The 57,671-nt window shown below is 63.7% G+C and carries 50 protein-coding genes and 1 pseudogene (1 of these 51 running past the window's edge); 31 read left to right on the plus strand and 20 right to left on the minus strand.

Annotation, left to right across the window (positions count from 1 at the left end; translation table 11 throughout):
* The first annotated feature begins 32 nt into the window (after positions 1-32).
* From I3J27_RS09900 to cyoD, 4 genes are read left to right on the plus strand one after another with little or no spacing between them, the layout of a single operon-like run.
* Positions 33-794, plus strand: coding sequence for a cytochrome ubiquinol oxidase subunit II family protein (locus tag I3J27_RS09900; protein ID WP_270168172.1), 762 nt, complete (start codon positions 33-35; stop codon positions 792-794).
* The gene (gene cyoB / locus I3J27_RS09905) at positions 784-2,784 is read left to right on the plus strand and encodes a cytochrome o ubiquinol oxidase subunit I (RefSeq protein ID WP_270172649.1); all 2,001 of its coding nucleotides are present in this window, start codon (positions 784-786) and stop codon (positions 2,782-2,784) included. Before I3J27_RS09900 ends, cyoB begins: the two co-directional genes overlap by 11 nt.
* Complete coding sequence (locus tag I3J27_RS09910; RefSeq protein ID WP_270168174.1) at positions 2,784-3,425, plus strand: cytochrome (ubi)quinol oxidase subunit III; 642 nt, start codon at positions 2,784-2,786, stop codon at positions 3,423-3,425. Before cyoB ends, I3J27_RS09910 begins: the two co-directional genes overlap by 1 nt.
* Positions 3,422-3,811 carry a cytochrome o ubiquinol oxidase subunit IV gene (gene cyoD, locus I3J27_RS09915; RefSeq protein ID WP_270168176.1) on the plus strand — a complete coding sequence of 130 codons (390 nt, stop codon included), beginning with the start codon at positions 3,422-3,424 and terminating at the stop codon, positions 3,809-3,811. Before I3J27_RS09910 ends, cyoD begins: the two co-directional genes overlap by 4 nt.
* Positions 3,812-4,025: 214 nt before the next feature.
* On the opposite strand, the gene I3J27_RS09920 is transcribed toward cyoD, so the two are convergent.
* Entirely contained in the window at positions 4,026-4,814 is a 789-nt protein-coding gene (locus I3J27_RS09920; RefSeq protein ID WP_270168178.1) for a thermonuclease family protein, read from the minus strand.
* 202 nt (positions 4,815-5,016) lie between these two features.
* Here I3J27_RS09920 and I3J27_RS09925 point away from each other — a divergent pair, with 202 nt between their 5' ends.
* The 4 genes from I3J27_RS09925 to I3J27_RS09940 all read left to right on the plus strand — a co-directional run bounded on the left by I3J27_RS09925 (position 5,017) and on the right by I3J27_RS09940 (position 9,976).
* Positions 5,017-6,615, plus strand: a complete 1,599-nt coding sequence (locus I3J27_RS09925; protein ID WP_270168180.1) for a GMC family oxidoreductase — start codon at positions 5,017-5,019, stop codon at positions 6,613-6,615.
* A gap of 7 nt (positions 6,616-6,622) precedes the next feature.
* Positions 6,623-7,072 (plus strand): hypothetical protein, encoded by a 450-nt coding sequence (locus I3J27_RS09930; protein WP_270168182.1) that lies wholly within the window; start codon positions 6,623-6,625, stop codon positions 7,070-7,072.
* A gap of 92 nt (positions 7,073-7,164) precedes the next feature.
* The gene (locus tag I3J27_RS09935; protein ID WP_270168188.1) at positions 7,165-8,184 is read left to right on the plus strand and encodes a S1C family serine protease; all 1,020 of its coding nucleotides are present in this window, start codon (positions 7,165-7,167) and stop codon (positions 8,182-8,184) included.
* Between the two features lie 58 nt (positions 8,185-8,242).
* Positions 8,243-9,976, plus strand: a complete 1,734-nt coding sequence (locus I3J27_RS09940) for an FAD-dependent oxidoreductase (protein WP_270168190.1) — start codon at positions 8,243-8,245, stop codon at positions 9,974-9,976.
* 141 nt (positions 9,977-10,117) lie between these two features.
* Here I3J27_RS09940 and I3J27_RS09945 read toward each other — a convergent pair whose 3' ends face one another.
* The gene (locus I3J27_RS09945) at positions 10,118-13,594 is read right to left on the minus strand and encodes an indolepyruvate ferredoxin oxidoreductase family protein (RefSeq protein ID WP_270168193.1); all 3,477 of its coding nucleotides are present in this window, start codon (positions 13,592-13,594) and stop codon (positions 10,118-10,120) included.
* Positions 13,595-13,756: 162 nt separating this feature from the next.
* Between I3J27_RS09945 and I3J27_RS09950 the strand changes: the two genes are divergently transcribed.
* The 3 genes from I3J27_RS09950 to I3J27_RS09960 all read left to right on the plus strand — a co-directional run bounded on the left by I3J27_RS09950 (position 13,757) and on the right by I3J27_RS09960 (position 17,284).
* Positions 13,757-14,710: a hypothetical protein gene (locus I3J27_RS09950; protein ID WP_270168195.1), complete on the plus strand. Its 954-nt coding sequence runs from the start codon at positions 13,757-13,759 to the stop codon at positions 14,708-14,710.
* 197 nt (positions 14,711-14,907) lie between these two features.
* Entirely contained in the window at positions 14,908-15,606 is a 699-nt protein-coding gene (locus tag I3J27_RS09955; protein ID WP_270168196.1) for a cysteine hydrolase family protein, read from the plus strand.
* Between the two features lie 10 nt (positions 15,607-15,616).
* Complete coding sequence (locus I3J27_RS09960) at positions 15,617-17,284, plus strand: regulator (RefSeq protein WP_270168198.1); 1,668 nt, start codon at positions 15,617-15,619, stop codon at positions 17,282-17,284.
* A 132-nt stretch (positions 17,285-17,416) separates the two neighbouring features.
* On the opposite strand, the gene I3J27_RS09965 is transcribed toward I3J27_RS09960, so the two are convergent.
* On the minus strand, positions 17,417-17,968 hold the full coding sequence (locus I3J27_RS09965; RefSeq protein WP_270168200.1) for a TetR/AcrR family transcriptional regulator: 552 nt from the start codon (positions 17,966-17,968) through the stop codon (positions 17,417-17,419).
* 114 nt (positions 17,969-18,082) lie between these two features.
* Here I3J27_RS09965 and I3J27_RS09970 point away from each other — a divergent pair, with 114 nt between their 5' ends.
* Entirely contained in the window at positions 18,083-18,937 is an 855-nt protein-coding gene (locus I3J27_RS09970; RefSeq protein ID WP_270172652.1) for an oxidoreductase, read from the plus strand.
* Positions 18,938-18,960: 23 nt separating this feature from the next.
* Positions 18,961-19,965 (plus strand): NADP-dependent oxidoreductase, encoded by a 1,005-nt coding sequence (locus I3J27_RS09975; RefSeq protein ID WP_270168206.1) that lies wholly within the window; start codon positions 18,961-18,963, stop codon positions 19,963-19,965.
* Positions 19,966-20,012: 47 nt separating this feature from the next.
* On the opposite strand, the gene I3J27_RS09980 is transcribed toward I3J27_RS09975, so the two are convergent.
* The 10 genes from I3J27_RS09980 to I3J27_RS10025 all read right to left on the minus strand — a co-directional run bounded on the left by I3J27_RS09980 (position 20,013) and on the right by I3J27_RS10025 (position 29,150).
* A complete protein-coding gene (locus tag I3J27_RS09980; RefSeq protein WP_270168208.1) occupies positions 20,013-20,837 on the minus strand; it encodes a carbohydrate ABC transporter permease in 825 nt (274 codons plus the stop codon).
* Positions 20,834-21,772 (minus strand): carbohydrate ABC transporter permease, encoded by a 939-nt coding sequence (locus I3J27_RS09985; RefSeq protein WP_270168210.1) that lies wholly within the window; start codon positions 21,770-21,772, stop codon positions 20,834-20,836. The genes I3J27_RS09980 and I3J27_RS09985 overlap by 4 nt, the downstream gene beginning before the upstream one ends.
* Positions 21,769-23,094: an ABC transporter substrate-binding protein gene (locus tag I3J27_RS09990; protein WP_270168211.1), complete on the minus strand. Its 1,326-nt coding sequence runs from the start codon at positions 23,092-23,094 to the stop codon at positions 21,769-21,771. The genes I3J27_RS09985 and I3J27_RS09990 overlap by 4 nt, the downstream gene beginning before the upstream one ends.
* A 79-nt stretch (positions 23,095-23,173) precedes the next feature.
* Positions 23,174-23,953: a sulfur oxidation c-type cytochrome SoxA gene (soxA, locus tag I3J27_RS09995; protein ID WP_270168213.1), complete on the minus strand. Its 780-nt coding sequence runs from the start codon at positions 23,951-23,953 to the stop codon at positions 23,174-23,176.
* Complete coding sequence (gene soxZ / locus I3J27_RS10000) at positions 23,950-24,267, minus strand: thiosulfate oxidation carrier complex protein SoxZ (protein WP_270168216.1); 318 nt, start codon at positions 24,265-24,267, stop codon at positions 23,950-23,952. The genes soxA and soxZ overlap by 4 nt, the downstream gene beginning before the upstream one ends.
* Positions 24,267-24,734 carry a SoxY-related AACIE arm protein gene (locus I3J27_RS10005; RefSeq protein ID WP_270168218.1) on the minus strand — a complete coding sequence of 156 codons (468 nt, stop codon included), beginning with the start codon at positions 24,732-24,734 and terminating at the stop codon, positions 24,267-24,269. Before I3J27_RS10005 ends, soxZ begins: the two co-directional genes overlap by 1 nt.
* A gap of 4 nt (positions 24,735-24,738) precedes the next feature.
* Positions 24,739-25,185 (minus strand): sulfur oxidation c-type cytochrome SoxX, encoded by a 447-nt coding sequence (gene soxX / locus I3J27_RS10010; RefSeq protein WP_270168219.1) that lies wholly within the window; start codon positions 25,183-25,185, stop codon positions 24,739-24,741.
* Entirely contained in the window at positions 25,178-26,449 is a 1,272-nt protein-coding gene (locus I3J27_RS10015) for an NAD(P)/FAD-dependent oxidoreductase (RefSeq protein ID WP_270168222.1), read from the minus strand. Before I3J27_RS10015 ends, soxX begins: the two co-directional genes overlap by 8 nt.
* 53 nt (positions 26,450-26,502) lie before the next feature.
* Positions 26,503-28,689 carry a xanthine dehydrogenase family protein molybdopterin-binding subunit gene (locus I3J27_RS10020; RefSeq protein ID WP_270168224.1) on the minus strand — a complete coding sequence of 729 codons (2,187 nt, stop codon included), beginning with the start codon at positions 28,687-28,689 and terminating at the stop codon, positions 26,503-26,505.
* 11 nt (positions 28,690-28,700) lie between these two features.
* Complete coding sequence (locus I3J27_RS10025; protein ID WP_270168226.1) at positions 28,701-29,150, minus strand: (2Fe-2S)-binding protein; 450 nt, start codon at positions 29,148-29,150, stop codon at positions 28,701-28,703.
* Positions 29,151-29,465: 315 nt separating this feature from the next.
* Here I3J27_RS10025 and I3J27_RS10030 point away from each other — a divergent pair, with 315 nt between their 5' ends.
* Positions 29,466-31,085: a B12-binding domain-containing radical SAM protein gene (locus I3J27_RS10030; RefSeq protein WP_270168228.1), complete on the plus strand. Its 1,620-nt coding sequence runs from the start codon at positions 29,466-29,468 to the stop codon at positions 31,083-31,085.
* Positions 31,086-31,090: 5 nt separating this feature from the next.
* Here the strand turns inward: I3J27_RS10030 and I3J27_RS10035 are convergent, their stop codons facing one another.
* Entirely contained in the window at positions 31,091-32,479 is a 1,389-nt protein-coding gene (locus I3J27_RS10035; protein ID WP_270168230.1) for an MFS transporter, read from the minus strand.
* A 135-nt stretch (positions 32,480-32,614) separates the two neighbouring features.
* On the opposite strand from I3J27_RS10035, the gene I3J27_RS10040 reads away from it, so the two are divergent.
* The 3 genes from I3J27_RS10040 to I3J27_RS10050 are packed head-to-tail and all read left to right on the plus strand — an operon-like array spanning position 32,615 to position 33,528.
* Positions 32,615-32,773, plus strand: coding sequence for a hypothetical protein (locus I3J27_RS10040; protein ID WP_270168232.1), 159 nt, complete (start codon positions 32,615-32,617; stop codon positions 32,771-32,773).
* A gap of 8 nt (positions 32,774-32,781) precedes the next feature.
* Complete coding sequence (locus I3J27_RS10045) at positions 32,782-33,066, plus strand: hypothetical protein (protein WP_270168234.1); 285 nt, start codon at positions 32,782-32,784, stop codon at positions 33,064-33,066.
* 18 nt (positions 33,067-33,084) lie between these two features.
* Complete coding sequence (locus I3J27_RS10050; RefSeq protein WP_270168236.1) at positions 33,085-33,528, plus strand: cache domain-containing protein; 444 nt, start codon at positions 33,085-33,087, stop codon at positions 33,526-33,528.
* A gap of 322 nt (positions 33,529-33,850) precedes the next feature.
* Here I3J27_RS10050 and mdoH read toward each other — a convergent pair whose 3' ends face one another.
* Positions 33,851-35,992, minus strand: a complete 2,142-nt coding sequence (gene mdoH, locus I3J27_RS10055) for a glucans biosynthesis glucosyltransferase MdoH (protein WP_270168238.1) — start codon at positions 35,990-35,992, stop codon at positions 33,851-33,853.
* Positions 35,980-37,440 carry a glucan biosynthesis protein G gene (locus I3J27_RS10060; RefSeq protein WP_370691971.1) on the minus strand — a complete coding sequence of 487 codons (1,461 nt, stop codon included), beginning with the start codon at positions 37,438-37,440 and terminating at the stop codon, positions 35,980-35,982. The genes mdoH and I3J27_RS10060 overlap by 13 nt, the downstream gene beginning before the upstream one ends.
* A gap of 399 nt (positions 37,441-37,839) precedes the next feature.
* Between I3J27_RS10060 and I3J27_RS10065 the strand changes: the two genes are divergently transcribed.
* A complete protein-coding gene (locus I3J27_RS10065) occupies positions 37,840-38,397 on the plus strand; it encodes a dihydrofolate reductase family protein (protein WP_270168242.1) in 558 nt (185 codons plus the stop codon).
* Positions 38,398-38,983: 586 nt separating this feature from the next.
* Here I3J27_RS10065 and I3J27_RS10070 read toward each other — a convergent pair.
* Entirely contained in the window at positions 38,984-39,325 is a 342-nt protein-coding gene (locus I3J27_RS10070; RefSeq protein ID WP_270168244.1) for a hypothetical protein, read from the minus strand.
* A complete protein-coding gene (locus I3J27_RS10075) occupies positions 39,310-39,921 on the minus strand; it encodes a hypothetical protein (RefSeq protein ID WP_270168246.1) in 612 nt (203 codons plus the stop codon). The genes I3J27_RS10070 and I3J27_RS10075 overlap by 16 nt, the downstream gene beginning before the upstream one ends.
* A gap of 471 nt (positions 39,922-40,392) precedes the next feature.
* Here I3J27_RS10075 and I3J27_RS10080 point away from each other — a divergent pair, with 471 nt between their 5' ends.
* On the plus strand, positions 40,393-41,895 hold the full coding sequence (locus tag I3J27_RS10080; protein WP_270168248.1) for a DUF1254 domain-containing protein: 1,503 nt from the start codon (positions 40,393-40,395) through the stop codon (positions 41,893-41,895).
* Between the two features lie 330 nt (positions 41,896-42,225).
* On the plus strand, positions 42,226-42,753 hold the full coding sequence (locus tag I3J27_RS10085) for a hypothetical protein (protein ID WP_270168250.1): 528 nt from the start codon (positions 42,226-42,228) through the stop codon (positions 42,751-42,753).
* Positions 42,754-42,986: 233 nt separating this feature from the next.
* Here the strand turns inward: I3J27_RS10085 and I3J27_RS10090 are convergent, their stop codons facing one another.
* Positions 42,987-43,730, minus strand: coding sequence for an SDR family NAD(P)-dependent oxidoreductase (locus tag I3J27_RS10090; RefSeq protein WP_270172654.1), 744 nt, complete (start codon positions 43,728-43,730; stop codon positions 42,987-42,989).
* 143 nt (positions 43,731-43,873) lie between these two features.
* Between I3J27_RS10090 and I3J27_RS10095 the strand changes: the two genes are divergently transcribed.
* From I3J27_RS10095 to I3J27_RS10115, 6 genes and pseudogenes are all read left to right on the plus strand, one after another.
* Complete coding sequence (locus tag I3J27_RS10095; protein ID WP_270168252.1) at positions 43,874-44,644, plus strand: methyltransferase domain-containing protein; 771 nt, start codon at positions 43,874-43,876, stop codon at positions 44,642-44,644.
* 203 nt (positions 44,645-44,847) lie between these two features.
* On the plus strand, positions 44,848-45,849 hold the full coding sequence (locus I3J27_RS10100; protein ID WP_270168254.1) for a DctP family TRAP transporter solute-binding subunit: 1,002 nt from the start codon (positions 44,848-44,850) through the stop codon (positions 45,847-45,849).
* A 346-nt stretch (positions 45,850-46,195) separates the two neighbouring features.
* Positions 46,196-46,429, plus strand: a pseudogene (locus I3J27_RS39070) (TRAP transporter small permease); the annotation flags it as partial.
* A gap of 303 nt (positions 46,430-46,732) precedes the next feature.
* Positions 46,733-47,974 (plus strand): TRAP transporter large permease, encoded by a 1,242-nt coding sequence (locus I3J27_RS39075; protein ID WP_370691972.1) that lies wholly within the window; start codon positions 46,733-46,735, stop codon positions 47,972-47,974.
* 136 nt (positions 47,975-48,110) lie between these two features.
* Positions 48,111-49,208: an ISAs1 family transposase gene (locus I3J27_RS10110; protein WP_270161936.1), complete on the plus strand. Its 1,098-nt coding sequence runs from the start codon at positions 48,111-48,113 to the stop codon at positions 49,206-49,208.
* 116 nt (positions 49,209-49,324) lie between these two features.
* Positions 49,325-51,253: an alkyl/aryl-sulfatase gene (locus I3J27_RS10115; protein WP_270168258.1), complete on the plus strand. Its 1,929-nt coding sequence runs from the start codon at positions 49,325-49,327 to the stop codon at positions 51,251-51,253.
* Between the two features lie 153 nt (positions 51,254-51,406).
* Here the strand turns inward: I3J27_RS10115 and I3J27_RS10120 are convergent, their stop codons facing one another.
* Positions 51,407-52,477, minus strand: coding sequence for a glycosyltransferase family 4 protein (locus I3J27_RS10120; protein WP_270168260.1), 1,071 nt, complete (start codon positions 52,475-52,477; stop codon positions 51,407-51,409).
* A gap of 23 nt (positions 52,478-52,500) precedes the next feature.
* Between I3J27_RS10120 and I3J27_RS10125 the strand changes: the two genes are divergently transcribed.
* The 5 genes from I3J27_RS10125 to I3J27_RS10145 all read left to right on the plus strand — a co-directional run.
* Positions 52,501-52,668, plus strand: coding sequence for a hypothetical protein (locus I3J27_RS10125; RefSeq protein WP_270168262.1), 168 nt, complete (start codon positions 52,501-52,503; stop codon positions 52,666-52,668).
* Between the two features lie 87 nt (positions 52,669-52,755).
* A complete protein-coding gene (locus I3J27_RS10130; protein ID WP_270168264.1) occupies positions 52,756-54,519 on the plus strand; it encodes an ABC transporter ATP-binding protein in 1,764 nt (587 codons plus the stop codon).
* 59 nt (positions 54,520-54,578) lie between these two features.
* On the plus strand, positions 54,579-56,783 hold the full coding sequence (locus I3J27_RS10135; protein WP_270168266.1) for an amylo-alpha-1,6-glucosidase: 2,205 nt from the start codon (positions 54,579-54,581) through the stop codon (positions 56,781-56,783).
* Between the two features lie 22 nt (positions 56,784-56,805).
* Positions 56,806-57,339 carry a PRC-barrel domain-containing protein gene (locus tag I3J27_RS10140; protein WP_270168268.1) on the plus strand — a complete coding sequence of 178 codons (534 nt, stop codon included), beginning with the start codon at positions 56,806-56,808 and terminating at the stop codon, positions 57,337-57,339.
* A 23-nt stretch (positions 57,340-57,362) separates the two neighbouring features.
* Positions 57,363-57,671, plus strand: partial view of an MFS transporter gene (locus I3J27_RS10145; RefSeq protein WP_270168271.1) — the start only. It continues 1,005 nt past the right edge of the window; the window shows 309 of its 1,314 coding nt (coding positions 1-309); it begins with the start codon at positions 57,363-57,365; the stop codon falls past the right edge of the window.

Here is a 57,671-nt window from a genome sequence, read left to right on the forward strand (position 1 = left end):
ACAGAACTATTTTAGTCGATTCTGTCTTCATCATGCTCGTGATCGTGGTGCCGACCATTTTCGCGATTCTGGCTTTTGCGTTCTGGTTTCGCGCGTCCAATCCGAAGGCGCGGTACCAGCCTGACTTCGTCTATTCCGGCCGCGTCGAGATGGTGGTGTGGGCGATCCCCGCGCTCACGGTCATCCTGCTCGGCGGCGTCGCCTGGATTGGCTCGCACCAGCTCGATCCCGCGGCACCGGTGCCGGGGACCGGCAGCCCGGTGCGGATTCAGGCCGTCTCGCTCGACTGGAAATGGCTCTTCATCTATCCGGACCAGCGCATCGCCACCGTCAACACGCTGACGGTGCCGGCCGGCGCCGAGCTGAATTTCCAGCTCACGTCGTCGAGCGTGATGAACACCTTCTTCATCCCGCAGCTCGGCAGCATGATCTACACCATGAACGGCATGGTGACGAAGCTGAACCTGCGCGCCGACAATGAGGGGAAATTGCAAGGCCTGTCGGCGCATTTCTCCGGCGACGGTTTTCCCGACATGATGTTCGACGTCAACGTGATCTCGCCGCTCGCCTTCCCGGACTGGGTCGCGACAACCGCGAAGACCGATGCCGTGCTTAACGAGGAGAGCTACAAGAAGCTGATGCAGCAGGGCATCGAGAAGGGCAGGCCGACGTACCGGCTCGATGATCCGCGTCTGTTCGACCTGATCGCAACCCAGCACATTCCGTCCGGGCCGGGCCCGGAGCTGATCTCCGATGCCGGCCGTCCCCACAGTGGAGGCCATGATGCTCGGTAAGCTCGACTGGTCGGCCATTCCGTTCGATCAGCCGATACCCCTCATCGCGGGTGCCGTGGTGCTGGTCGCGATCCTTGGCGTGCTGATCTGGGTCGTGGTGAAGGGGCATCTGCCCTATCTCTGGCACGAATGGATCACCAGCGTCGATCACAAGCGGATCGGCGTCATGTACATCCTGCTGGCCTCGGTGATGCTGCTGCGCGGCGGCAGCGACGCCATCATGATGCGGATCCAGCAGGCGGTGGCCTACCAGTCGCAAGGCTATCTGCCGCCGGAGCACTACAACCAGATCTTCTCGGCCCACGGCACCATCATGATCTTCTTCGTGGCGATGCCGTTCGTGATCGGGCTGATGAACCTCGTCGTGCCGCTGCAGCTCGGCGTACGCGATGTCGCTTTCCCGACGCTCAATTCCGTCGGGTTCTGGTTGACCGCGACCGGCGCGCTGCTGGTCAATCTCTCGCTCGTGATCGGTGAGTTCGCCCGCACCGGCTGGCTCGCCTTTCCACCACTGTCGGAGCTGTCCTATTCGCCGGGCGTCGGCGTCGACTATTACGCCTGGTCGTTGCAGATATCAGGCGTCGGCACGCTGGTGGCCGGCATCAACCTCGTCACCACGGTGCTGAAGCTGCGTACCAGGGGCATGAACTATTTGCGCATGCCGATGTTCTGCTGGACCACGCTGGCTTCCAATCTCCTGATCGTGGCGGCCTTCCCTATCCTCACCGCCACGCTCGCGATGCTGCTGCTCGATCGCTATCTCGGCTTCCACTTCTTCACCAACGAGGCCGGCGGCAACGTCATGATGTTCATGAATTTGATCTGGGCCTGGGGACACCCGGAGGTCTACATCCTCGTGCTGCCGGCGTTCGGCATCTTCTCCGAGGTGGTCTCGACCTTCTCCGGCAAGGCGCTGTTCGGCTACCGCTCCATGGTGCTCGCCACCATGGCGATCTGCGTCATCTCCTTCATGGTGTGGCTGCACCATTTCTTCACGATGGGGGCAGGCCCCGACGTCAACGCCATCTTCGGCATCGCCAGCATGATCATCGCGGTGCCAACGGGGGTGAAGATCTACAATTGGCTGTTCACGATGTATGGCGGCCGCATCCGCTTCGCGACGCCGATGCTGTGGGCGGTCGGCTTCATGGTGACCTTCATCGTCGGCGGATTGACGGGTGTCCTGCTCGCAGTGCCGCCGGCCGACTTCATGCTTCACAACAGCATGTTCCTGGTGGCGCACTTCCACAACGTCATCATCGGCGGCGTGCTGTTCGGCGCCTTCGCCGGCTTCGAATATTGGTTTCCGAAGGCGTTCGGCTTCCGCCTCGACGAACGCTGGGGCAAGGCTGCGTTCTGGTTCACCTTCCTCGGCTTCTTCATCACCTTCATCCCGCTTTATGTCGCTGGCATGCTCGGCATGACCCGGCGCATGCAGCATTATGACGTCGCGGCCTGGCGGCCCTGGATGATCGTCGCGGCGATTGGCATGGCCGTGCTGACCATCGGGGTGATCTGCCAGATCATGCAGCTCGTCGTCAGCATCCGCAACCGCGAGGCGTTGCGCGACCGCACCGGCGATCCCTGGGACGGCCGTTCGCTGGAATGGGCGACCGCGTCGCCGCCGCCGGTGTTCAATTTCGCTTTCAATCCCGACGTGCGCGGCGAGGACGCCTATTGGGACATGAAGATCCATGCCCGCCAGCAATCGCTCGGGCATGACGTTCCCGAGTATCAGGACATCGAGATGCCCAGGAACTCGCCGACCGGTTTCGTCTGCGCGTTCTTCGCCACCATCATGGGCTTCGCGCTGATCTGGCACATCTGGTGGATGGTGATTTTGGGCGGCATCGGCGCGTTCGCGACCTTCGTCGTGTTCGCCTGGCGCGACCATGACGAATACGTCATTCCAGCCGACGAGGTCGCAGCGATAGACCGTGTCAATCTCGAGGAGCGTCGCAGCCTCGTCAGCATGGCGGGGACGATCTGATGGCTATGACTGCGACCGCAGGCCATGCCCATGCCGATCCCCATCACATCGGTGTCGTCATCGAGCATCCCGGCCCCGCGTCCAAGCGCATCGTGACGGCCTACGGCTTCTGGGTCTTCCTGCTCTCCGACATCGTGATGTTCTCCTGCTTTTTTGCGGCCTATGCGGTGCTGTCCGGCCAGACCGCCGGCGGCCCGAGAGGCTCGGAGATTTTCGAGCAGAGGAACGTCGCGATCGAGACGGTATGCCTGCTGCTATCGAGCTTCACCTGCGGCATGGCCAGCATTGCCGCCGACGTACGCAACCGATTCTGGTTCTATCTCGGCATGACGGTGACGTGCCTGCTGGGCGTCATATTCCTCGTCATCGAGTTCCGGGAGTTCGCGGACCTTGTCGCGCGCGGCTATGGTCCCTCGCGCAGCGCCTTCCTGACCGCGTTCTTCTCGCTGGTCGGCTGCCACGGCCTGCATGTCTCTGCCGGCGTACTCTGGCTTCTGACCATGATGGCCCAGGTCTTCGCCAAGGGATTCCGCGCCGACATCCTGCGCCGGATGATGTGCTTTGCGCTGTTCTGGCATGCGCTCGACATCATCTGGGTCGCGGTGTTCTCCGTCGTCTATTTGCTGGGGAGTGGCGCATGAGCGATCAGACCCACATTCGGACCGAACATGACATCGCGCCGGGCGACGAAGAGCAACACAGCGTCGGCGAGCGCGTGCTCGGCTACGTCGTTGGTCTTGGCCTGGCACTGCTGTTGACGGCAACCTCATTCTTCATCGCCGGCACCGACCTGGTCTGGCAGCCCTCTATCCCCGTTGCGCTGATCGTGCTCGCGATCGCACAGATGGGCGTGCATCTCGTGTTCTTCCTGCACATCACCACGGGCCCGGACAATACCAACAATGTGCTGGCGCTCGCCTTCGGGCTGCTGGTCGTCTTCCTGGTGGTCGGCGGGACGGTCTGGATTATGGCGCATCTGAACGCAAACATGCCGCCGATGGACCAGATCATGAAGACGCGGATGTAGGGGCGCCTGAAAAAGAAGAGCCGCTTGTTGTGACAAGCGGCCCAAGTCTAGGGAGGAAACGCCCGAGCAAAGACAATCCGATGAGGATCGTCCGCCAAGGAAACGCTCGCGCAAAGCGCTTGCGTACACATATAAGTGCCGCAACTCCCGTTAGAGTTCAATTCCGGATCAATACGGTCTCGGACTACCACTCACGCGTGCGTGAACCAATTGTTCACTTCGGCCGGCGGCAGTTGTAGGCCTTGCGGAAGCCGGCGGCCTGCGCGTCGTCCTCGGAGCAGAACCAGCGGTCCGGCCTGGTGGTCGCGGGATAGCTCGGGCAGCCCCGCAGATGGTAGATGCCGATATTGCCGGTGACGCGTGCGCGCACCGCGAGCTTGCCTTTGATGCCGCAGCTTGGCGGCATCGTCAGGTCCTCCGGAAACAACACGGCGCGGATCTCCTTGTCGCGGTCGGGCCGGCACGCGGCGCCCAGCAATGCCCCGTCCTTCCTGCCGGTGCGAAATTCTTGCGGTGCAACAAAGCAGCCCTTCCAGATGCCGGCTGAGGCGGTCTTGGCCTCGGCCGCGCCCGGCTTGACGTTGGCCTTGATCGGCTCGCGCGCGATGGCATAGCCGAGCTTGACCAACTGCTCGTTCAGGCTGGTCTTGTCGCCCTCGGCCGTGCAGATCGCGCGGTGCCGTTTGCCAAAACTCTTTTCCGGCCCGACATCGTCGCAGCGCACTGAGCGCTTGTTGATCAGCTTCGCCAGTTGGTCGCGGGCCTCGATGCCGCAGGTCCAGGGATCGGCGTGATCGTCGATGCAGACCTGATCCAGCTCGGGCGCATCGACGCCGTCGAGGCGGTAGGTGACGTCGCCGAGCTGGATCGAATTGGCGTCCCGGACTGTCGCGGTGGCGGTCAGCGCGGAAGCCGGGCCGGAGGCCCCCAGGAATCCGGACAAAGCGAGACAAAAAACGAGCGCGAAAGCGCGGGCGGCGGCAAATGAATTCCTGAAGGACATACGGTCTCGCTATCGATTGCTCTTTCGCCTTGTTCCTAGCATCCGGATGGGGCGATACCAATGGTCTGCGCCCCGCGAAGTGCGACATTCCGGCCTCGCAGCTTTACTCGCGGGTCGCTCTACCCCTATCGTTTGCGCAAGCCTGCGAGCCGTGATGGCCGAATCGCCCGGGAAGCGGCGAGGGCGGGAGGGCGATGTTTCGATGAAAGACCCCGTGGACGTCCTGATCATCGGCGCCGGCGCTTCGGGCGCCGCCATCGCGTGGTCGCTGGCCGAGACCAAGATGCACATTCTCTGCCTGGAGCAGGGCGGCTGGATGAACCCGGCGGAATATCCCAGCACGGGCCGCGACTGGGAGGCCAAGTTCTACGGCGAGTGGTCGTCGAGCCCCAACGTGCGCGGTCGGCCCGAGGACTATCCGATCAACGACGACAATTCGCCGATCAAGGTCGTCAACTACAACGCGGTCGGCGGCTCGACGGTGATGTACACCGCGCATTGGCCGCGGCTGCATCCCTCCGATTTCAAGGTGAGGACGCTCGATGGCGTCGCCGACGACTGGCCGATCGATTACGACGCGCTGACGCCGTTCTTCGAAGAGAACGACCGCATGATGGGCACGTCAGGTCTGTCAGGCGATCCGCGCTCGCCGCTGACGCATCCGCCGATGCCGCAGCAGCCGATGGGATTGACGGGTGCGATCATCGGCAAGGCGATGAACAAGCTCGGCTGGCACTGGTGGCCGTCGGACACGACCGTCGCCACCATGGACTACGAGGGCCGGGCGCGCTGCATCAATCTCGGCCATTGCACGCCGGCCTGCGCGCAAGGCGCAAAATCCTCGACCGACATCACCTATTGGCCGCACGCGATCCGCGCCGGCGTCGAGCTGCGCACCCATTGCCGGGTGCGCGAGATCACCACCGACGAGAGCGGCATGGCCTCGGGCGTGGTGTATTACGACAAGGACGGCGTCGAGCAGTTCCAGCCGGCGCATGTCGTGATCATCGCCTGCAACGGCGTCGGCACGCCGCGGCTGCTGCTGAACTCGGCATCCAATCGCTTTCCGAACGGGCTTGCCAATTCGTCCGGCCTCGTCGGCAAGAATTTGATGTTCCACCCCTATGCGCAGATCTACGGCTATGTGAAGGAGCCGACCGACTCCAATCGCGCGCCGCCGACCTGCCTGTGGAGCAAGGAATGGTATGACACGGATTTGTCGCGCGGCTTCGTGCGTGGTTACGGCGTCCAGTTCGTGCGCGGCGCAGGGCCGGTGTTCGAGGCGGTCGTCAGCGAGCAAAAGGGCATTCTGCCGTGGGGCGAGGATCATCATCGAGTGTTCCGCAAGCTCAACGGCCATCGGCTCGGTTTCTCCGCGATCTGCGAGGATCTGCCGGAGGAGCACAATCAGGTCACGCTCGACCCCGTCCTGAAGGACAGTCACGGCATCCCCGCGCCGAAGATCGACTACACGATCAGCGAGAACAGCCGGAAGATGATGGAGCATGCGCTCGCCCGCGGCCGCGAGGTTCTGGAGACGGCGGGGGCGACCGACATCTGCGTCAACTCGCCGATCCCGTGGGGCGGCTGGCATTTGCTCGGTACCGCACGGATGGGCACCGACCCCTCTCGTTCCGTCGTCAACGAATGGGGCCGCACGCACGATGTGAAGAACCTCTTCATCGTCGATGGCAGCATCTTCGTCACCTCGGGCGGCGTGAACCCGACCTCCACCATCCAGGCCCTCGCGCTCTACATCGCCGACCAGATGAAGCAGCGCCTTGCCAATCTGTTCGACTGAGGCCGTCATGTCCGCAAGTCTTCAACTCACGCCCGCCCAGCGCGACGACCTCCGCACCGTCGCCGCGATGATCGTGCCCGCCAGCGACGCATACAAGGTGCCCGGCGCCGACGATCCCGCGATCCAGGCCGACATGCTTGCGACGCTCGGCCGCGACACCAAATTGGTGGCGGCGGCGCTGGATCATCTGGCGCGGCTGGCAGGGCAGCCGCTCGCCGAACTCGATGCCGCCAGGCGCAATGCGGTGGCGCAGGAGTTTCGCAAGCACGGCGGCGCGACAGCGGCAACGCTCGTTCGCGTCGTCCTGCAATGCTACTACCGCGACGACCGCGTGCTGCGCTCGCTCGGGCTCGAGCTGCGTGCGCCGTTCCCCAAGGGCTATGTGCTGCCGGATGGCGACTGGTCGCTGCTCGACCCGGTCAAGGCGAGGGCAGGCAAGCTGCGGCGGGCGCCCTAGCCACCTGGGTAGCCCAGCCCTGCGCCCCAAGGCGGGCCACTTGCGATGGAGGGACCAGGCCACCATCTGTGTGAGCCTCAAGGACTCCTACCATGCTGGATTTCACCTCAGATATCGTCGATGACGCCTCGTCATCGCGAACGACAGCGTCTGTCCCGGTCGATGACCGGGCCCTGCTGGACGCCTATTCCAATGCCGTGATCGACGTGACCGATCGCGTCGGCCCTGCCGTCGTGCGGGTCGAGACCGGGCCAAAGGTGCCGAACGGCCGCGAGCGCGGCGGGCTCGGCTCCGGCATCGTGATCTCGCCTGATGGTCTCGTGCTCACCAACAGCCATGTGGTCGGCTCGTCGAAGGAGATCCGGCTGCGGGATGTCGAAGGGAACGTCGGCGACGCAAGGGTACTCGGCGTCGACCCCGACACCGATCTTGCGCTGCTGCGTGCCAACGGCGTCCGCGACTTGCCTTATGCTGCGCTCGGCAATTCCAAGAGCCTCAAGCGCGGCCAGCTCGTAATCGCGATCGGCAATCCGCTCGGCTTCGAATCGACCGTGACCGCCGGCGTGGTCTCGGCGCTGGGGCGCTCGATCCGCTCGGTGAGCGGACGGACCATCGAGGACGTGATCCAGACCGACGCTGCGCTCAATCCCGGCAATTCCGGCGGACCGCTGGTGTCGTCGAACGCCGAGGTGATCGGCGTCAACACCGCGATCATCAATGGCGCGCAGGGCATCTGCTTCGCGGTCGCCAGCAACACCGCGCAGTTCGTGCTCTCCGAGATCATCCGCCACGGCTATGTTCGCCGCGCCTATATCGGCGTCGCCGGACAGACCGCGCCGGTTCCGCGGCGGCACGCGGTGCTGGCGGGCGTCGAGAATAAGATGGGCGCGCTCTTGATGCAGATCGAGCCGGATGGGCCGGCGGCGAAGGCGGGCCTGTTGCCCGGCGACGTCGCGATCAGGCTCGATGGCGTCGAGATCAACGGCGTCGACGATCTGATCCGCGTGCTCGACCGGGACCGGATCGGCCGGCGGCTCGCCATGGACGTGCTGCGGCTCGGTCGCCTGCGGGCGATCGATATCGACCCCATCGAGCGGAAGCCGGCCCGCTAGCTGCGAACCCGCAGGCGGGGTATGACGGTGTCATGCCTCGCCTTCGGACCCTTGCCGCATGATGCCGGCACACGAGACTTACGACGTCATTGTGATCGGCGCTGGCGCCGGCGGCATGACCGCTGCGGCCGTCGCGGCGGCCGAAGGCCTGCGCGTGCTGGTGATTGAGAAGACCGCTTTTGTCGGCGGCACCACGGCGTGGTCCGGCGGCATGGTCTGGATCCCCGCCAATGCCAAGATGAAAGAGGCGGGGCTTTCGGACAGCATCACGGATGCCGTCCGCTATCTGTCGAGCACGGTGCCGGAGCCTGCCAATGCCGGCTTGCGCGCCGCCTTCCTCGCCCGCGGGCCCGAGGCGATCGCCTGGCTCGAAGCCAACACGGAGGTGCGCCTTCAGCCCGTGAAGGCCTATCCCGACTATTATCCGGAGCGGCTGGGCGCGACATCGGGCGGGCGCGTGCTGGAGCCGGTCGCATTCGACGGCACGCGGCTGGGCAAGGGCTTTGCGCGCTTGCGGTCGCCGCTGCCGGAGTTCACGCTGTTCGGCGGGATGATGGTCAACCGTCTCGACATCCCGCACCTGAGGCGGGTTGGAAAATCGCTGCGCTCCACCTTGCGCGCGGCGCGACTCGTTTCCGAATACGCGTTGCAGCGGCTGCGCAGCCCGCGGGGCACGACCCTTCATCTCGGCAACGCGCTCGCGGCGCGGCTGTACGCGTCGCTGCTGGCGCGGCAGGTCGAGATCCTCTTCAGCGCCGACGTCGAAGATTTGTCGATGCAGGGCGATCGCGTCAGCGGTGTGGTCATCCGTCACGGCTCGCGCGATCGCTCGATCGTCGCACGCCGCGGTGTGGTGCTCGCGACGGGCGGCTTCTCGCACGATGCGACTTTGCGCAAACGCTTCTTCCCGCCTGCCGCGGGATTCGTCTCGGCGACCAACACGGCAGGTACGGGCGACGGGCTCCGGCTTGCAGCGACGGCCGGCGCCGCGCTCAACACGGAGGCGACCAGCCCGGCCTATTGGGTGCCGGCCTCGCTGTTCCAGCGGGCTGACGGCAGCCGCGGCGTGTTCCCTCATACGGTGACGGACCGCGCCAAGCCCGGCGTGATCGCCGTCAATGCTGCGGGCCAGCGTTTCGTGAATGAGGCGCTGTCCTACCACGAGTTCGTGCTCGCCATGCTGCGTGACGGCAATGGTGAGCCGGATCGGCCGTTCTATCTGATCTGCGATCGTCCGTTCCTGTGGGCCTACGGCCTTGGCCGCATCAAGCCGTTCACGCGTAGTGTCCGGCGCTATGTGACGAGTGGCGAGCTGCTCGAGGGCACGGGTATCGCAGAACTGGCGGCGAAGATCGGCATCAACCCGTCTGTGCTCACGTCGACGATCGCGAACTACAATTCCGATGCGAAGGAGGGGCGCGATCCCGAATTCGGACGCGGCAGCACCATCTACCAGCGCCACCTCGGCGACGCCGCCCACAAGCCCAATCCCTGCGTCGCGCCGATCGTCGGTGCGCCGTTCTTCGCCATGCGCATCTATCCGGCCGATCTCGGCACGGCGATCGGCATGAAGGTGGATGCGCAAGGACGCGTGCTGCGCGAGGACGGCACGCCGGTCGCGGGGCTCTATGCCTGCGGCAACGACATGGGCTCGATCATGAACGGCAATTATCCGGGGCCGGGCATTACGCTGGGGCCGGCGCTGACGTTCGGGTATATCGCGGGGCGGCATCTCGCGGACGGGGCGGTGGCGGCGTCGGTGGTGCCAAGCGTAGCCGCGACGTCGGTGTAGCCGCCTCCCACCGCTGTCATGCTCCGCGAAGGCGGGGCATCCAGTACGCCGCGGCCCATCGATTCAACCACGACCGTCTCGGAGTACTGGATCGCCCGCTTTCCGGGCGATGACACTGAGTGTGTGGCGCCAGCCTTCTCGTTACTCCGCCGCAGCCGCAAAACGGCTGTTTTCCAGCTCCGCTTCCAGCCGCGCCGTCTGGGCTGCTGCGAGCTTGATGTTGGCTTCCTTGATATGCCCGAAGCCGCGGATCGTCTCGGGCACGCGTGCGAGCCGCGCCAGCAACGGAAGCTGCTCCGCGGTCAGTCCGGCGATGCGCTGGTCGATCATGCCGAGATAATCCGCGACCAGCTTGCGTTCGGTCCGTCGCTCCTCGGTGCGGCCGAAGGGGTCGAACGTGCCGCCGCGCAGGAACTTGAGTCTTGCCAGCAGGCGGAAGCCGTGGATCATCCAGCCGCCGAACTCCTTCTTTTGGAGATGTCCGGTCGTCTTGTCGCGCTTTGCGAAAATCGGCGGCGCGAGGTGGTACTTCAGCGTGAAATCGCCGTCGAATTTCTCGGATACCTTCTTGGCAAAGCTGCCGTCGGTGTAGAGCCGGGCGACCTCGTACTCGTCCTTGTAGGACATCAGCTTGAACAGGTTTTTCGCGACCGCCTCGGTCAGCTCCGTGGACGCGGGCGAGGCGGCCGCCTCCGCCCTGCGCGCCTTGGCGACGGCCGCGAGGTAGCGGTCGGCGTAGGCCTTGTCCTGATAGCTGGTCAAGAACTCCGCGCGGGTCGCGATGATATCTTCGAGCGATTTCGTCGGCGCGGAGGCCCGGCTCCTGAACTGGAGCACGCTGCGCACCCTAGACATGTCGTGGGCGGCGAGGCGGCCCCAGCTGAAGGCGAGCTTGTTCATCTCGATCGCGGCGCCGTTGATCTCGATGGCGCGCAGCAGCGCCTCCAGCGACAGCGGGATCGCGCCCTTCTGGAAGGCGAAGCCGAGCATGAAGGGATTGGTCGCGATGCTGTCGCCCATCAGTGCCGAGGCGATGCCCGTCGCGTCGATGATGTCGAGGTTCTTGTCGCCGACGGCGTCGCGCAGCACGGTCTGCATCGTGCCCATCTCGAAATCGAGGTCGGGGTTCTGCACGAAGCTCGCGGTCGGCTGCAGGTCAGCGTTGATATAGGCTTTTGTTACCCCGCGCTCGGCGCGGCTCAGCGCGGCGGGGCCGGCCGAGACGATCATGTCGCAGCCGAGAATGACGTCGGCGCCACCGGTGGTGATCCGGACCGCCGCGATGTCTTCCGGTCTCTGCGCGATGCGGACATGGCTCATCACCGCGCCGTTCTTCTGCGACAGGCCGGTGAAGTCGAGCGCCGAGCAGCCGCGACCGTCGACATGGGCGGCCATGCCGAGCAGGGCGCCGATGGTGATGACGCCGGTGCCGCCGATGCCGGTGACGAGGATGTTGTACGGCGCCTCCAGCTCGCGGGTCGGCGGCAGCGGCAGGTCGGCGAACAATTGACCGGAATCGACCGCCGAGGTCTTCATGCGCTTCAGGCTGCCGCCATGCACGGTGACAAAACTCGGGCAAAAGCCCTCGACGCAGGAAAAGTCCTTGTTGCAGTTCGACTGGTCGATCTGCCGCTTGCGGCCGAACTCGGTCTCCAGCGGCTGCACAGAGACGCAGTTGGAGGCCTGAGAGCAATCGCCGCAGCCTTCGCAGACGAGCTCGTTGATGAACGCGCGCTTGGCCGGATCGGGATAGAGCCCGCGCTTGCGGCGGCGGCGCTTCTCCGCGGCGCAGGTCTGGTCGTAGATGACGACGGTCAGGCCCTTGATGTCGCGCAGCTCGCGCTGCACGGCATCGAGCTCGCGGCGGTGATGGATGGTCGCGCCTTGCGGGAAGTAATTGCCTTCAGGGTATTTACCGGGATCGTCGGAGACGATCGCGAGCCGCTTGACGCCTTCGGCCCAGACCTGGTGTGCGATCTGCGCGACGTTGAAGGCGCCTTCGGCCGGCTGGCCGCCGGTCATGGCGACGGCGTCGTTGTAGAGGATCTTGTAGGTGATGTTGATGCCGGCGGCAGATGCCGCGCGAAGGGCAAGAAGCCCGGAATGGGTGTAGGTGCCGTCACCGAGATTCTGGAAGATGTGCTGCTCGGTGGTGAACGGCGACTGGCCGATCCAGTTCACGCCCTCGGCGCCCATATGCGAGATCAGATCGGTGCGGCGGGTCGTCATGCTCAGGGCCATGCCGTGGCAGCCGATGCCGGCCATGGCGCGGCTGCCCTCCGGCACGCGCGTCGAGGTGTTGTGCGGGCAGCCCGAGCAGAAGAACGGCGTGCGCGCGAGCTTGATCTGCGTGGTGGCGGTGACGGGATTGTCGAACGCTTCGAGCCGGGCGAGGCGCTGCTCCAGCACCGGGCTGTGATGGCCGAGCTTGCGCAGCCTCGCCACCAGCGCGCCGGCAACGATGGTCGGCGTCAGCTCGCCTTCGCTCGGCAAGAGCGGAGCGCCGCGCTCGTCACGCTTGCCGGTGACGGTCGGGCGCCTGGACGCATCGATATTGTAGAGGATGCGCATGAGCTGGTCTTCGATGAAGCCGCGCTTCTCCTCGACCACCAGAACGTCCTGAAGCCCTTCGGCGAACCGCTTCGCGCCGCTTTCCTCCAGTGGCCAGGTCAGTGCGACCTTGTAGATGCGCAAGCCCAGATCCTGCGCATCCTTGTCGGTGATCCCGAGATCGGCGAGCGCCTGGCGCAGGTCGAGATAGGCCTTGCCGGTCGCGACGATGCCGAGTCGGGCCGGCTTGGAATCGAGCACGATGCGGTCGAGCTGGTTGGCGCGGGCGAAGGCCTGCACGGCTTGCATCTTCGGGCCGAACAGACGCTTCTCGGCGTCCAGCGGCGGATCCGGCCAGCGGATGTTGAGGCCGCCGGGCGGCATCTCGAAATCGTCGGGGACCACGATCTTGATACGTTCAGGGTCGCTGTCGATCGAGGCCGAACTCTCCACCGTCTCGCTGATCGCCTTGAAGCCGACCCAGCAGCCGGAGAAGCGCGAGAGTGCGAAGCCATAGAGGCCGAGGTCGAGATAGTCTTGCAGCGTGGCCGGATTGATCACGGGGATCAGCGCCGCCGCGAACACCTGCTCGCTCTGGTGCGCCAGGGTCGAGGACTGGCAGCCATGGTCGTCGCCGGCAAGCGCCAGCACGCCACCGTTGAGCGAGGTGCCGGCCGCGTTGGCATGCTTGAGCGCATCGACCGAGCGGTCGACGCCAGGGCCCTTGCCATACCAGATGCCGAACACACCATCGACCTTGGCGCCGGGAAACAGGCCGACCTGCTGGCTGCCCCAGACGGCAGTCGCGGCCAGATCCTCGTTCAGGCCGGGGACGAAGGCGATGTCGTGCTGCTGGAGGTGCGACTTCGCCCGCCACAGCGCGTGGTCGTACATGCCGAGCGGGGAACCGCGATAGCCGGAGATGAAGCCGCCGGTGTTGAGCCCCTGGAGCCGGTCGCGTTCGCGCTGCAACATGGGCAAGCGGACCAGAGCCTGCGTGCCGGACAGGAAGATCCGCTTCGATTCGAGCCGGTATTTATCATCCAGCTCGACCTGCAACAGCGTCATTTCGGGAGTCCTCGTCTCTAGTTCGGCTGGGTTTGCGCTGCGGGAGGGATTTGCGGCTGCGCGACGCGAATTGTGACAGTCAAGAGCATGGGCCCGCGAAGTCAATATCGCTGGCCGCATCCGTGGCGCTCCTGCTAGTCATGGCTTGTTGTGGAGAACATCATGACTGCAAAGGCATTCGACACCGAGATCACAGCGACAGCCGAGGCGCTGAGCGGGCCGTGGCGCCAGCCGCGCCAGATGCTCCAGGCGCAAACCTACGACGCGCACGCTTCCATCCACGACGACGCCACCGCGCAGAAGCTCGGCTTCAAGGGCGGCACCATCGAGGGCCCCACGCATTTCAGCCAGTTTGCGCCGCTCGGTGCGCGGTTATGGGGCCATGCCTGGTTTGAGAGCGGATGCCTCTCCGCGCATTACCGCAGCGTCTGTTACGAAGGCGAGGAGGTCCAGGCGAACCTGTCGAAGCCGCTGCCGGGGACGAGCCGGTGCCAGATCCAGATGGTCAAGCGCGACGGCACCGAGGTGCTACGGGGCACGGCCTCGGTCGGCGATGCGCAGGCCGCGACCGCGCTCGAGGCGCGCCTTGGCGAGCTCAAGCCGCTCGCCGATCCCGTGATCCTGTGCGACGTGAAGGTGGCGCAGACCAGCCGGCGGCAGACGGTGCGGATGGCGTTCGATCAGATCATGGGCGACCTCTATCCATTTTCGCTGCGGCAGAAGCTCGCGGTCATCACCGAGAGTTCGCCATTCTATTCTTCCTCGGAGAACCCGTGGGGCAGACCTATTATCCCGATGGAGATGCTGAGCGTGCTGTTTCAGTATCGCTCCAAGGACGATCCGCTGCCGGCCAAGGGGCCGGCCGTCGGCCTGTTCGCCGATCAGGAGATCAGGCTGGTGAAAGGCCCGCTCTTCGTCGACGAAGAGTACGAAGTCGAGCGCGAGGTGGTCGCACTCTCCGGTAGCCGCCGTACCGAGAGTGCCTGGGTGAAGACGCGCGTGTTCGACAAGGCAGGCTCGATGGTCGCGACCATGTTGCTCAACATGGCGACGTTGAAGGACTCTTATGCACCGTATGAAGAGGAGTATCAGCGGCTGTATGGAGCGGGGCAGTAGTGCCGCGGTCCGCTCATCCTTTAAGCAGATGCACCTCGCCAAGCCGTCGCACACGGAATAAGCAGCCGGCAGTCGGTGGCGTAACCTTCTGACTGAGCTGCAAATTCTTCCGCCGCCCACGCCCTTCCGCAATTGTACACAATGGCACGGCGCTTGCAGAACTCGAGGCAAAGCGAGTTCTCGCGAGGGCGGGCGTCATGTTGAACTCAAGCAAGCCGACATTGGGCGTCATCAGCGCCGAGCCCGAGCCGATCAAGCTCGACTGGCCCGTCACGGCGCTTCTGATCATCGATATGCAGCGCGATTTCATGGAGCCGGGCGGCTTCGGTGAGACGCTCGGTAACGACGTCAGCCAGCTCGCGCGCGCGGTGAAGCCGATTGGCGCAGTGCTGAAGGCCGCGCGCGATACCGGCATGCTGGTGATCCACACGCGCGAGGGCCATCTGCCCGACCTTTCCGATGCGCCGCCGGCGAAAGTCGAGCGCGGTGCGCCGAGCCTTCGCATCGGCGATCCCGGCCCTATGGGGCGCATTCTCATTCGCGGCGAGGCCGGCCACGACATCATTCCCGAGCTCTATCCGCTGGACAGCGAGATCGTGATCGACAAGCCCGGCAAGGGCGCGTTCTACGCCACCGAGCTGACCGATGTGCTGGAGAACTACGGCATCGAAAATCTTCTGGTGTGCGGCGTCACCACCGAGGTGTGCGTCAACACCACCGTGCGCGAGGCCAATGACCGCGGCTATCGCTGCGTCGTCATTTCCGACGGCTGCGCATCCTACTTTCCGGAGTTTCACGAAATGGGCCTGAAGATGATCAAGGCCCAGGGCGGCATCTTCGGCTGGGTCGCGGACTCGGCCGCAGTCCTGGAGGCGATGAAGGTTTCGACCACATAGGGGGAATATCATGAGCACATTGACGGGGACGGCTGGCAAATCCGGGAGCAATACCTCCGAGTTCAAGCCGGCACTATGGACACCGGGCGACTGGAACGCGTTTTTCGGTTTCGGCACCAACATCCTCGTCAACATGCTGGTGCTCACGGGCCTGCTTCGCTTCGTGCTGAAGATGCCGGAAAGTCTCGTGTTCGGCCGCATCCTGCCCGCACTCGGGCTGATGATGTGCCTGTCGACCTTCTACTACGCGTATCTCGCCTATCGTCTCGCGCAGAAGACCGGCCGCAACGACGTCTGCGCGCTGCCGTCGGGCGTCAGCGTGCCTCACATGTTCATCGTTACCTTCGTGATCATGCTGCCGATCACGATCAAGACCGGCGATCCGCTGAAGGGCTGGTCGGCCGGCCTCGTCTGGGTGTTCTTCCAGAGCTTCATCCTGATGATCGGCGGCTTCATCGCGCCGTTCATCCGCAAGATCACGCCGCGCGCGGCGCTGCTCGGCACGCTCGCGGGCGTCTCCGTCACCTTCATCTCGATGCGCCCCGCACTCGAGATGTACATGACGCCGCAGATTGGTCTCGTCTGCTTCGCCATCATCCTGGTGAGCTGGTTCGGCGGGGTGAAATACTGGCGCGGCATGCCCGCAGGTCTCGTCGCCATCGCCGTCGGCATGGTCATCGCATGGGGCTCGAACCTGTTCGGGCTCGGCCTCGGGGGGTTGAGCATCGCGGGCGTTGGCGCCGCCTTCGCCAATTTCGGCTTCTCGGTGCCGCTTCCGGCCGTCGGCCACGTGTTCTCCGGCTTCGAATTCCTCGGCATCATCCTGGTCACCGCCATCCCGTTCGGCATCTACGACCTCGTCGAGGCCATGGACAATGTCGAGAGTGCGGAAGCGGCCGGCGATGAATATCCGACCACACGGGTGCTCACGGCCGACGGCGTCGTCAGCCTGATCGGCTGCCTGATGGGCAATCCCTTCATCAACGCGGTCTATATCGGCCATCCCGGCTGGAAGGCGATGGGCGGCCGCATCGGCTATTCGGCGGCGACCGGCATCATGGTGGTGGTGCTGGCCTGGTTCGGAATCATCTCGGTGCTGCTGGCGCTGGTGCCCGTCGTCGCGATCTCGCCGATCCTGCTCTATATCGGCATGCTGATCGGCGCGCAGGCGTTCCAGACCACGCCGGTCAAGCACGCGCCCGCGATCGTGCTGGCACTGACGCCGCATCTGGCGGCGTGGGCGAAGCTCCAGATCGACACCATGCTGGGCTCGACCATGATGGCGGCGACTTCGGTCGGTGGGCTCGCTGCCGACAAGGCCGACGCGGTCAAGGCCGCGGCGATCGCGGCGCTGCCGCAGCAGGGCGTGTTCTATCACGGCCTCGAAGTCATGGGCGGTGGCTCCATCCTCGGCGGCCTGATCCTCGGCGCGATCGGCGTCTTCATCATCGAGCGCGATTTCGAGAAGGCCTCGGCCTTTGCATTGGTCGGTGCGGTGCTGACCTATTTCGGCTTCATGCACGGTGAAGCCGTCGGCATCGGCGGCGGTTTTGGCGTCACGCCCGCGGTGGCGTTCGCCTACGCGGTGATGGCCGCCGGCCTGTTCGCGGTCGGCAAGCTTGGCGCGAGTAAGCACTATGCTGCGCATCCGGAGATGCACGCCGCGCCGGCGGAGTAGGTTGGGCCAGCAAGCATTGTGGCCGGGGACGTCGTGTCACCCGGCCACATCTTTGCCTTCGTCCAGCCAGCTGCCCGATTGCCTCCACCCCATCAAACAATGGCGGGCTGAACTCCGCGCTGCGATGCGCGATCAAACGCCCAGCCGGTTCCTGGTCGCGCGAAGAATGTCGTCCGACAGCTTGGGATCGTTCACGGCCCGGGCGAGCACCAGTGCCCCGACCAGGGACGCAGTCATCGCGAGCGCCTCCTCCTCGCGCTGCCGCGGCTTCAGCATCGAGGCCATTCGACCGCTCAAGAGCCGGATCATGCCCCGCACTCCGGCTGTGAAACGTTCCCTCACGCCGCCGCTGTGGCGCCATATCTCGCAAGACAGGGCTGCGAAAGGGCAACCGGTTCCGGGCTCGTCGCGATGCTTCTCCGAGAGGTATTCGGACACGTAGTCGCCGAGCGCAAACCCGTCGGGCACTTCGCGCCCTTTGGCGACGATGGCGTGAGCCACGGCTTCTTCGACAAGCCGCTCCTTGGAACCGAACTGACTGTACAGGCTGCCATGGGTCATCCCGGCGGCCTCGGCCAGCGCGTCCACGCCCATGCCGGAGATTCCACGCTCGCGCATGAGGCGGGAGGCGGCGTCGAGAATGCGCTCGCGATTTTTGGCCGCCTGTTCTTTCGAAACGCGCATCTCACGAATCCTCGATCACGGGTCTTGACAATTATAATGACGATCGTCATCTATATCAATAGTTACGATCGTAATCAAAACTGTTTGGGGCTGGCCCCCTCACCGGAGAAGCTCGTGAATACCATCACCACGAAGATCGCACTCGTTACCGGCGCCTCATCAGGCATCGGCGAGGCGACGGCGGAGAGGCTCGCGAAGGCCGGCTACAAGGTGTACGGCACCAGCCGACGAGGAGCCCAAGGCAAGCGATCGTTCGAGATGCTTGGCCTCGATGTAACCAGCGATGAATCCGTTGAAGCCGCCGTCAGCAAAGTGATCCGGCACGATGGCCGCATCGATCTGCTCGTGAACAATGCCGGTTTCGGCGTTGCCCCGGCAGGAGCGGAAGAGAGCTCGATCGAACAGGCTCGATCGATCTTCGAGACGAATTTCTTCGGACTGGTCCGGATGACGCGTGCCGTCGTGCCTCACATGCGGCGCCAGGCGCATGGTCGCATCATCAACATCGGCTCCGTGCTCGGTTTTCTGCCGATGCCTTACGGGGCGCTCTACGCCGCCACCAAGCACGCAGTGGAAGGCTATTCGGAATCGCTCGACCACGAGCTGCGCACCAGGGGCATCCGGGTCTCGGTCATCGAGCCTGCGTACACGAAGACCCCGTTCGACGCCAACTTCGTGGAGCCGGATGCCAAGCTCGACGAATATCGCGAGGCTCGCGCGCACGTCAGCAAGCGGGTGAACGAGATAATGGCTACGGCCGAGGAACCCGGCGTCGTGGCTGACATCGTCCTGAAGGCGGCCAGCGCCACGCAACCGAAAGTCCGGTATGCGGCCGGCAAGCTTGCCAACCGTCTGCGGTTGCTTCGCAGATTTGCGCCGGCTGGCCTGGTCGACGCCGGGATTCGAAAGGACCTGAGGCTTGATGCAGCACTCGCACCGCAGGCTCGCCATGCGGCCCGAGCCTTCTGACAGCATAACCGGACAGAGGCGACATGAGAGCACTCGTTTTCAAGCGTTATGGCAGACCGGACCAGGTCGGGTTCGTTGATACCCCTCGGCCAGTGCCGAAGCCGAACGAGATTCTCGTCCAGGTCCACGCGGCTGGCTTGAATCCCATCGACAACATGATTCCGAAGGGAACCTTCAAGCCGATCCTTAGCTTTCAGCTTCCCGCCACGCTGGGCAGCGATTTGGCCGGTGTCGTGGTGGAGGTTGGCAGTCGCGTCACCCGCTTCAAGCTGGGCGACGCCGTTTTCGCCAGCATCTTCGACCTCAGCGGCACGGGGGCTCTCGCTGAGTTCGCGACGGTGCCTGAGACTGCCGCTGCGCTCAAACCGGCAAATCTGGACTTCGTGCAGGCGGCCTCGATACCGATGGTTGGACTGACATCGTGGCAAGCGCTCAAGGAGCGCGCACGGCTCCAGCCCGGTCAAAAGGTATTCATCCCGGCAGGTGCAGGTGGCATCGGTACTTTCGCGATCCAGCTCGCGAAATACCTCGGAGCGAAAGTGGGGACGACGACGAGCACCGGAAACCTGGATCTGGTCCGGAGCCTCGGAGCCGATGAGGTGATCGACTACAAGAAGCAGCAATTTGAGGATGTCCTGCGCGGCTACGATGCCGTACTGGGGACAGTCAGGGGCGACGCAATCGAGAAGTCCCTTCGGATATTGAAGCCCGGCAGCGCAGTCGTTTCGCTCGTCGGGCCACCTGACGCTGCATTCGCTCGCGCCCGCGGCATGAATGTCTTCATGGTGTTCCTGTTCGGGTTGCTGAGCCGCAAGATATTTCGGCGCGCGAAGGCAAGCGGCGCGGCGTATTCGTTCCTGTTCGTACACGCCGACGGCAGTCAACTCACAGAACTCGGTCAGCTCCTCGGAGCCGGGCAAATCCGGCCGGTGATCGACAAGGTGTTTCCGTTCGAGCAGGCAAAAGACGCACTTGCATATCTGGAGACGGGGCGAGCCAGGGGGAAGGTCGTCGTCCAGATCCGCTAGGCGCCTTCACGGGGGGGGCTGGATTGCGCCGTTGTGGAATGGAGCCATCACCCGCCCTTGACGGCTCCCGCCGTGAGCCCGGCTACGATCTGCCGCTGCGCAAACACCGTCAGCAGCAGCACCGGCAGCGTGACGATCAGCGCGGCGGCGGCCAGAGGGCCCCAGCTCAGCTGGTCGAACGAGATCATGTTGTAGACGGCGACGGGCAAGGTGCGCGTCTCGCGTCCCGCCAGCACGATGCCGAACACGAAGTTGTTCCAGGAGAAGATCACGGCGAGGATGAAGGCGACCGCGATGCCCGGCCGCGCGATCGGCAAGGCTACGTGTCGAAAGACCTGCCAGCGCGTGGCGCCGTCGATGAGGGCGGCTTCCTCCAGCTCCATCGGTGTGGTCTCGAAATAGCCGATCATGATCCAGATCACGATCGGCACCGTCACCACGAGATGGATGATGATCTGCGGCACCAGCGTGCCCAGCAGTCCCAGCCACTGGAACAGCAGAAACAGCGGGATCAGGTAGGAGAGGCCGGGCGTGATGCGGGCGATCAGGATCACGATCGCGGATTTGTGCGCGGCCATCCGCGCGATGCCGTAGCCGGCGGGGACGCCGACCAGCAGCGCAAGCAACGTCGCGCTGCCGGTGACGATCAGGCTGTTGATGAAATAGGTCAGGAAGCGGTTGGACGCGAGCACGTCGGCATAGTTCTTCCAGGCGAAATGCTCGGGGATGAGGACGGGCGGGTAGGCGGCGTTATCGACCTCGAACTTGAGCGACAGCGACGCCATCCAGAGGAAGAACAGGACCGCGGGCGACACGATGACGAGCACCGAAAGCCACAGGCCGATCTTGCCGATGATCTGACGTGCGTTCATGCGCCCCTCGCGATCTCGGTCCACAGCATGCGCTGGCGGGCATAGAGCATCACCGCCGCAAGGGCGACGATGAGGAGGAAGAACACCACGGCGATCGCCGAGCCGTAGCCGAGATCGTAATAGGTGAAGGCGACGCTGTAGAGATAGATGTTGATCGTCTCCGACGCCGAGCCCGGCCCTCCCTGCGTGATCGCGAAGATGATGTCGAAACTCTTGACCGCGTCGATCATGCGGATCATGCCCGCGATGAACAGGAACGGCATGATCAGCGGCAACGTGATGAAGCGAAACACCTGCCAGAAGCTGGCGCCGTCGATCTGCGCGCTTTCATAGGGCTCGGTCGGGATCGCGGCGAGCCCGCCGAGCACGATCAGCATGACCAGCGGCGTCCATTGCCAGGTCTCGACCAGCACCAGCGACGGAATGACGGTTGCGGGATGAAACACCCAGAGCTGCGCGGGGATTCCGACCAGCGACAGCAGATAGTTCAGCACGCCGAGCTGCGGGTGGAACATCATGGTCCAGACCAGCGCGATCGCGACGGGCGTTGCCATCATCGGCATGATGAAGATGCCGCGCAGGAAGCCGCGGCCTGCGAATTTCTGGTGAAACACCACGGCTGCGAGCGTGCCGAGGATCAGCGGCAGCAGCACCGACAGCACGGTGTAGACCAGCGTGTGCCCGACCGCCTCGAGGAAGCGAGGATCGCTCGTCAGCCGCAGATAGTTGGAAAACCCGACGAAGGTGGTCGCCGAGCCGACCTTCCATTCGTTCAGGCTCATCCAGATGGTGAAGACCCACGGGAAGATGATGATGGCGAGCACGACGACCAGCGCCGGCACCACGAACGGCCAGTAGGACGGCGGCCGCAATTCCTTCTCCGGCGCGGCATCGGACCGTGCCGCGGCCGGACTCGATTGTGTCAACGCACTCACGCCTTTTCGCTGCGCTCCAGGATCGGCCGGTATTGATCGTGGGCCTTCTTCAACTCGGTTGCGGGATCGGCGCCTGATAGTGTCGAGGTGAGCGCCGCGCCGACGAGATCGCGGAATTCGGCGACCGGGATCACGACGGGAAGGCCGAGCTTGCTGATCTTGGCGGAGTCGATCACCGACTGCAGCCACTCCTTGGGCATCTTCACGCCGCTCTGGACCTCGGCGTCGCCAAGGATCGAGTTGCGGAATGGCACGCCGCCGCCGGCCTGCAGCAGCCGCGCGCCCTGCTTCTTCGAGATTGCCCACTGGCAGAGCAGATAGGCGGCTTCCTTGTTCTTGCTCGCTGCGGCAATGCCGATGCCATCGCCGTAGGTGGCCGAATATTGCCCCTTCGGTCCGGCGGGGACGACGGTGTAGCCGACCTTGCCGACGACGCGCGATGCGGCTGGATCCTCCAGCGGCGGCGCCCAGCCGACGCCGTCGATCCACATCGCCGAACGTCCTTGGGTGAACGAGGCCATCGACTCCATCCAGTTGAAGCCGGCGACGCCGGGCGGGGCGACCTTGGTCAGCAGCGTCTGATAGAGCTTCGTCGCCGCGACGGCTTCCGGACCGTCGGTCAGGATGTTGCCTTTGGCGTCGAGGAATTCGCCGCCATAATCGAGGAAGAAGTTGGTCCACAACGTCATGTTGGCGTTGCGGAGGCCCCGCCCGACGAAGCCGTAGGTGCCGTCCTTGGTGTCGGTGAGCTTCTCGGCGGCCGCGACCATCTCGTCGAGCGTCTTGGGGATGGCGACGCCCTTCTTCTGGAACAGCTCCTTGTTGTAATAGAGGATGAAATAGTCGACCGACCAGGGCAGCGACAGCATCTGGCCCTTGTCGTTCTTGGCGTATTGCAGGCCGGCGGCGGAGAAGTCGCTCTCGACGAGATCTGGCGCGGTCAGCGCCGGATCCTTCATGAACGGCGTCATGTCGGCGAGCCAGCCGGCTTTCTCGAACTGCCGCTTCTGCACGTGATAGCTGAGATGGACGACGTCGAAGCTCGGCCGGCCCGAGGTCAGCTCGATCACGACCTTCTGGCGCTGCTGCTGCTCGGGGATCTGCTCGGATTCCACCTGGATGCCGGTGAGCTCGGTGAACTCCTTGATGTTCTTTTGCAGGTTGTCGCCGCGCGGACCTTTGGCGAGGATCACCTCCAGCTTGGTCCCGGCATATTTCTTCCAGTTGACTTCGGCGCGCGCCGGCAGTCCCGTCAGGCTCAGCGCGCCGGCCGCGGCGGTCCCCGTCAACAGCGTGCGGCGCGAGATGTTGTGGTTGGCCACTTCAAGTCCCTCCCTTGATTCATTCTCTTTGGGAGAGATACTAGCGGCCGCGCCGCGTCTGCCTAGTCCTAATCTGCCATCAGGGGCGAACCGCCGGCGTTTCCATCGGCAGGCCGCGGGCCCGCGACATCAGATAGAGCTCGAGCGCGACCAGCTCGGGCGAGCCGTAATCATAGGCTTGGGCGCGGATGCCGGTCATGCAGCTACGCAACCGACGCTCGATCGACCCCAGCGTCTGCCACTCCAGGCGGTAGAGCGGATAGCCGGTCGGCTGTCCCTGCGTGATGGGCGCGCCCGCAAGGCGCTTGTCGAAATTGTCGTCGTGGCAATTGGTGCAGGCGAGGTTGAGCTGGCCCTCGCGCTGCATGAAGAGGTTGCGGCCCCGCGCGACGAAGGGCTTTAGTTGCGGATCATCGCCGGCGAAGATCGGCGCGCCGCGGGATTGGTGGGCGACAAAGGCGGACAGCGCGAGGAGGTCGCGGCTCTCATAGGGCAGCGCCGTCGCCTGCTGATGATCGGCGCGGCAGAGATTGATGCGCTGGTCGAGCGTGACCGGGCGCGCCAGCGTCTTGTCGAAGGCGGGATAGCGGGCCGCGACGCCCTTCATGCTGCTCCGTGCATCGTCATGGCAATCCGCGCAGGCTTTGTCGGCACTGCCGGTCTTCTTGCCCCACAACGTCTCGCCGTCGAGCACGAACAGCATGCCCGGGTTGGACGTATCGTCATCCTGCATGGCGCGGGTGTCCGGACCCATGAAGGCAAGGCCGGAGCGGCGTGCATCGGGCGGGATTTCACCGGCGAGCAGGGCAGGGGCTGCGGCAACGAGGGCTGCCGCCGCTATCGCGCGCCAGAACTTCATTCGATGATGATCGATGCCGATGCGGTGGACGAATAGCCGTTGTCGCCGATCCATTCGAATTCGAACTTGCCGCTCTCCTTCGCAATCGTGAAGAAGGACAAATAGGGGTTGGCGGCAATCGCCGGGAAGAGATCGGCGCGAAAAATCTCGGTGCCGTTGTAGCGGCAAGTCAAACTCGTGATGATGTCGCGCGGCACCAGCTTCCCGTCCGCGGTGTGGCGGAAGCCGGTCTCCATGATGTGCGAGGTCAGCGTGCGGATCTCGATGATGTCGCCGCGCCTGGCCTTGGCGGGGACGTTGATGAGCGCGGCCATCAGTTCATCTCCTCGGTGCAGGCGGCCAGCGTCACGACGATGTCGGCGGCAACCTGCCAGAACGTGTCGTCGGAGAGACGCGCGATTGCGACCACTTTCTGGGTGTCGGCGAGCCGGATCCGGGTTGAGACCTGGGCGCGTCCGGAGGACGAAGTGAGATAGAAATTGCCGATGTTCGGCTGCGGGTTCTTCTCGTTGAAGACGTGGATGCTCTTGACGTAGTCGTCCGCCGTCATCGGGCTCGCCACGCTCACCGTCATCGGCACGGTGTTGCCGTTCTCGACCAGCGGCGGAATGTCGAGCTTGACCTTGCCGCTGCGTATCGATGCTTCGCCGACGACGTTGCGGATCGCGGCGGTGAGCATCGCCGGTGTCGCACGGAGCGGCCGCAGGGTGACGATCGGGAGCGTCCCGGCGACCGTGACGCCTCCGGCGAGGCTCAAGAAGTGTCGTCGCGTGGTTGGCATGAACCTAGTCCCGAAGCGTTGCAAGAAAAGCCACGATGTCCTCGATCTCCGCGGCCGACAAGATCGGCTTGCCGGCGAAATTGCGCCCGACGCGGACGAGGCCGTCATTGCGGTAATAGGACGGCATGATGGTCTCAGGGTTGAAGCGGGCCGCATCGACCAGTCGAAGCCGCAACTGGCTCACGGACCATCGGTTCCCGGCACCTGTGAGGTCCGGCGCGAGGTCGCCCTGGAATCGTGTTTCCGGGAAGGGGCCGGAATGGCAGAGGATGCAGGTCGTGGTGCGCGTAAGCACCAGCGCGCGTCCGCGCGCCGCATCGCCGGGAGTGGCGGTGAGCGGCTCGGCAATGCCATCGCCGGTGATCTTGTACGGCGCAAGCTCGTCCGCGTTCGCAGCGCAAGCGAGACTGGCGGCGATCAGCGCCGCGATATGGACGGATGCACTAGCCAAAGGTGTCTGCCGTGATGGTTTGAAACCAGCGCTCGGCCTCGGCGGCCTCGCGGGCGCGCAGTTCGCGCGGCGCATCGACCGGGCTCGTCGCGCCGCCTTCGACCTCGGCAAAGATGTCGCCCCTGGGCTGGTAGTTGCCGGCGAGCGAAAAGCCGTAACCCGGTGCGACGGTGTTGTAGCAGACGCCCGTCAGCCGCGGCGCCTCTGGCGCTCGGCCCGCGAACAGGTTGACGATGGCGGCGGCGCAGGCCTTGCCCTGCGCGCTCGCGGCCGACGCCGATTTGGGGATGCCGCCTCCGAGGCAGGCATCGCCGATGACATGGATGTTCGGGGCGAGTTTCGACTCGAAGGTCACAGGGTCGATCGGGCACCAGCCGGTCGCATCCGCCGCGCCGGCGATCCCGGCAATGCGCCCCGCACGCTGCGGGGGGATGACGTTGGCGACATCAGGGGTGTAGTTACCGAACTCGGTGACGATGGTTCTGGTCGTGGGATCAATCGAGGTGACGCGGCCGCCTTGCGAGAGCGCCACGCGCTCGATCATGTCGCCGTAGAGCTCCTTCCACGCCTTCTCGAACAGCCGCTGCTGCGAGAAGCCGTCCTTGGCATCGAGGATCAGCACTTTCGAGCGCGGCTTGTTCGCCTTCAGGTAATGCGCGATCAGGCTGGCGCGCTCGTAAAGTGCCGGCGGGCAGCGCGAGGGATTGGCGGGAACTGCGATCGCGACGGTGCCGCCGTCCGTCATGGCCTCCAGTTGCCGGCGCAGCAAGAGCGTCTGCGCGCCGGCCTTCCAGGCGTGCGGCATTTTTTCCGATGCGGCATCGTCATAGCCGGGCAGGGCTTCGAAATGGAAGTCGATGCCGGGCGAGAGCACGAGGCGGTCATACCCAAAGGCGGTGCCATCAGTCGCCGTCACGCTACGCTTTTGCGCGTCGATCGCCGTCGCAGCCTGAGCGACGACGGTGATGCCCTCGGCGGCAAGCTTGTCATAGCCAAACTGCTGCGCCTCGATCTCGCGCAGGCCGGCGATCACCTCGTTGCTGAAGGGGCAGGAGGTGAAGGTCTTGTTCGGCTCGATCAGCGTGACCTGCAATTTCGCGTCGATTCGCTTGAGTGCGCGCGCACAGGCCGCGCCGCCAAAGCCGCCGCCGACCACGACGACGCGGCCCGCGGTTTGCGCACGCAGGATCGAGGAGGCGGCGAGCGATGTGGCCGCGACGGTGATGCCGAGGACGGCATTCCGCCGCGTCACCGGCGCATTCATGAGTACTTGTCCGAAAAAATGCGGCGGCGGCCGTCGTGGCCGCCGCCGTCTTCTCAAGCGAAGGTGATGTTCTGGTCGCGCAGCGGCACGGAGCGGATGCGCTTGCCCGTCGCCGCGAAATAGGCGTTGAGCACCGCCGGCGCCGCAACGCCGATGGTCGGCTCACCGACGCCGCCCCAGAACCCGCCGCTCGGCACCATCACCGCTTCCACCTTCGGCATCTCGTTGATGCGCATCGAGTTGTAGGTGTCGAAGTTGGTCTGCTCGATCTTGCCGTCCTTGACGGTGCAGCCGCCATAGAACAGCGCGCTAAGGCCATAGACGAAGGAGCCCGCGATCTGCCGCTCCACCTGCGCCGGATTGACGACGTAGCCGGGATCGGTGGAGGCGACGATACGATGCACCTTGATCTTGCTGCCGTCGGTCACCGAGATCTCGGCGGCGCCGGCGACATAGCTGCCATAGCCCATCACCTGCGCGATGCCGCGATAAACGCCCTGCGGCGCCGGCTTGCTCCAGCCGATCTTCTCGGCCACGGCGTTGAGCACCGCCAGATGCTTGGGGTGATTGCCCATCAGCTTGCGGCGGAATTCGAGCGGGTCCTGACCTGCGGCCTGGGCCAGCTCGTCCATGAAGCATTCCATGTAGATCGCATTGTGATTGACGTTCACGCCGCGCCAGAAGCCGGGCGGAACGTGCGGGTTGCGCATCGCATGCTCGACCAGGAGGTTGGGCACCGAATAGCCGAACGCGGCCTCGCCGGACTGGGCGACGCCCTGGAACGCAGCCGGATCCATGCCATTCTGCAACGCCTCGGGCCGTAGCGAGAACAGGATCGACTGCCCGGACAGGCGGTAGTGCAACGCGACCAGATTGTTGTTGGCATCGAACGCGCCGGTCATCTTGCACTGGGTGATCGGGTGATACCTGCCGTGCGCCATGTCCTCTTCGCGCGACCACAACAGCTTGATCGGCGTGCCCGGCATCTGCTTGGCGATGACAACCGCCTGGCGGACATAGTCGGTCTGGCCGCGACGGCCGAAGCCGCCCCCTGGCATCACCTTGTGCACGTCGCACTTCTCCGCCGGCAGGCCCGACGCCTCGAGCACGGCCGCAAACGCCGCTTCGCCGTTCTGCGTGCCGCACCAGACCTCGCATTTGTCCGCCGTGTAGAGCGCGGTGGCGTTCATCGGCTCCATCGTGGCGTGGTTCTGGTAGGGATAGGAGTAGACGGCTTCGACCTTCTTGGCGGCGCTGGCAATCGCGGCCTTGGCGTCACCGTTCTTGTTGCCGACATAGGCCGGTTGCGCGTCGTCGAGGCCCTCGGCCAGCCACTTCGCAATCGACTCGCTCGAGACCTTGGCGTTCTCGCCCTCGTCCCAGACGATCGGCAATGCTTCCAGCGCAGTCTTGGCGTGCCACCAGGTGTCGGCCACGACCGCGACCGCGGTATCGCCGACCTTGACGACCTTCTTGACGCCTTTCATGTTCGCGATCTTGGCGTCGTCATAGCTCTTCAGCTTGCCGCCGAACACCGGACAGTCCTTGATCGCGGCGTTCATCATGCCCGGCAGCTTGACGTCGACGCCATAGACCATAGCGCCGGTGGTCTTGTCGGCGGTATCGAGCCGCAGCAGGCCCTTGCCGGCGATGGTCCAGTCCTTCGGGTCCTTGAGCTTGACGTCGGCCGGCGGCGTCAGCTTCGCCGCGGCTTCGGCGACTTTGCCGTAGGTCGTCGTCTTTGCCGATGCCTTGTGGGTGATGACGCCCTTGGCAACCGTGCATTCGGAGGCCGGCACCTTCCACTCATTGGCGGCGGCCTCGATCAGCATCACGCGCGCGGTGGCGCCGCCCTTGCGGACATAGTCCTGCGAGGAGCGGATGCCGCGGCTGCCGCCGGTCGAGAAATCGCCCCAGACGCGCTTGCGGGCGACGCTCTGGCCAGGGGTCGGATATTCGGTCGTGACCTTCGACCAGTCGCATTCGAGCTCCTCGGCCACGAGCTGGGCGAGGCCGGTGAGCGAGCCCTGGCCCATCTCGGAGCGGGCAATGCGGATCACCACGGTGTCGTCGGGCCTGACCACGACCCAGGCATTGACCTCGGGCGAGCCGTCGGCGGCGCGGACTATTGCGGGGCCGCCGAAGGGCAGGTCGAGGCCAATCGCGAGGCCGGCGCCAACGGCAGCGGTGCCGATGACGAAGGCGCGACGGTTCATCTTGGGAGAAACATGCTTGTTCATGGGGCGGCTCCTTACGCGCTTGCGATCGTGTGGATCGCTTCGCGCACCTGCTGGAAGGTGCCGCAGCGGCAGATATTGGTGATGGCCTCGTCGATGTCGGCGTCGGTCGGCTTCGGCTTTTCGTTCAGCAGCGCTGCCACGGCCATGATCATGCCGCTCTGGCAATAGCCGCATTGCGGCACGTCCCGGGCGATCCAGGCCGTCTGCACCTTGTGCAGCGTGTCGCCGGGAGCGAGCCCCTCGATCGTGGTGATCTTCTTGCCAACGGCCTCGCTGACCATAACGCCGCAGGAGCGCATCGCCACGCCGTCGATGTGGACGGTGCAGGCGCCGCATTGTGCAATGCCGCAGCCGTATTTCGTGCCGGTCAGGCCGGCATTCTCGCGGATCGCCCAGAGCAGCGGCGTATCCGGCTCGACGTCGAGTGTGAGGGTTTTTCCGTTTATTGTTAGGTTTGCCATCGCAGTCCCCTGATTGGCCCAATCCACCGATTGGACTCCGGGCGCAATGTGTCCGGCAAAATGGAACTGTTCAAATCACTAGTCCGAGGGGCGGCCGCTCAAGACTTTTGCGGGCGAGGGAAGATTTTGGAGCAAGCGGTGTTGCCGCCCCATCTGCCACGGCGCTTGCGGCAGGAAGGCCCCTCCAGCCGCCAATATGCGGCTTGGGACGACCTCTGGCGCACTCCGGGGTTCCGATGAGCGACAGTTTGTCCCTTTTGCTGGGATGCAAGACGCGAATGCTTTGGTACACTGCGCCGGATCAAAAGGAGTTCCATGAACGTGCCGAGTCCCTGCAACGTGCTGATGCTCTATCCACTGTTCTCGGCGGAGTCCTTCTGGAGCTTTGGCGAATCCTGCAAAGTGCTGGGTGTGAAGCGCCCTGCCGCCCCCCTCGGCCTGATCACGGTGGCGGCGATGCTGCCCGAGAGCTGGACGGTCCGGTTGATCGATTGCAACACGGCGCCCTTCAGTGACGACGATCTCGCCTGGGCCGACGTCGTGTTCACGGGCGGCATGCTGCCGCAGCAGGCCGACACCCTGCGCCTGATCGAGCTCTGCCGCGCGGCTGGCAAGCCCGTGGTCGTCGGCGGTCCCGATCCCACCTCGAGCCCCCACATCTACGAGCGGGCCGACTTCCGGGTGCTCGGCGAGGCCGAGAGCGTCATCGACGAGTTCGTTGCGGCCTGGGACAGCGGCGTGCGGTCCGGCGTCTTCACTGCGCCGAAATTTCAGGCCGACGTCACCAAGACGCCGGTGCCGCGTTTCGATCTGCTGAAGTTCGAAGACTACCTCTATCTCGGTGTGCAGTATTCCCGCGGATGTCCGTTCACCTGCGAGTTCTGCGACATCATCGAGCTCTACGGACGCGTGCCGCGGACCAAAACCAACGAGCAGATCCTGCGCGAGCTCGATACGCTCTACCGAATGGGTTATCGGGGCCATCTCGACTTCGTCGACGACAATTTCATCGGCAACAAGAAGTCGCTGCGGCTGTTCCTGCCCCAGCTCGCCGAATGGCAGCGCGCCCACGGCTATCCCTTCGAATTGTCGACCGAGGCGTCGGTCAATCTGGCCGACGATCCCGAGCTTCTGGACCTGATGGGTGCGGCGAATTTCTTCGCCATCTTCGTCGGCATCGAAAGTCCGGATCCGGCGACGCTGGTCGCGATGCGCAAGAAGCAGAACACGCGGCGCAACATCGCCGAGAGCATCCACAAGATCTACGCCGCCGGCATGCTCGTCACCGCGGGTTTCATCGTCGGCTTCGACAATGAGAAGGCCTCGATGGCGGAGGCCATGATCGATTTCATCGAGGAGGCGGCGATCCCCGTCAGCATGGTCGGCCTGCTCTATGCCTTGCCGAACACGCAGCTGACGCGCCGCCTCGAGCGCGAAGGCCGGCTGCACCCGGGCCACGATGTGGCACCGACCATCGGCGCCGATCAGTGCACTGCCGGGATCAACTTCGATCCGGTGCGCCCCTTGCGCGACATCCTGATGGACTACAAGCGGGTGCTCGAGCACATCTACAGCCCGGCTGCCTACGCAAGACGCGTCGACCGGCTGATGACGCTGCTCGACCGTTCCAGGCAGCGCCACGAGCTCGCCGAGGGCGATATCCGCGCCGGGCTCGGTGCGATGGAGACCGTGCACCGCGTGGTGACCGCGCTCCCCGAGGCGCGGGCGCCGCTGTGGCAGACTTTCATGAACTGCGCCAAGCGCGACACGTCATCAGCGCGGATCGCGGTGCAGATGATCGCGGCCTATGCGCATCTCGGGCCGTTCTCGCGCAAGGTCATCGATGCCATCGACGCGCGTCTTGCAGCGCTCGACGACGAGGCGGTCATCCCGGCGGCGACCGTCGACGTGACAGTGGCTCGACACCTCGCTTGACCGCCTTACTTCACCGCCAGCCGCAAGAAGCTCATCACGCTGCCGAGCGCGGCAAAGCCCGCGCCGAGCGCTAGGGCCACCGTCGCGCCATCGTGACCGGCCAGCGCGAAGCAGAGCGCGGCGAGTGCGGCGCCGGTCGTCTGTCCCGTCAGCCGCGCGGTCGCGACGATGCCGGAGGCGCTGCCGCTGCGGTGGGGCGGCGCGCTCGACATCACCGCCTTCATGTTCGGCGCCTGGAAGAATCCAAAACCCATGCCGCAGATCACCATCCGCCAGATGATGTCGGGGATGGCCGGGTTGGCCGGCAGCATCGCGAGCAGCGCCATGCCGAGGCCGAGCAGCACGAGGCCGATGCCGCCCAATAGTCCGACGGCGTGGCGGTCGGACAGGCGCCCGGCAATCGGCGCCATGATGCCGACCACCAGCGGCCAGGGCGTCATGAAGAAGCCGGTCTCGACCTGCGAGCGCCCCAGCACGTCCTCGAAATAGAACGGCAGCGAGACGAAGGCGAGGCCCTGCACCGCGAAGGAGCATACGGCCGTCGCCGCCGACAGCGCGAACATGGGGCGGCTGAACAGGTCGATCGGCAGCATCGGCGCCGGATGGTCGGCGTGGCGGCGCGTCAGGATGAAGCCGAGCGCGAGGGCTGAGACCAGTTCGATGCCGACAACAACCGGCGACAGGTTATGTGCAGCGCTGCCGATGCCCGTGATGAACAGGCCGAGGCAGGCGGAAGCCAGCATCGCGCCGAGAAAATCAAAGCCGTGATCGGCGCGCGGGGTCTTCGGAAGCATCGCAACGCCGATGCCGATCGCGAGAAGGCCGAACGGGATGTTGACGGCGAACAACCAGGGCCAGGGGCCGAATGCCAGGATGGCAGAGGCAATCGACGGGCCGAAGGTGAAGGCCGTCGCCACCACCATCGCGTTATGGCCAAAGCCGCGGCCGAGCATCCTCCCGGGATAGACGAAGCGCACCAGCGCCGTGTTGACGCTCATGATGCCGCTGGCGCCCAGGCCTTGCAGCGTGCGCGCGACCAGCAGGCTGTCGAGCGACCACGCCACCGCGCAGAACAGCGAGGCGATGGTGAACAGGATCAGGCCGCCGAGATAGATGCGCTGGTGCCCGACGATCTCGCCGAGGGCGCCAAGCGGCAGCAGCGTCGCCACCAGCGCGATCTGGTAGACATTGACGACCCAGACCGACTGCTCCGGCGTGACATGCAGGTCGGCGGCAATGGCCGGCAACGCGATGTTGGCGATCGCGGTGTCGAGCGAGGCCATCGCCAGCGCAGTGAAGATGGCGACGATCGCCCAGCGCCGCTGCGCGGCCGGAAGGCCGTCGGATGTGGTGTGGTCAGGCTCGCGCGCGGCGGCAGGTAACGTGATTGTCATTGCCTGCGCGTTTCTCCGGCGGCGTGGCTGAGGCGAACTTTGGCATGTACTACGCCGAAGCCACCTTCCACAGGCATATGCGTGCATGCTGTGTATGCGCGAAGGTGAGGCGATGCGGCGAGATGCTAGGCAGCGGTGGCAAAGGCGCTTCGCGAGGGGCAGGCGACGCGCGACGTCGGCGGAAGGCTCGGCACGATCGTGGCGGTTGCGGAGATGCTGCAGGCGGGTGAACTGCTGCTCCGTTTTTTCTTGGCCTCAAAACAAAAACTCGAAAAACAACCCCATGCACAGTAGAGCGCCCCTTGATTGATAAGGGATTTTCGAGCCGCATTGCGATGACATTCGCGGCCGCGATCAAGTTGACCCGTCGGGCAAAACACTGGCAGGATGTCATTCTGGCGCGTGGCCAAGACCGGGGTGTGCGCATGTCCGCTTTTGGAGGCGGGCTGGCATCTGCGGGCAACTCAGGTATTTCACCTTTTGACCACACCGGGCTTTTGCCGAGCGATGAAACGCGCAGCGCAGCACAGATTTGCATCTCGACAGGCCAATTTGAAGCTGCGAAGGAAGAAGGATTGATCTGTTAAATTAATGGCTGGCGAGCGATGATCAGGATCATTCTTTCAGGCGTTGCCTCCGTTTTGTTCGCACAAGCAGCTGCTGCTCAGCAGTACGGTAGCGCAAGTGAAGCGCGTGCGATGCTTGAGAGAGTGGTCGCGGGAATCAAGGCCGATCCGGCCGCCACGATCGAACAAATCAACAAAAGCGATCCGAAGTTCAGCGACAGGGACCTGTATCCGACGTGCGCGGGTCCGGACGGCAAGATGGTCGCCAATCCAAACCCCGCGCGCCTCGGCATCGTTCAGAAAGACAGTAAAGACGCGTCAGGCAAGCCGTATGGAGAAGAGCTAGCCCGAGCCCAGGAGGGAGTTGTTTCAGAAGTCAGCTATCTATCGCCACGTCCTGGCGCTGACAAAACACCCGTTTCGAAGATCGCTTTCGTTACGAAAGTCGCGGGATACATTTGCCTCGTCGGCTACTCGCCGTGATTCCCGCCTTGCAGGATACAACCCGCTTTCCGTCACCCGGTGATCCAATGGCCGGAGCGATCCTCGAAAAAGGGCCTGAAATAGCTCGTAGGATGGGTTGAGCACTTGCGAAACCCATCCTGTTTCACGCTGGATGCTGTCGATGGGTTTCATTGCGCTCAACCCATCCTCGAGCTGATGAAATCATAGAATAGGCAATCGCGCCCCGTTTGTTGGATCCGAGCCGGCCGATAGCTCCAGCCGACCTCACGTCGGCTGTCGAAGGGAAACCGGACGCCGGACCGCGCTTTGCCGCAACCGCCCATCGTGTGACCCCGGTGTCCTACTCCTGCCTGCCGCGAGGCATCTCCAGGAGTCTCTGGAGCAGCGTGGGATGGCTGAGAACCGCGCGCAATTCAGGCTTGTCGAGCCAGGCTGCAGCATCCTCGAAGCTTTCGCATTCTTCGATCTTGGCCCGTGCCGTCGCAAGAGGGACATGGACAGGGCCAAACTTGCGCGGGCTTGCAAGCGAGAGCGAGCCCAGATGCTCGCCCAGCAACTCCTGATCCCGGCTGAGCCGGTGCAGAGCTGCAGCCGTCTCGATGGGCTCCGACGCGACCAGTTCGTTCGCGCGAAGCACCACGGCAGGCGGGCTGTTGGTTTCCGGCGTTGCAAAGACGCCCGGCGCCTGCAGCCGCGAAGACGTTATCATTCCCAGCGGGATTGCAAGCAGGAGACCCACCACGACGGGCGACATCCAGAGCAGCAGCGGCAAAGAGACGGCATAGGCGCTGAGCGCAAGGACCAGGCCGCAAAGGGTCGGTCCGGCGAACTTGCGATAGATCTCGCCGCGGGCAAGTTCTCCGTCGCTCCGGCGCTGCACTTGCCAGCCTGCGTCCCGCCCGACGAGAATTTCCACGACCGCCTTGCTCTGGAAGATCATCATGCAGGGAGCGATCAATGCCGCGATAAGTGTTTCGCAAACCACACCCAGCAGCGCGCGAAGGCCGCCGGCGAAACCGATGCGCCCCTCGCGATGGCTGATCACCACGACATAGGCCAGCAGCTTGGGCACGATCAGAAGTCCCATCGTCGCGGCAAAGACCCAGGCCGCGAGCACCGGGTCCTGTTGCGGCCAGGTGGGAAACAAGCTGTATCCCTTCGGAAAGTATTCGGGCCGGATGAAATGCGCCTGCAATGAGATGAGCAGCCCGAGCACCAGGAACAGAAGCCACAGCGGCGCGGTGAGATAAGAGCCGATGCCCGTCAGCAGATGCAGCCGCGACACCCAGTACAGCCCGCGCGCCGGCAGGACCGCGAGGTGCTGCAGGTTGCCCTGGCACCAGCGACGATCTCTCCCTGCAAAGTCCAGCACCGACGGAGGGACCTCTTCGAAGCTGCCCCCGATATTCGGGGCCATATAAATCCTCCAGCCCGCGCGGCGCATCAACGCGGCCTCGACAAAATCATGGCTCAGGATGTGGCCGCCGAAAGGCTTGCGACCCCGCAGCTCGGGCAAGCCAGCCTCCGCAGCGAAGGCCCGCACGCGGATGATGGCGTTGTGGCCCCAGTAATTGCTGTCGCCACCGTGCCACCAGGCATTGCCGGCCGCGATGATAGGACCGTAAAGACGACCCGAGAACTGCTGCAGCCTGCTGAACAGCGTGCGCGCGTTGACGATGACCGGCTGCGTCTGGATCAGCGCGGCAGCGGGATCGGATTCCATCGCATGGACAAGGCGGACGATGGTGTCGCCCTCCATCAGGCTGTCTGCGTCGAGAACGATCATGTGATCGTAAGCCGCGCCGAACCTGCTGACCCAATCGGCGATGTTGCCGGATTTTCGTGCGGTGTTGTCGGAACGATGCCGGTAGTACAGCCGATCCGCACCACAGGCGCGGCGCAGCTGAACGAAGGTCATCTCCTCACAAATCCAGATATCCGGGTCGGTCGTATCGCTCAGCAAGAACCAGTCGAATTTTTCCCCATAGCCCGTCGCTTCGACCGATTCATACATCGCGCGCAGCCGTGCCATCACGTGATGCGGGTCCTCGTTATAGGTCGGCATCAGCATGGCAGTGCGCGACGTCACCGCAGGCAATGGGCCGGTGGTGTCGAGCGGCAGGCCCGCAGGCCTGCGCGTCAGCAGCGCGTAAAACCCGGCAAGCGCGGACATGAAGGAGAACGCGACCCAGGCGAGCAGCACGAGGAAGAGACCGAGCAGCACCGCTTCGAGAAAGGTCACGCCACCAACTTCGACCACGTCGTACATGCCGTAGCCGCCGGCAGCCGTCAGCAAGGCCGTACCGAGGAAGATGAAGAGGCGGCGGACGATCAGGCCGGCCCCGGGACGAACCGGATCCCGGCCGGATTCTGCCGCGTGGTCCAACTGGCACGGCAGCATCGGGAGCGGACTTTCCGGGGGCAGGAACGGGCGGCCGATGGCGCTCCGCGGCAGCGCGGGGGACTGCTTCACGGCGTCCATCGATAGATCCACACTTCGGAGACCGGCGCTTCGCCCTGCGCCAGGAAAGCGCGCAGTTCGATCGCCGTCTGCCCCTTGACCGCACATTGAAAGCTCAGGCGCCATCCGCCTGTTATCGGATTGGGTTGCGTGACGATGTTGCTGATCTCCGCCTTTTCAGCGGTCACCACGCCTTTAATGGTCTTGGGATCGACGCCTTTGAGCTGGTCGCCGATCAATTCCAGGACGAACAGCTTACTGTCATCGCCCCGGCTGCCGATCCCGGTTCGCGTGAACCGCGCCAGCGCTTCGGGTTTCGGCGCGTCGGGCCCCCAGTGGAGCCGGTAGGTGAAGATGTGCTCGCTCTTGGCCGCCAGCGGCTGCTTGGGTTGCCAGAGCGCGGCGATGTTGTCGTGAACTTCCTCCTTGGTCGGAATTTCGAATAACTTCACCGCCCCATCGCCCCAATCGCCGATCGGTTCGAACCAGAGGCTTGGGCGCTTTTCGAAGGTGGATTCGAGATCCTGATAGGCGGCGAAATTCCGTTCCCGCTGCATCAGGCCGAAGCCGCTTGGATTGCGATCGGCAAAAGTGCTGACCTGCAGATCCCTGGGGTTGTTGAGCGGGCGCCAGAGTTGCTCACCTCTGCCGTTGAAGATCGCAAGTCCGTCCGAGTCGTGGACCGCCGGGCGGAAATCGTCAAAATCCTTGCGGTCGTTTGGCCCGAAGAAGAACATGCTGGTCATCGGCGCGAGTCCGGCATGCTCGACATCGACCCGCGGATAGAGGGCCATCTCGACGTCAAAAACCGTGGTCTGGCCAGGGCGTATGGTGAACCGGTAGCTTGCCGCCGCGCTCTTGCTGTCCAGCAGCGCATGCACCACGAGAGAGGAGGCATTGGGCGCCGGCTTTTCCAGCCAGAACGCCTTGAACACCGGAAACTCTTCGCCCTTGCTTTCGCCGGTATCGATCGCGAGCCCGCGTGCGGACAGACCGTATGTCTGCCCCTTCGCGACGGCCCGGAAGTAGCTTGCGCCCAGGAATACGCAAACCTCGTCGTAGTAATCCGGCTTGTTGATGGGAGCGTGGATGCGGAATCCGGCGAACCCGATATCGACATCCGGCCATTGTCCGAGCCCCTCGCCGAACGAAAAGTCATCGCGCCGATAGGAGACCGGCATGACGTTTTTGTTTGCCACCTGAAAGATCTCGACCCTGTTCTTGTAGAAGAACCCGCGGTGGAAAAACTGTACCTCGTACGGCAGCTTCTCATCACGCCACAGCGCCTTCTCGGGCGCGAAACGAATGGATCGGTATTGGTCATAGTCGAGATTCTTCAGCGCATCCGGCAGCTTCTCGTCGGCAGGCGCGAACGGCTTGGCGGCAAGCGCGCGGGCAAGCTCGCGGACGTAGGATGGACTGAAGGACGGGGCGGAGCCCGTCTCGGCCGCCGTTGCACGCGGCAGTATAGCGACAGCTGAAACAGCAGCCGACGCGTGAAGAAGTTGACGGCGGTTCACGCTTGCGTCTCCCCGGTTCGAGCCAGGAGAGGAAACGACCTATGTTCCCCAGAGTTCCGTTTGCGCAAAGCGGGTGCGAGGCTCGTCATTTCAGCCCAATGTTTGGGCGAACTCAGGGATACGTTCTTGAGTCTGGACGCAGTGGCGGCCTTATCCGCGGCTCCGCGATGTCGAAAAAATGGTCTCAAGCCGAACAACGCTGAAGCTGCCTTGATGCCGGCTGTCGCGGGCAACCGGACGCGGGGGTGCGCTTGCCTCGACCGCCGCTCGTGACCCATTGCGGAAGTTCAACATCAACCGCGAGCAATCGGCCTAGGTGTTCTCCATTGTATGGCCTAGACTCGCCGCATGGGACTATTGACCTTCAGCATCAACGTTACCCTGGATGGCTGCGTCGACCACCAGGAGGGTATTGCCGACGACGAGACGCACACCTTCTTCACCCGCCTTATGGACGAGGCCGGGGCGATGCTGTGGGGTCGCGTCACCTACGAGATGATGGAGAGCTACTGGCCGGCAGTCGCCCGTGGCGACGAAGAGGCGGCGCCGGCGATGCGCGAGTGGGCGATCAAGCTGGAGGCCAAGCCGAAGTACGTAGTGTCGTTGACGCGAAAGGCTTTCCCGTGGACCAACAGCCACCACATCGCCGGCGACCTCCGCAGGGGCGTGCAGGGGCTCAAGGACGCGACCCCGGCCGGCGTGCTCCTCGGTAGCGGCAAGCTCGCGACCGAGCTGGACCGGCTGGATCTAATCGACGAGTACAAGCTCCTCGTCCACCCGAGGATCGCCGGCCACGGTCCGACCCTCTACCAGAGCGGGCTGCCCAGCACACGATGGCTCGAACTGATCTCGGCCAAGCCGCTCCGCAGCGGCGCGGTCGCCATGCATTACCGGCGCGCGCGCTGACTCATAGCAGCTTCTTCTCGCCCAGCTCGCGGGCCTGCGCGTCCTAGGAAGCCTTCTCGCCGCGCAACACGGCATACCCCCTGCGGCTGCCATGGGAGCTCGGTTGATTAGGCCGGAGACTGGCAATGGCGGCTTTCCACCCCAAGCCCAACAAACGAACGAGTCGCCGCCGCGTCGGCTGTCCGAGGGAGAACGGACCTCGCACGATAGACGTGCTGACCGCAGCTTTTGACCCAAAGCGGATCTAAACGAACGAATGTATTCGAATTTACTCGTTAAGCTCCATGAAACGAAGCCAATCTACTGGTCGAGCGGGACATCTCGGAAATCAACATGAAATCCCTCGAATTGAAATTCCGCATACGCGACAGGGCTTCTGATCGAGCCTTAGACATTCACAAAGTTAGAAATTTCGCTGAGGACCTGAGCCTGCATTTGAAGGACCTTGGCAGGCTGCCGATGGACGAGGCTGATCGGGCTACCGATACGATCGTAGTGCATGACATTCACTCCCGACAACTCCGTCGCTGCCGAGTTCACGTAGATAGATTTCTGGAAAAACACTTCCTCTCGGACGATTGTGACATCATTGAGCATCATTGAGCATCATTGAACCGGAGATCTGCTTTTCCGGTTCTGGCCCATAAGCGACTTGCCGTGCCGTCCGCCGCTTCGTCAGCTCGTGACCCTGGCTGTGTAAAAACGCGAGGAGACGAAAGACGGCTAGAATCATGTTCTTCAATTCGTCGTCTAACTTGAAATCGCTCGCGAGCATGAGCGTTAGATCGGCCTCGGACGAATAACTTGTTCTATCGCTCTCAACCGTCTTGCCGTTTTCACACAGCCAAGACCCGAAGGCGACATCGCGCTTTACCTGAGGCGGGTCTTCCTGGAGCGTTCTGAGCCGCGGGACTAGCGTGGCGCCCACTTGTTAAGGATCCACTTGCCGTTGACCAATGTTACTTCGGCGGGGTGGGTCAACATCGCCCGACTGCCATCCTCATGAAGCGTCACATTCAGCAAGAGGCGTTCATCGCTATCCCAGCGGACAAACTCCCAATTTTCATATTCTGTCGGCCTATAGTGTATGCTCGGTCCATTCACATTCATATCCGCCGGGAGAATGTCGAAGCCATTGTTGGCGTCGCTCGGGCCGTCAATTGCCTTGACTGAGGCCAACCATCGCTTGCTAGGTGAATAGCCCGGAGGGGCGACAATCCTCTGCTTACGACCATCTCGTTGACTGACTAAAAACCAAGCGTCGCTTTCATAACCCTGATCGTGGACCAAGAACAATCTGCCCTTCGGGAAGTAGTCATACAGAGAATAGATTTCGCACGTATCAGGATTTCGCTCGCAATTGCTCTTATCTTTGAACAATCTGACCTTGCCATTATCGAGCTTGAGTTGAAGACTTGCACTGCCTCGAACGACGGCTCCGGCGGCTTGATTGATACAAGCGCGTTCGCTTTCTGGTGAAAATGGATCGCCGTCGATCCGTGTTACCTTCAATTTGTCATCCAAGATCACGTCGGGATGCTTGCACACTCCATCGCGCGGTTCCGGTGAGAAGCATGTGTAACCTTCAGGGCAAGGAGTGCCAGGTCGAAATTCTGCGGATGCTTCAGACATGCCCCACAGCAGGGCCACAGCTGAAAGAAGCGTAGATATGGAAGAGACCGAACCCATTCGCCACCTACTTCGTGGGGAGCGCGGCACCTTACACGGGCCGAAATCAACTTGCCCAGGCGTCTCGCCGGCTTCGTTAATGGACGGTGCGTGTCGTCGCTGGCCTTACGCCCCGCCAATGTCGCCTTGTGGCCCTGAGCCGAACAACGGGCGAGCTGTCGCCACGTCGGCTGTCCGAGGGAGACCAGACCTCACACGATGGGGGCTGACCGCAGCTTTTGACCCGAAGCGGATATCCGGGCGCCCAATTTGCTGTTACGCACAACGCAGTCACAGCGCCCGCGAAGATGCAAAGGAGATGCCCCCATGCCGCTTCTTTCGAGAAGGCAATTCAGCACACTTGCGGGCGGCATTGTATTGGCGGGAGGGGCTAGAGGCCCTGAGCTCGGTGGCGGCATAGCCTTCGCTCAAACCGTCCCTGCCCAAAAGGATCCGACCGGCGGGCAGCCTGCGCCCGGCTCGCGACCGTCTGTTGCTGACCTCGACTATCAAGTCATCTACCAGCGCGCGTTTGAGACGGTGCTTTGGTCAATTTCCGCCGTTTCGATCTACCGCTTGCGGGCAGGAGCCCTCGACAATTTCGACATGACCGACAATGACATCCTCGCCAACTCCGGGGTGTGCAAGCCGAATAACGAACTGCTGACGGCGAATAGCTCGACGCCTTACATCGCATCTTACACTGATCTGCGTAAGGGTCCTGTGGTGCTCGAAGTGCCGGAGTCCGGCGCGAGCGGCACTCTCTACGGCCAGGTGGTGGACGCCTGGCAAATCACCATCGCCGATGTCGGTCCATCCGGCCTCGACCGGGGCAAGGCGTCAAAATACCTTTTCACGCCACCCCGTTACGCCGGCCCCATCCCCGACGGCTACATCCACGTCGCCTCGCCGAGTTTCCGCATCGCCTTCGGTTTCCGTTCGATCCGTGCGCCGGGCAAGACCGATGCTGACGCCTACGCCTATTCCAAGAAGCTGCGGATGTACTACCTGTCGCAGGTGGACAACCCGCCCCAACAGAAGTTTCTTGATCTCGTCAACTTGGTCTACCCGACGCTCCCGTTCTACGACGAGCGATATTTTGCGGATGTCCACGCGATCTTCTCGGTTGAGCCGATCGCGGAGAAGGACAAGATCATGGTGGGCAACCTGCGCTCGCTCGGTATTGTACGCGGCAAGCCCTTCGCCCCGACAGAGAAGCAGCGAAGAGCGATGGGCGCCGCGGTCGTCGACGCCTACTTCTACATGGATAAGATGTGGGAGAAAGTCGATCCAGGCTACTACTTTTGGGAAGACCGGAATTATGTCAAGGCGCAGTTCACCGACCGCAATCGCCGCTTCACGTACGAATACGAGGACAGCATCGACATCGATGGTCGAGCGGCCGCCTTCTTCCCTTGCACCTATATGCCAAAGGAGATCAGCGATACGCCGGCCAACGAGTACATGGTCGCGATGGGGACGGGTGACCGAAATCCGTTCGAAGCGGGAAAAACCTACCGCGTCAGGGTGCCAGCTGACATGCCGGTCAGGCAGTTCTGGGCGTTGACAATCTATGATCGCGCCACTTTTGCCTTCATCTACACCGACAGCAGCCGTACGACTCTTTCCATGTACGATCTTGCTTCCATGACCAAGCAACCCGACGACTCGGTTTATCTCTATATCGGGCCGAAGGCACCCAAGGGGCTGGAAGCGAACTGGATTCCAACCGGCGGTAAGCGCCCGTACCCGTTGTTCCGTTTTTACGGAGCGACCGAGGCCCTGAACAGCCGCAGCTTCAAGATGCCCGACTTCGAACTCGTAGCGTGAAGGCTGCGCCGCGAGTTGCTTGCTGCAAGCGCTCACGGCTGCTTTTGGCCCTTAGCCGAACCATGATGATCCCGTGGTGATGTCGGTTATCGTCGGTAGAGCAGACGTGGGGCCGCGCTCGCTGCGACAGCCGCTTGTGGACCCAAAGCGGACAAGCACTCGCACCGTGGCAAGGAGAGCGCCAAAACTTGAGCGACCTCGGTGATGCGTGCATCGACGCCCCGGGGATCTGCCGGCGTGGCACTACTTCTCAGGGAAATCCATTGCCTACCTGACCGGACTGCGCCATCATGATTCCAGTTTAATTTATTAGGAATGATGATGACACGAATGTTTTCGGGCGCCTTGATCGCCGCTGTTTTGTCCCTTGCCGTTACTGTCTTTAGTGCAATATTCCCTGATGCGGCCCGCGCCGCGGGCCTCCAAAATAAGACCTTCTCCGTGACATGGAGCCAGTTCGTGCCCGCTGACTGCGCCGACGGCACCACCAACAAGTACCCGCGTGCTGTCTCTCAGCAGATCTATGTCAGCTCCCTGGGCCGGGTGTTTTCCAAGACTTCGAACCAGGCCGGCAATGCCTCAAATCAGAAGCTGGGCGTATCCGGCGCAGGCACCGCGTTCCATGCCTCCGGCAATCAGATCGTCGGCACCTTCCCTCAACTCAGCGGTGCTTCACGGGAGACGGTGACGCTCGATGCCTCGGGGCAGAGCTGCACGGCCTCTGTGGTGGTGGGAACCGAATCGAAAAAGCCCTTTTCCTGGCGCAACCTGGTGGGCGTGACGTGCACGGCGACCGGAGCAACGACCATTTCCAATGTCAGTTGCTCGGTGCGTGAAGGCAACGCGTTCGCTAACTGATCGCTTTGCACTATCACCCATATCGGCATTCCCTAGGTTCTTGAAGCGAAACATCCAGGTCAGCTTGGAATCACGCCCGCAAATAGGACCGCTGGGGATCGAATACATTCGGCAGCCGACTTCCACACATGGCCCTCAGCCGACTGGTTAGCGCGGGCCGATGCAGTCCGCTCGCGAGAGCAGAGCGGACTTGGCGGGCTAATTGGCGGGCTAACCGGAGTGAGCGGCCCGCCCTAAAACTGATACCGCCGCAGCCCCCCGTCCACCGGGATCACCGTGCCCGTGATGTACCTTGCCACTGGCGAGGCCAGGAACACCGCGAGCGCGGCGAGGTCCTCCGGCTCGCCCCAATAGCCGACCGGGATCTCTTCCTCCGCAAAGCGCTCGCGATAATCCGGCGCGTAGTTGCGGCGGATCTGTTCGCTCATGATGCGGCCGGGCGGGATGCAGTTGATGGTGATGCCGTGCTCGCCGATCTCGCGCGACAGGCCCTTGGCCCAGGCGTGCACCGCGGCCTTGGCCGCGAAGGCGGCGTTGAGGCCTTCCGGCTCGGACTTGCCGGTGATGTTGACGATGCGGCCCCATTTTCGCGCGATCATCTGCGGCAGCAGCGCATGCGCGATGCGGCGGTAGCTGGTGAAGTTCAGCGCAATCGCCTCGTCCCATTTGCTGTCGGGCGCATCGACGGGAAGGGGACGGCTGCCGCCGGCATTGTTGATGAGGATGTCGACATGGCCGAGCTCCTTCAGCGCGAAGGCCGCGATCTTCTCGGCCGCATCCTTTTCCATCACGTCCTGCTCGAACGGCGTGATCAGGCCGGAGCCGACTTCCTTCGCGAGCTCTGCGAGCAGGTCGGAGCGCCGTGCCACGCCGACGACGCGCACGCCTTCCGCAGCCAGGCCGTTGGCGATGGCGCGGCCGATTCCGATGCTCGCTCCTGTCACGATCGCGGTTTTCGATTTGAGCCCGAGGTCCATGGTCACACGCTCTCTTGTTTGCTTTTTTGCTTTTGCCGTTCGTTTCCTGCCCGTCCCGCAGGCCCTGCGAATTGCCTGAGCGGGACGAGCAGTGGTAACCAAGAGCCATCGCGAAGGAAATGAAAAAGAAAAGGCGCCGAACGATGGTCTGGGACCCGCAGCAATATCTGAAATTCTCCGGCCATCGGCTCCGGCCCGCCATCGACCTGTTGATGCGGATTCCGGATGTTGGCCCGCGAACGGTCGCCGATCTCGGCGCTGGCGCCGGCAACGTCACCAAGCTGATCAAAGAGCGCTGGCCGGACGCGGCCGTGACTGGTGTCGAGGGCTCGGCCGAGATGGTTGCCGCCGGTCGCAAGGCGGCGCCCGACGTGGAATGGTCGCATGAAGACCTCGGCCATTGGCGTCCCGCGAAGCAATATGACGTGGTCTATTCCAATGCCGCACTGCACTGGCTGCCCAATCATGCGGCGCTGTTTCCGTCGGTGATGGAGAAGGTGACGCCAGGTGGCATGCTCGCAGTGCAGATGCCGCGCAACTTTCTGGCCCCCTCGCACGTGCTGATCGGCGAGACCGCGCTGAACGGTCCCTGGCGATCGAAGGTCGAGCATCTCGTCACCCCGCCGCCGGTCGAGGGGCCGGCCTTCTATCACGATCTTCTCGCGCCGTTCTCAGAGAATATCGATATCTGGGAGACCGAGTATCTTCAGGTGCTCGAAGGCGACAATCCCGTGAAGGAATGGACCAAGGGGACCTGGCTGACGCGCTACCTCGACGTGTTGCAGGGAGGGGAGAAGGCTGCCTTCGAGGCGGCCTATGGTGAGCGCGTCGCGAAAGCGTACCCGAAGAATGCGGCGGGGCAGACGCTGTTCCCGTTCCGGCGTCTGTTCATGGTCGCCCAGCGCAAGGGCTGATTGCGCTGCAATGCGACATAACCGCTCGCACCCGAGAATGGGAGCGGGTGCCGGGTTGCGCGGACAACGGCCATCAAGATAGCCTGCGGCAAATTGGGCTTAGGTCTAGTTGTTCGGGTGGCGGATTGCTGCCACTACTGAAGGCGCAAAACAAAGCAAAACAAAAAAGACCCGGTATTCCGAGGGTTATTGGGAGGTCCTTCATGCGCAAACTGCTTCTCGCGGTCGTCGCGGCCGCGTTCGCTCTCGCTCCTGATTTGGCCCAGGCCCAGAGCCCTGTTGTCATCAAGTTCAGCCACGTCGTCGCCAACGACACCCCGAAAGGGAAGGGCGCGCTGAAGTTCAAGGAACTCGCCGAGAAGTACACTGACGGCAAGGTCAAGGTCGAGATCTATCCGAACTCCACGCTCTACAAGGACAAGGAAGAGATCGAGGCGCTCCAGCTCGGCTCGGTGCAGATGCTGGCGCCCTCGACGGCGAAATTCGCACCGCTCGGCATCAAGGAGTTCGAGGCGCTCGATCTGCCCTGGCTGTTCAAGGACGATCAAACCTATTCCAACGCGATGAAGGGCACGGTCGGCAAGTGGCTGTTCCAGAAGCTCGAGACCAAAGGGATCACCGGGCTCGCTTATTGGGACAACGGCTTCCACATGCTGTCCGCCAATCGCCCTCTGATGAAGCCGACCGATTTCCAGGGGCTGAAATTCCGCATCTCAGGCTCGAAGATCGCCGACCAGTATCTTCGCATCATGGGCTCGATCCCGCAGATCATGGCGTTCTCTGAAGTGTACCAGGCGCTTCAGACCGGCGTGGTCGACGGCTGCGAGAACACCGCGTCCAACTATCTGACGCAGAAGTTCTACGAGGTGCAGAAGGACATCACCGTGTCCTATCACGCGCATCTGCAATATGCCGTGATCGTCAATTCGAAATTCTGGAACGGCCTGCCGCCCGATATCCGCACCCAGCTCGACAAGGCGATGGCGGAGGCGTCCGACTACACCAACTCGATCGCGCGCCAGGAGAACGAGGACGCGCTGGCCGAGATCAAGAAAACCGGCAAGACCACGCTGCATTATCTGACCGACGCCGACCGCAAGGCATGGCAGGAAGCGATGCAACCGACTTATAAATGGGCAAAGGGCAGGGTCGGGCAGGAAGTGCTCGATCTCGTCGCCAAGGAACTCGACGTCAAGATGAACTGACGGCCGTTCCACACGACAACGCGAACGGTCGGGGGTGATCGCACTCCCGGCCGTTTCGCTCTTGAAGACAGATCAATTCCGGGGGGCCCAGTTGCTGCGCGTGTTGAATCGTTTCCTCGATCATCTCGAGGAGTGGCTGATCGCGACGATGATCGCGGCCGCAACGTCGCTCATCTTCGTTGCCGTGCTGCACCGCTACGGCGCCGGGCTGTCGATCGACATCGCCAAATGGGCGGAGGCCCGCAGCCTTTCCTTCATTGCCGTTCCCGCACGCGCGACGTTCGTGTGGCTTGCCGCGCTCGACCTGTCCTGGGCGCAAGAGCTCTGCATCTACATGTTCATCTGGATGGCGAAGTTCGGCGCGGCCTATGGCGTGCGCACCGGCATCCATGTCGGCGTCGACGTGCTGGTCAACATCCTTCCCGGCGGGTCGCGCCGCCGCGTCATCACCTTCGGCCTTCTGTGCGGCGCGCTGTTCACCGCCATCGTCGCCTATTTCGGGGCCGCGTTCGTCGGCCAGATGTGGCAGACCGGCCAGCAATCCAACGACCTCGAAGCCCCGATGTGGATGGTGTATCTCACCATCCCGCTCGGCTCCGGCTTGATGTGCTTCCGCTTCCTGCAGGTCGCGTGGTCGTTCTACCGCACCGGCGAGCTGCCGCATCACGACATGGCGGGCGTCGAAGGCGTCGAGCCGGACCCTGTGCATCCCGCGCCGGTGACCCCCAGTCAGGTCGCCCGCGACGAGCGCAGCCCGCTCGGCTGGATCCTGATGCTGCTGCCGGTGCTGATCATCGCCATCTGCTTCGCGCATGCGGGTCACGTCATCACGCTGCCGCAGGGCATCCGCGTCGCCATCGTATTCGGGCTCCTGCTCTCGTTGATGCTCACGGGCATGCCGATCTCGATCGCGCTTGGTCTCACCGTGCTGAGCTTCATGTTCACGCTGACCGACGTGCGAACGGAATCGGTGGCGTTGAAGCTGTTCACCGGGATCGAGAATTTCGAGATCATGGCGATCCCGTTCTTCATCCTCGCCGGAAACTTCCTGACCCATGGCGGCGTCGCGCGCCGGATGATCAATTTCGCGACCGCGCTGGTCGGCCATTGGTATGGCGGCCTTGCCCTGTCGGGCGTGGTCGCCTGCGCGCTGTTCGCCGCGATTTCCGGCTCGTCGCCGGCGACCGTGGTGGCGATCGGCTCGGTGATCCTGCCCGCCATGGTCGCGCAGGGATTTCCGAAGCGGTTCGGCGCGGGCGTGATCACGACCTCCGGCTCGCTCGGCATTCTCATTCCGCCGTCGATCCCGATGGTGCTCTATGCCGTTTCCACCAACAGTTCGGTCGGCAAGCTCTTCATTGCGGGCATCGTGCCGGGCTTCGTGCTGGCCTCGCTGCTCGGCGCGACGACCTTCTATCGGGCGTGGCGCAACGACTATCCGCGGATGCGGAAGGCCACCTTCCTCGAGCGTCTCGACGCCTTCCGCAAGTCGATCTGGGGCATCCTGCTGATCGTGATCGTGATCGGCGGAATCTACAGCGGCCTGTTCACGCCGACGGAAGCGGCCGCCGTCAGCGCGGTCTACGCCTTCATCGTCGCCGTGTTCATCTACAAGGATCTGAAGCTGCGGGACGTGCCGCGGGTGCTGCTGTCATCGGCCAATCTCTCGGCGATGCTGCTCTACATCATCACCAACGCCGTGCTGTTCTCGTTCCTGATGACCTACGAGAACGTGCCGCAGGCGCTGGCGCAGTGGATGATCGACCAGGGCTTGGGGTGGATCGGCTTCCTGCTCCTCGTCAACCTGCTGCTGCTGGTTGCCGGCAACGTGATGGAGCCGTCCTCGATCATCCTGATCATGGCGCCGATCCTGTTTCCGGTCGCGATCAAGCTCGGCATCGACCCCATCCATTTCGGCATCCTGATGACGGTCAACATGGAGGTCGGCCTGTGCCATCCGCCTGTCGGCCTCAATCTCTACGTCGCCTCAGGCATCGCCAAGATGGGCATCACCGAGCTCACGGTCGCGGTGTGGCCGTGGCTGCTCACGATGCTCGGATTCCTGGTGGTGGTGACGTATTGGCCCGGTCTGTCGCTGTGGCTGCCGAGATTGCTTGGCATGTAGCGGCGCGAACTGCACGAGCGGTGGCCGACTCTTACCCTCCCCTGGGGGGCAGGGGAATCGCATGTGGCTCTAAGGCATTGCGATTTGGAGAGAAATCGATTCTGAAGGTGGCTCCCGGAGTTGGAGAGGGCGACCGATGGATCGATTTTCGGAGTGCTTCGAAGACCTGCCCGACCCGCGTGCGGACAATGCGCTGCACGACCTGACGGAGCTTTTGTTCATCGCGCTGATGGCGACGTTGTGCGGAGCGACGAGTTGCACCGACATGGCGCTGTTTGCGCGGCTGAAGGCTTATCTTTGGCAGGACGTGCTGGTGCTCAAGCATGGCTTGCCGAGCCATGACACGTTCAGCCGAGTGTTCCGCATGCTCGATCCAAAAGCATTCGAGGCGGCATTCCGCCGCTTTATGGAAGCCTTCGCTCAAGGCGCGCAGATTGCACGGCCGCAAGGCGTGATCGCGTTGGACGGCAAGGCGCTGCGGCGTGGCTACGAGAGCGGCAAAAGCCACATGCCGCCGGTGATGGTGACGGCGTGGGCAGCGCAGACGCGCATGGCGCTGGCCAACGTTCTGGCGCCGAACAACAACGAAGCCGCCGGCGCTTTGCAACTGCTCGAACTCTTGCAACTCAAAGGCTGCGTCGTGACGGCCGATGCACTGCATTGTCACCGAGGGATGGCCAAGCAGATCGTGACGCAGGGCGGCGACTACGTGCTGGCGGTGAAGGAGAACCAGCCCGCCCTGCTGGCTGACGCCAAGGCCGCGATTGCCGCAGCGGCGCGCAAGGGGAAGAAGCCGGTTGCTACCGCCGATGCAGACCATGGGCGTAAGGAAAGACGCAGCGCGCTTGTCGTGCCCGTCAAAGACATGGCCGAGAAACATAACTTTCCCGCCCTCAAAGCTGTCGCCCGGATCACCAGCAAGCGCGGCAAGGACAAAGCTGTCGAGCGCTACTTCCTGATGAGCCAAAACTACAGTCGCACACAGGTTTTGCGCATCGTTCGCACCCATTGGACCATCGAAAACGGCCTGCACTGGCCGCTCGACGTCATCCTCGACGAGGATCTGGCCCGCAACCGCAAGGACAACGGTCCTGCCAACCTTGCCGTCCTCAGGCGACTTGCCCTCAACGTCGCCAGAGCTCACCCCGACAGCACCATCTCCTTGCGTCTCAAGCTCAAGCGGGCCGGCTGGAACGATGCCTTCTTCTTCGAACTCCTCGGCCACATGCGATAGCCCTGCCCTGGGGGGGAGGGTAAGAGCGGCCGCATCGCACGCGCTGCATGACGCCCACAATGGCAATTGCCCGCGCGATGCGGTTAGATACCGCGCGACAGGTGGGAGGAAACAGAATGACAGAACCCAGCAACGAGCCGAAAGACGCCTCTCCCTCCGTCATCGCGCAGCAAGCGACGATGCTGAATGCGCTGCCGTTTTCAGATACGCGGGATTTCGACGATGCCACGCGCGGCTTCCTCGGCACCATCGAGAACGCGAAGATTACTAATCCGCAAGGCAGGACGGTCTGGAGTCTCGAGCCCTACGGCTTTCTCTCCACGGCGCAGGCGCCGGCCACGGTCAATCCGAGCCTGTGGCGGCAGGCGCGGCTCAACATGCATCATGGCCTGTTCGAGGTGGTGCCCGGAATCTACCAGGTGCGCGGGCTCGACATCGCCAACATGACGCTGATCGAGGGCGACAGCGGCGTCATCGTCGTCGACACCCTGACCTCGATCGAAGGCGCGCGCGCCGCGCTCGATCTCTACTACAGGCATCGCGGCCAGCGGCCGGTCGCGGCCGTCATCTTCACGCACACCCACACTGACCACTGGGGCGGTGCGCGCGGCGTGCTGGAGGAGGATGCGCTGGCGAGTGGCCGCGTGCCCATCATCGCGCCGAACCTGTTCATGGAGCATGCCGTCTCCGAGAATATCATCGCGGGGCCTGCGATGCTTCGGCGCGCGCAATATCAGTTCGGTCCGTTCCTCGCCAAGGGTGTGCGCGGGCAGGTCGACAACGGGCTCGGCAAGTCAATGGCCGCCGGGGGCGTCGCACTGCTGCGGCCGACGGATCTGATCATGGCGACCGGCGACAGGCGCGTGATCGACGGCGTCGCATTCGAATTCCAGATGGCGCCGAACAGCGAAGCGCCGGCGGAGATGCATTTCTTCATCCCGCGCTACAAGCTCTTGAACCTCGCCGAGAACTGCACCCACAATTTCCACAATCTGCTGCCGTTCCGCGGCGCCGACGTGCGCGACGCGCTGGCCTGGTCGAAGTACCTCAATGAGGCCTTGCAGCTCTGGGACGGCAAGGCGGAGGCGATGTGCGGCCAGCATCACTGGCCGGTGTGGGGAGCCGAGCGCATCGGCACCATGATCCGGCAGCAGCGCGATCTCTACAAGTTCGCGCATGACCAGACCATCCGCCTGATGAACCACGGCCTCACCGCGGCCGAAATCGCCGAGACGATCCAGCTGCCGAAGAGCCTGGAGGGCGCCTGGCACGGCCGCGGCTATTACGGCCACATCAGGCACAATGTGAAGGCGATCTACCAGAAATATCTCGGCTGGTACGACGCCAACCCGGTCAATCTCGATCCGCTGCCACCGGTGGAATCCGGGAAGAAGTATGTCGAATACATGGGCGGCGCCGATGCGATCCTGACGCGGGCGCGGACGGATTTCGACAAGGGCGAGTTTCGCTTTGTCGCGCAGGCGCTCGGCCATCTCGTCTTCGCCGAGCCTGATAACGGGGCCGCGCGGGCGCTGCTGGCGGATACGCTGGAGCAGCTCGGCTACGCCGCCGAGAGCGCGACCTGGCGCAACGCCTATCTGTTCGGTGCGCAGGAATTGCGACAGGGCATGCCGAAGACGCCGCCGCGCCCGCCGATGCCGCGCGAGACGCTGGCCGCATTGCGTACCTCGCAGCTCTGGGACGTGCTCGGCATCCGCCTCAACGGGCCGAAGGCCGAAGGCAAGCACATCGTCGTGAACTGGAGCTTTTCCGACACCGGCGAGACGTTCGTGCTCAACCTGGAAAATTGCGCGCTGACCTATACCGAGGGCGTGCAGGCGGAAGATGCAGATGCCAGCTTCACCCTCGCGCGCGCGACGCTGGACGAGGTGATCGCCAAGCTGACGAGCTTTCCGGAAGCCGTCGCTGCCGGAAAGGTCAAGCTCTCAGGCAACCCGATGCGGCTCGCCGAGCTGATGGGCCTGATGGACGAATTCCCGAGGATGTTCGAGATCGCGGAGCCGAAGCGGGCGGTGGTGGTGTAGGGCCACCGTAATTTTACCCACACTCGCTGTCGTCGCCCGGCTTGACCGGGCGATCCAGTACGCCGTGGCGAGAGTTGTGTGAACCAACTCCTGCCGCGGCGTACTGGATGCCCCGCCTTCGCGGGGCATGACGGCTCGTATTGAGGCGACCAGCTACTCTGCGCTGCTCACCAGCTTGATCCGCGGCGTCTGGGCCTCGGTCAGGCTGCGATAGGCCGCGAGATAGTCCAGCGCCATTCGGCGTGCGGTGAAACGCTTCTCGAACTGCTTGCGGATGGCAGTGCGGTCGAGCTGGGCAAGACGGCCCACGACGCCGGCCGCGCTGAGGATGTCCTCGACGATGAAGCCGGTGAGCCCCTCGTCGATGATCTCCGGCACCGAGCCGCGGTTGAACGCGACGACCGGCGTTCCGCAGGCCATGGCTTCTATCATCACAAGGCCGAACGGCTCCGGCCAGTCGATCGGCAACAACAGGCCGAGCGCGCCGCTCAGGAAGTCCGACTTCTCATGGTCGCTGATCTCGCCGATGAAATCCACGAGTGGATTGTTCTGGATCATCGGCTTGATCAGCTCATCGTAATAATCCTGGTCGGCACGATCGACCTTGGCCGCGATCTTCAGCGGGATGCCGCAATGAGTCGCAATCTTGATGGCGCGATCGACGCCTTTTTCCGGCGCGATGCGGCCGAGCACGGCGAGATATTCCTGCTTGGCCGGCTTGGGCGTCAGCAAATTCTCCGGCAGGCCGTGGTGGATCGTGGTCACCCAGTTCGCCTGCGGCACCGGTCGCCGCTGGGCGTTCGAGATCGAGATCACGGGCATCTTGGAGAAAGTATTGAACACTGGCTGATGCTCCGGCAGGTCGAGCCGGCCGTGCAGCGTGGTCAGGAACGGTGTCGGCTGCCGGTAGAACAGCGACCACGGATAGTAATCGAGATGGAAATGGAGGAAATCGAACTCCTCGTCGTCACATTTTTGCCGCACGCGCTCCAGGAGCACCATGTGCAGCGCATTGGGATCTCGTACGGAACCGTCGAGGCGAAGCGCCCGCGGCCACAGCGCGTCGAGCTTGGCCGACGTCTGGGAGTCGCCACTGGCGAATAGGGTCACGTCATGTCCAAGGGCAACCAACTCTTCCGTCAACCAGTGCACCACCCGCTCGGTGCCGCCATACAGCTTGGGTGGAACAGCCTCCGTCAACGGAGCTACCTGCGCGATGCGCATCTCACCATCTCCTCTGTGCGATCATGAAAGTTAAGAAACCCCCGCCGTGTGTCGGCACCGGCATGCCAGTCGAGGGAACGTTCTCGCAGTTGCGAGGTTCCTTCAACGAACGTTACTTCTTCGACACACTTCAGCGCGGCCGCGATGATGCCATCTCCTCTTCTCACATCGTCCGCATCCGCATGTCGTGATGACTTGCCCGGGAACCGAGGCGAAGCGGTCGATGTTCAGTCGGCTAAGACAAAAATTGAAATCATCACGACGGGGTCGGTAGTCACATGGATCATCTTTCTGGATACGCGCGCAGGCCATTTGCCTTTGTCTTGCGCTATCTTCGGCGGCGTTTGGCGTCGCACCTGGTGATCCTGACTGCTGTCGTTGCAGCCGTTGCCTGCTCCGTAGGCACGCAGTACGGCGTCAAATCGCTGGTCGACAGCCTCTCCGCGGGACCTTCGCATGGCGGTAGCGTATGGCTGGCATTCATTTTGCTCATGTCGCTGATCGCCGCCGACAACTTCCTTTGGCGCATCGCGAGCTGGACCGCGAGCTTCACCTTCGTCCGGGTCACGGGAGATTTGCGCCGTGACATATTTCGTCATCTGACCGGACACGCGCCGAGCTATTTCTCCGATCGCATGCCGGGCATGCTGACGAGCCGTATCACCGCGACCTCGAACGCGGTGTTCACCGTCGAGAACATGTTCGTTTGGAATGTGTTGCCGCCGTGCATCGCCACAATTGCGGCAATCGCGCTCATTGGAACCGTGAGCCCCTATATGGCGCTCGGCCTGATGGTGATCGCCGGCGGGATGGTGATTGCGATGTTCCATCTGGCGGCGGCCGGAAAGCCCCTCCACGACGACTTTGCCGACAAGGCGGCGGCCGTCGACGGGGAGATGATCGACGTCATCAGCAACATGCCGCTGGTCCGCGCCTTCTGCGGCATCGGCCACGAGCACGAGCGGTTCGACGCCACAGTGAACCGGGAACTGACTGCGCGCAGCCGCAGCCTGCGCTATCTGGAAAAGCTGCGGCTGTTTCATGCCGCCGTGACCGTGCTGCTGACGGTCGCGCTGATGGCCTGGGCGGTCACGCTCTGGCAGCAGGGCGAAGCGACCACCGGCGACGTCGTGCTGGTCTGTACGCTCGGCATCTCGATCCTGAGCGCGACGCGCGACCTGGCTGTTGCGCTGGTTGATGTCACCCAGCATGTGGCTCGCCTGACCGAGGCGATCGCCACGCTCCTGATACCGCACGAACTCCGCGATCACCCCGAGGCCGAGCCGCTGGTCAAGAGCGGCGCCGCGATCGCGTACAACAACGTCGCCTTCGGCTATCCCGGCGGCGAGAAGATCTTCGAGCGGTTCAGCCTGCGCTTGCAGCCCGGCCAGCGCGTCGGTCTGGTCGGCCAGTCCGGCGGCGGCAAGTCGACCCTGTTCACGCTGCTTCAGCGCTTCTACGATGTGGATGAAGGCAGCATCACGATCGACGGCCAGGACATCTCGAAGGTGACGCAGCAGAGCCTGCGTGAGGCGATCTCGGTGGTGCCGCAGGATATCTCGCTGTTCCACCGCTCGATTCGCGAGAACATCCGTTATGGCCGGCCGAACGCGACCGACGACGAGGTGCTGCGCGCGGCGATTGCGGCGCGCTGCGATTTCATCGACAGCTTGCCGGAAGGCCTCGACACCATGGTCGGCGACCGCGGCGTGAAAATGTCCGGCGGCCAGCGCCAGCGCATCGCGATTGCGCGCGCGTTCCTGAAGGACGCGCCGATCCTGCTGCTGGACGAGGCCACCGCCGCGCTCGACAGCGAATCGGAGGAAGCGATCCGCGAGGCACTGTCGCGCCTGATGCGCGGCCGCACCGTGGTCGCGATCGCCCATCGCCTCGCGACGCTGCGCAATTTCGACCGCGTGGTCGTGCTGAAGGGTGGTAAGATCATCGAGGACGGCTCGCCCGAGCGTCTGATGCAGGGTCACGGGCCCTATCGTGAGCTGGTCACGCAGGAAATGAGCCGGCTCGCGCAAGCAGCCGCGTAAAGCCAGAAGTTGCGTCTGCGTTGGTCGCGTTCGAGAAATAAGCCGCAGGGGAGCAGCTCATGGCAGCCGAAGCCGTAACCCAGATCATCTCGGTATCTCAGACGGTGGAGGCCGTCGCGGAGCAGGCGTTCTACATTCCGATGACGGGGCCCGCCGCGCGGCCCCGTCGCTCGCTCAAGCACGACGACACTTTCATCGTGCTTGACAGCCATGGCGACATCGGCGCTTCCGCCGGCGGGCCGGACGGGCTGTTCAACCATGACACGCGTTATCTGGCGCGGCTGGAGCTGGTGCTCGACGACCTTCAGCCGCTCTTGCTTGGCTCGAATTTGCGCGACGACAATTCGGCGCTCACGATCGATCTCACCAATCCCGACATCTACCGCCAGGGCCGCATCGTCCTTCAGAAGGACCTGCTGCACATCGTGCGCACGATCTTCCTCTGGCACGGCGCCGCCTATCAGCGCATCGGCGTCCAGAACCACGGCGACCGCCGCGCCGGCTTCGAGCTGACGCTGCTGTTCGACAATGATTTTGCCGATCTGTTCGAGGTGCGCGGCGAGCGGCGCCCGCGCCGCGGGACCGGCACCAGCAGGCTGCTGGGACCGACCGACGTGCTGTTCGAATATCACGGTCTCGACGAGGCCGAGCGCACGACGGGGCTGCATTTCGATCCGCGGCCGACGCGGCTGTCGGTGAATGCCGCGACCTGGCAGATTGAGCTCGATCCGCACGAGGCGAAATCGCTGTTCGTGGCCGTGTCGTGCAACCGGCCGATCGCGGAGAAGCCGGCCCGCTTTTTCCGGGGCCTGCTCGCCCATCGCCGCGAGATGCGGCAATCGACGATGGGGGCCGCCAGCATCGAGACCTCCAACAACATCTTCAACGAGGTGCTGTGCCAGGCCATGGCCGACCTCAACATGTTGATGACGGAGACGCCGCAGGGGCGTTATCCCTATGCCGGCATTCCCTGGTATTCGACGACGTTCGGCCGCGACGGCCTGATCACCGCGCTTCAGATGCTCTGGGTCGACCCGCGGATCGCCAAGGGCGTGCTGCGGCGGCTCGCGCATTTCCAGGCGGAGGCCGTCGATCCGCTCAACGATGCGGCGCCCGGAAAGATCCTGCACGAGATGCGCGGCGGCGAGATGGCGGCGCTGCGCGAGGTGCCGTTCGCGCAATATTACGGCAGCGTCGATTCGACCGCCTTGTTCGTCCTGCTCGCCGGGCGCTATTTCGAACGTACCGGCGACGAGAAGACGCTGATGGAGCTGTGGCCGGCGATCGAGGCGGGGCTGGCCTGGATGGACGGGCCCGGCGACCCCGACAATGACGGCTTCGTCGAATATCAGCGCGCCACCGAAAAGGGGCTCGCCAACCAGGGCTGGAAGGACTCCTATGATGCGATCTTCCATGCCGACGGCCAGCTCGCGGAGGGCAATCTCGCGCTCGCGGAAGTGCAGGGTTACGTGTTCGTCGCCAAGCAGATCGCCGCACGCTGTGCGCTGAAGCTCGGCAAGCCTGATCTCGCCAAGAAGCTCGAGACCGAAGCGAAGACGCTGGCCGAGCGTTTCGAAAAGGCATTCTGGTGCGATGAGCTCGGGACTTATGCGCTTGCGCTCGACGGCAAGAAGAGGCCCTGCAAGGTGCGGACCTCCAATGCCGGGCAGGTGCTGTTCAGCGGCATGATCCGTGAGGATCGTGCGCGCCTCGTCGCCGCCGACCTGATGCGGCCGCATTTCTTCTCAGGCTGGGGCATCCGCACCGTCGCCGTCGGCGAGGTGCGCTACAACCCGATGTCCTATCATGACGGCTCGATCTGGCCGCATGACAATGCGCTGATCGCGCTCGGGCTCGCGCGCTATGGGCTCAAGCATTCGGTCGCGCATGTCTTCAAGGGCCTGTTCGATGCCGCGACCTACATGGATCTGCGGCGGCTGCCTGAATTGTTCTGCGGCTTCCGGCGCGAGAAGCGGCGCGGCCCGACGCTCTATCCGGTTGCCTGCGCGCCGCAGGCCTGGGCCAGCGCCACGCCGTTCACGCTGCTGGAGGCGGCGCTCGGCATCGAGTTCGACGTCGCGCGCGGCGAGATTCGCCTGCGCAATCCGCATCTGCCGGCGTTCCTGAACGAGGTGATCATGCGCGATCTGCGCCTCGGCGAATCCAGCGTGGATCTGCGCGTCAGCCGCCACGGCGACGACGTGGCGCTGGAGGTGTTGCGGACGCGCGGCCAGATTCAGGTGTCGATCGTGCTGGCGCGCTGACGGCGCCCAGCGAGGAGGGTATATGCGTACGATCGGAGCGTTGATGCTGAGCGTGGCGGTCGTCGCGGGATTGTCGGTCGCCATGTCCCGCGCCGCGGAGCCGCCGACGGTGGCCCCAACGACGCCCCCAAGCGAAGCGAACGCGCCGGCGACGGTGCCGCCGCCGGCCTCCGCCGTGCCCGTGACGCCGAAGGACGCCGCGCCGCCGCCCTCGGTGACCATCATCGGCGCGAGCGACGCACACGGCGTGCTCGGCCGCGACGTGCGCAGCGCCGCCGACGAGGACATGGGCCGCATCGTCGACATCATCGTCGACCGCACCGGCCATGTGCGCGCGGCCGTGATCGATTTCGGCGGCTTCCTCGGCGTCGGCAGCCGCAAGATCGTGGTGGACTGGAATGCGATGCGGTTCGGCAAGATCGCCAACAAGAAGGACAGTATCACGCTGGAATTGACCAAGGCGCAGGTCGCCGCCGCGCCGGAATACAAGGAAGACACGCCGATGGTCGTGCTCGGCGCGTCCGGTAGCCTGCAACCGCTGCAAGCGATTCAGTGAGGCGCGGGGAGGGATGGCCGCCGGTGCTATTGTCGAGGAAGCCGAACCACGCAGATCGCGATCGACGCGTTGAACAGGACAACGTTACGGCGCCGCCGCCTGCAGGCCTTCCGGCGCCGTCGCGCCAGAGCCTGCGCGGCCTCGACTGGTTCATCTTCTTCCTCGCCGACGTGCAGACCGGGTTCGGTCCCTTCATCGCGGTCTATTTGACGACGCAGAAATGGACCCAGGTCGAGATCGGCCTCGTGCTGTCGATCGGTGGCATCGTCGCCCTGATCGGCCAGATGCCGGGCGGCGCCATCATCGACGCCGCGAAATCCGAGCGCCTGGTG

This window comes from Bradyrhizobium xenonodulans, assembly GCF_027594865.1.
GTDB lineage: Bacteria > Pseudomonadota > Alphaproteobacteria > Rhizobiales > Xanthobacteraceae > Bradyrhizobium > Bradyrhizobium xenonodulans.

Coding starts and splice junctions, on each gene's coding strand:
- I3J27_RS09900 (WP_270168172.1), top strand. CDS start 33: ATGCTCGTGATCGTGGTGCCGACCATTTTCGCGATTCTGGCTTTTGCG.
- cyoB (WP_270172649.1), top strand. CDS start 784: ATGCTCGGTAAGCTCGACTGGTCGGCCATTCCGTTCGATCAGCCGATA.
- I3J27_RS09910 (WP_270168174.1), top strand. CDS start 2,784: ATGGCTATGACTGCGACCGCAGGCCATGCCCATGCCGATCCCCATCAC.
- cyoD (WP_270168176.1), top strand. CDS start 3,422: ATGAGCGATCAGACCCACATTCGGACCGAACATGACATCGCGCCGGGC.
- I3J27_RS09920 (WP_270168178.1), bottom strand. CDS start 4,814: ATGTCCTTCAGGAATTCATTTGCCGCCGCCCGCGCTTTCGCGCTCGTT.
- I3J27_RS09925 (WP_270168180.1), top strand. CDS start 5,017: ATGAAAGACCCCGTGGACGTCCTGATCATCGGCGCCGGCGCTTCGGGC.
- I3J27_RS09930 (WP_270168182.1), top strand. CDS start 6,623: ATGTCCGCAAGTCTTCAACTCACGCCCGCCCAGCGCGACGACCTCCGC.
- I3J27_RS09935 (WP_270168188.1), top strand. CDS start 7,165: ATGCTGGATTTCACCTCAGATATCGTCGATGACGCCTCGTCATCGCGA.
- I3J27_RS09940 (WP_270168190.1), top strand. CDS start 8,243: ATGATGCCGGCACACGAGACTTACGACGTCATTGTGATCGGCGCTGGC.
- I3J27_RS09945 (WP_270168193.1), bottom strand. CDS start 13,594: ATGACGCTGTTGCAGGTCGAGCTGGATGATAAATACCGGCTCGAATCG.
- I3J27_RS09950 (WP_270168195.1), top strand. CDS start 13,757: ATGACTGCAAAGGCATTCGACACCGAGATCACAGCGACAGCCGAGGCG.
- I3J27_RS09955 (WP_270168196.1), top strand. CDS start 14,908: ATGTTGAACTCAAGCAAGCCGACATTGGGCGTCATCAGCGCCGAGCCC.
- I3J27_RS09960 (WP_270168198.1), top strand. CDS start 15,617: ATGAGCACATTGACGGGGACGGCTGGCAAATCCGGGAGCAATACCTCC.
- I3J27_RS09965 (WP_270168200.1), bottom strand. CDS start 17,968: ATGCGCGTTTCGAAAGAACAGGCGGCCAAAAATCGCGAGCGCATTCTC.
- I3J27_RS09975 (WP_270168206.1), top strand. CDS start 18,961: ATGAGAGCACTCGTTTTCAAGCGTTATGGCAGACCGGACCAGGTCGGG.
- I3J27_RS09980 (WP_270168208.1), bottom strand. CDS start 20,837: ATGAACGCACGTCAGATCATCGGCAAGATCGGCCTGTGGCTTTCGGTG.
- soxA (WP_270168213.1), bottom strand. CDS start 23,953: ATGAAGTTCTGGCGCGCGATAGCGGCGGCAGCCCTCGTTGCCGCAGCC.
- soxZ (WP_270168216.1), bottom strand. CDS start 24,267: ATGGCCGCGCTCATCAACGTCCCCGCCAAGGCCAGGCGCGGCGACATC.
- I3J27_RS10005 (WP_270168218.1), bottom strand. CDS start 24,734: ATGCCAACCACGCGACGACACTTCTTGAGCCTCGCCGGAGGCGTCACG.
- I3J27_RS10015 (WP_270168222.1), bottom strand. CDS start 26,449: ATGAATGCGCCGGTGACGCGGCGGAATGCCGTCCTCGGCATCACCGTC.
- I3J27_RS10020 (WP_270168224.1), bottom strand. CDS start 28,689: ATGAACAAGCATGTTTCTCCCAAGATGAACCGTCGCGCCTTCGTCATC.
- I3J27_RS10025 (WP_270168226.1), bottom strand. CDS start 29,150: ATGGCAAACCTAACAATAAACGGAAAAACCCTCACACTCGACGTCGAG.
- I3J27_RS10030 (WP_270168228.1), top strand. CDS start 29,466: ATGAACGTGCCGAGTCCCTGCAACGTGCTGATGCTCTATCCACTGTTC.
- I3J27_RS10035 (WP_270168230.1), bottom strand. CDS start 32,479: ATGACAATCACGTTACCTGCCGCCGCGCGCGAGCCTGACCACACCACA.
- I3J27_RS10050 (WP_270168236.1), top strand. CDS start 33,085: ATGATCAGGATCATTCTTTCAGGCGTTGCCTCCGTTTTGTTCGCACAA.
- mdoH (WP_270168238.1), bottom strand. CDS start 35,992: ATGGACGCCGTGAAGCAGTCCCCCGCGCTGCCGCGGAGCGCCATCGGC.
- I3J27_RS10065 (WP_270168242.1), top strand. CDS start 37,840: ATGGGACTATTGACCTTCAGCATCAACGTTACCCTGGATGGCTGCGTC.
- I3J27_RS10080 (WP_270168248.1), top strand. CDS start 40,393: ATGCCGCTTCTTTCGAGAAGGCAATTCAGCACACTTGCGGGCGGCATT.
- I3J27_RS10085 (WP_270168250.1), top strand. CDS start 42,226: ATGTTTTCGGGCGCCTTGATCGCCGCTGTTTTGTCCCTTGCCGTTACT.
- I3J27_RS10090 (WP_270172654.1), bottom strand. CDS start 43,730: ATGGACCTCGGGCTCAAATCGAAAACCGCGATCGTGACAGGAGCGAGC.
- I3J27_RS10095 (WP_270168252.1), top strand. CDS start 43,874: ATGGTCTGGGACCCGCAGCAATATCTGAAATTCTCCGGCCATCGGCTC.
- I3J27_RS10100 (WP_270168254.1), top strand. CDS start 44,848: ATGCGCAAACTGCTTCTCGCGGTCGTCGCGGCCGCGTTCGCTCTCGCT.
- I3J27_RS39075 (WP_370691972.1), top strand. CDS start 46,733: ATGCTCACGGGCATGCCGATCTCGATCGCGCTTGGTCTCACCGTGCTG.
- I3J27_RS10110 (WP_270161936.1), top strand. CDS start 48,111: ATGGATCGATTTTCGGAGTGCTTCGAAGACCTGCCCGACCCGCGTGCG.
- I3J27_RS10115 (WP_270168258.1), top strand. CDS start 49,325: ATGACAGAACCCAGCAACGAGCCGAAAGACGCCTCTCCCTCCGTCATC.
- I3J27_RS10120 (WP_270168260.1), bottom strand. CDS start 52,477: ATGCGCATCGCGCAGGTAGCTCCGTTGACGGAGGCTGTTCCACCCAAG.
- I3J27_RS10125 (WP_270168262.1), top strand. CDS start 52,501: ATGAAAGTTAAGAAACCCCCGCCGTGTGTCGGCACCGGCATGCCAGTC.
- I3J27_RS10130 (WP_270168264.1), top strand. CDS start 52,756: ATGGATCATCTTTCTGGATACGCGCGCAGGCCATTTGCCTTTGTCTTG.
- I3J27_RS10135 (WP_270168266.1), top strand. CDS start 54,579: ATGGCAGCCGAAGCCGTAACCCAGATCATCTCGGTATCTCAGACGGTG.
- I3J27_RS10140 (WP_270168268.1), top strand. CDS start 56,806: ATGCGTACGATCGGAGCGTTGATGCTGAGCGTGGCGGTCGTCGCGGGA.